Origin of the sequence: Longilinea arvoryzae (assembly GCF_001050235.1) — a bacterium.
Classification (GTDB): domain Bacteria; phylum Chloroflexota; class Anaerolineae; order Anaerolineales; family Anaerolineaceae; genus Longilinea; species Longilinea arvoryzae.
On record NZ_DF967972.1, the window covers coordinates 1,064,146 to 1,121,816 of the forward strand.

54 protein-coding genes and 2 pseudogenes (2 of these 56 only partly in view) are annotated in these 57,671 nt (G+C 49.3%); 36 read left to right on the plus strand and 20 right to left on the minus strand.

Annotated features, from left to right (window positions below; all coding sequences use genetic code 11):
- From LARV_RS04745 to LARV_RS04870, 30 genes are all read left to right on the plus strand, one after another.
- Positions 1 to 372 carry the 3' end of an AAA family ATPase gene (locus LARV_RS04745; protein ID WP_075072550.1) on the plus strand. 942 nt of this gene lie to the left of the window's left edge, so the window shows 372 of its 1,314 coding nt (coding positions 943-1,314); its start codon lies off the left edge, out of view; it ends in the stop codon at positions 370 to 372.
- An 8-nt stretch (positions 373 to 380) separates the two neighbouring features.
- Positions 381 to 1,679, plus strand: coding sequence for an ATPase, T2SS/T4P/T4SS family (locus LARV_RS04750; protein ID WP_075072551.1), 1,299 nt, complete (start codon positions 381 to 383; stop codon positions 1,677 to 1,679).
- Between the two features lie 2 nt (positions 1,680 to 1,681).
- Positions 1,682 to 2,563 (plus strand): type II secretion system F family protein, encoded by an 882-nt coding sequence (locus LARV_RS04755; protein ID WP_075072552.1) that lies wholly within the window; start codon positions 1,682 to 1,684, stop codon positions 2,561 to 2,563.
- Position 2,564: 1 nt separating this feature from the next.
- Positions 2,565 to 3,425, plus strand: a complete 861-nt coding sequence (locus LARV_RS04760; protein WP_075072553.1) for a hypothetical protein — start codon at positions 2,565 to 2,567, stop codon at positions 3,423 to 3,425.
- Positions 3,425 to 3,997, plus strand: a complete 573-nt coding sequence (locus LARV_RS04765; protein WP_075072554.1) for an isoprenylcysteine carboxylmethyltransferase family protein — start codon at positions 3,425 to 3,427, stop codon at positions 3,995 to 3,997. Before LARV_RS04760 ends, LARV_RS04765 begins: the two co-directional genes overlap by 1 nt.
- A 7-nt stretch (positions 3,998 to 4,004) precedes the next feature.
- Complete coding sequence (locus LARV_RS04770; RefSeq protein ID WP_075072555.1) at positions 4,005 to 4,343, plus strand: hypothetical protein; 339 nt, start codon at positions 4,005 to 4,007, stop codon at positions 4,341 to 4,343.
- The gene (locus LARV_RS04775; protein ID WP_075072556.1) at positions 4,324 to 5,301 is read left to right on the plus strand and encodes a hypothetical protein; all 978 of its coding nucleotides are present in this window, start codon (positions 4,324 to 4,326) and stop codon (positions 5,299 to 5,301) included. Before LARV_RS04770 ends, LARV_RS04775 begins: the two co-directional genes overlap by 20 nt.
- Positions 5,298 to 6,014: a CpaB family protein gene (locus LARV_RS04780; protein ID WP_075072557.1), complete on the plus strand. Its 717-nt coding sequence runs from the start codon at positions 5,298 to 5,300 to the stop codon at positions 6,012 to 6,014. Before LARV_RS04775 ends, LARV_RS04780 begins: the two co-directional genes overlap by 4 nt.
- The gene (locus LARV_RS04785) at positions 5,990 to 7,324 is read left to right on the plus strand and encodes an ATPase, T2SS/T4P/T4SS family (protein ID WP_075072558.1); all 1,335 of its coding nucleotides are present in this window, start codon (positions 5,990 to 5,992) and stop codon (positions 7,322 to 7,324) included. Before LARV_RS04780 ends, LARV_RS04785 begins: the two co-directional genes overlap by 25 nt.
- 8 nt (positions 7,325 to 7,332) lie before the next feature.
- Positions 7,333 to 7,986 carry a hypothetical protein gene (locus tag LARV_RS04790; protein WP_152031694.1) on the plus strand — a complete coding sequence of 218 codons (654 nt, stop codon included), beginning with the start codon at positions 7,333 to 7,335 and terminating at the stop codon, positions 7,984 to 7,986.
- Between the two features lie 12 nt (positions 7,987 to 7,998).
- Positions 7,999 to 8,586 (plus strand): zinc ribbon domain-containing protein, encoded by a 588-nt coding sequence (locus LARV_RS20550; RefSeq protein WP_201785874.1) that lies wholly within the window; start codon positions 7,999 to 8,001, stop codon positions 8,584 to 8,586.
- Positions 8,583 to 9,470: a hypothetical protein gene (locus tag LARV_RS04800; RefSeq protein ID WP_075072560.1), complete on the plus strand. Its 888-nt coding sequence runs from the start codon at positions 8,583 to 8,585 to the stop codon at positions 9,468 to 9,470. The genes LARV_RS20550 and LARV_RS04800 overlap by 4 nt, the downstream gene beginning before the upstream one ends.
- The gene (locus tag LARV_RS04805; protein ID WP_075072561.1) at positions 9,470 to 10,312 is read left to right on the plus strand and encodes a hypothetical protein; all 843 of its coding nucleotides are present in this window, start codon (positions 9,470 to 9,472) and stop codon (positions 10,310 to 10,312) included. The genes LARV_RS04800 and LARV_RS04805 overlap by 1 nt, the downstream gene beginning before the upstream one ends.
- 28 nt (positions 10,313 to 10,340) lie before the next feature.
- A complete protein-coding gene (locus LARV_RS20305; RefSeq protein WP_172797776.1) occupies positions 10,341 to 10,511 on the plus strand; it encodes a hypothetical protein in 171 nt (56 codons plus the stop codon).
- A 62-nt stretch (positions 10,512 to 10,573) separates the two neighbouring features.
- Positions 10,574 to 10,720 carry a hypothetical protein gene (locus LARV_RS20310; protein WP_172797777.1) on the plus strand — a complete coding sequence of 49 codons (147 nt, stop codon included), beginning with the start codon at positions 10,574 to 10,576 and terminating at the stop codon, positions 10,718 to 10,720.
- Positions 10,695 to 11,138 carry a TadE/TadG family type IV pilus assembly protein gene (locus LARV_RS04810; protein WP_083522320.1) on the plus strand — a complete coding sequence of 148 codons (444 nt, stop codon included), beginning with the start codon at positions 10,695 to 10,697 and terminating at the stop codon, positions 11,136 to 11,138. The genes LARV_RS20310 and LARV_RS04810 overlap by 26 nt, the downstream gene beginning before the upstream one ends.
- Positions 11,135 to 11,635, plus strand: coding sequence for a hypothetical protein (locus tag LARV_RS04815; RefSeq protein WP_075072563.1), 501 nt, complete (start codon positions 11,135 to 11,137; stop codon positions 11,633 to 11,635). The genes LARV_RS04810 and LARV_RS04815 overlap by 4 nt, the downstream gene beginning before the upstream one ends.
- The gene (locus LARV_RS04820; protein WP_152031695.1) at positions 11,632 to 13,299 is read left to right on the plus strand and encodes a hypothetical protein; all 1,668 of its coding nucleotides are present in this window, start codon (positions 11,632 to 11,634) and stop codon (positions 13,297 to 13,299) included. The genes LARV_RS04815 and LARV_RS04820 overlap by 4 nt, the downstream gene beginning before the upstream one ends.
- A gap of 245 nt (positions 13,300 to 13,544) precedes the next feature.
- Positions 13,545 to 14,237 carry a hypothetical protein gene (locus tag LARV_RS04825; protein ID WP_075072565.1) on the plus strand — a complete coding sequence of 231 codons (693 nt, stop codon included), beginning with the start codon at positions 13,545 to 13,547 and terminating at the stop codon, positions 14,235 to 14,237.
- Positions 14,238 to 14,246: 9 nt separating this feature from the next.
- Positions 14,247 to 14,801, plus strand: coding sequence for a hypothetical protein (locus LARV_RS04830; protein ID WP_075072566.1), 555 nt, complete (start codon positions 14,247 to 14,249; stop codon positions 14,799 to 14,801).
- 3 nt (positions 14,802 to 14,804) lie between these two features.
- Entirely contained in the window at positions 14,805 to 15,329 is a 525-nt protein-coding gene (locus tag LARV_RS04835) for an A24 family peptidase (RefSeq protein WP_075072567.1), read from the plus strand.
- A gap of 17 nt (positions 15,330 to 15,346) precedes the next feature.
- Positions 15,347 to 15,493, plus strand: coding sequence for a Flp family type IVb pilin (locus LARV_RS20075; protein ID WP_152031696.1), 147 nt, complete (start codon positions 15,347 to 15,349; stop codon positions 15,491 to 15,493).
- Positions 15,494 to 15,560: 67 nt separating this feature from the next.
- Positions 15,561 to 15,971, plus strand: a complete 411-nt coding sequence (locus LARV_RS04840; RefSeq protein ID WP_075072568.1) for a TadE/TadG family type IV pilus assembly protein — start codon at positions 15,561 to 15,563, stop codon at positions 15,969 to 15,971.
- 2 nt (positions 15,972 to 15,973) lie between these two features.
- On the plus strand, positions 15,974 to 16,405 hold the full coding sequence (locus LARV_RS20315) for a pilus assembly protein TadG-related protein (protein WP_075072569.1): 432 nt from the start codon (positions 15,974 to 15,976) through the stop codon (positions 16,403 to 16,405).
- A gap of 191 nt (positions 16,406 to 16,596) precedes the next feature.
- Complete coding sequence (locus tag LARV_RS04850; protein ID WP_075072570.1) at positions 16,597 to 17,373, plus strand: HAD-IIA family hydrolase; 777 nt, start codon at positions 16,597 to 16,599, stop codon at positions 17,371 to 17,373.
- 30 nt (positions 17,374 to 17,403) lie between these two features.
- Positions 17,404 to 18,873, plus strand: a complete 1,470-nt coding sequence (locus LARV_RS04855) for an FGGY family carbohydrate kinase (protein ID WP_075072571.1) — start codon at positions 17,404 to 17,406, stop codon at positions 18,871 to 18,873.
- A 38-nt stretch (positions 18,874 to 18,911) separates the two neighbouring features.
- Complete coding sequence (locus LARV_RS20085; protein WP_152031698.1) at positions 18,912 to 20,486, plus strand: hypothetical protein; 1,575 nt, start codon at positions 18,912 to 18,914, stop codon at positions 20,484 to 20,486.
- Entirely contained in the window at positions 20,483 to 21,106 is a 624-nt protein-coding gene (locus tag LARV_RS04860; RefSeq protein WP_075072572.1) for a flavin reductase family protein, read from the plus strand. Before LARV_RS20085 ends, LARV_RS04860 begins: the two co-directional genes overlap by 4 nt.
- Entirely contained in the window at positions 21,093 to 22,541 is a 1,449-nt protein-coding gene (locus tag LARV_RS04865) for a pyridoxal phosphate-dependent aminotransferase (protein WP_083522323.1), read from the plus strand. Before LARV_RS04860 ends, LARV_RS04865 begins: the two co-directional genes overlap by 14 nt.
- A 16-nt stretch (positions 22,542 to 22,557) precedes the next feature.
- Positions 22,558 to 22,992, plus strand: coding sequence for a VOC family protein (locus LARV_RS04870; protein ID WP_075072574.1), 435 nt, complete (start codon positions 22,558 to 22,560; stop codon positions 22,990 to 22,992).
- A 257-nt stretch (positions 22,993 to 23,249) separates the two neighbouring features.
- On the opposite strand, the gene LARV_RS04875 is transcribed toward LARV_RS04870, so the two are convergent.
- The 3 genes and pseudogenes from LARV_RS04875 to LARV_RS20650 form a co-directional block, all read right to left on the minus strand.
- Positions 23,250 to 24,131 (minus strand): IS3 family transposase, encoded by an 882-nt coding sequence (locus tag LARV_RS04875; RefSeq protein ID WP_407936365.1) that lies wholly within the window; start codon positions 24,129 to 24,131, stop codon positions 23,250 to 23,252.
- Positions 24,028 to 24,342: pseudogene (locus tag LARV_RS20645) on the minus strand (DDE-type integrase/transposase/recombinase); the annotation flags it as partial. The pseudogene LARV_RS20645 and the gene LARV_RS04875, both read right to left, overlap by 104 nt.
- Positions 24,254 to 24,562 (minus strand): transposase, encoded by a 309-nt coding sequence (locus tag LARV_RS20650; protein ID WP_083522325.1) that lies wholly within the window; start codon positions 24,560 to 24,562, stop codon positions 24,254 to 24,256. The pseudogene LARV_RS20645 and the gene LARV_RS20650, both read right to left, overlap by 89 nt.
- A 46-nt stretch (positions 24,563 to 24,608) precedes the next feature.
- On the opposite strand from LARV_RS20650, the gene LARV_RS04885 reads away from it, so the two are divergent.
- Both LARV_RS04885 and LARV_RS04890 read left to right on the plus strand, forming a co-directional pair.
- Positions 24,609 to 25,646: an MFS transporter gene (locus LARV_RS04885; protein WP_152031700.1), complete on the plus strand. Its 1,038-nt coding sequence runs from the start codon at positions 24,609 to 24,611 to the stop codon at positions 25,644 to 25,646.
- A complete protein-coding gene (locus LARV_RS04890) occupies positions 25,639 to 25,860 on the plus strand; it encodes a hypothetical protein (protein WP_075072578.1) in 222 nt (73 codons plus the stop codon). The genes LARV_RS04885 and LARV_RS04890 overlap by 8 nt, the downstream gene beginning before the upstream one ends.
- On the opposite strand, the gene LARV_RS04895 is transcribed toward LARV_RS04890, so the two are convergent.
- From LARV_RS04895 to LARV_RS04920, 5 genes are all read right to left on the minus strand, one after another.
- The gene (locus LARV_RS04895) at positions 25,857 to 26,717 is read right to left on the minus strand and encodes an IS3 family transposase (RefSeq protein WP_075072108.1); all 861 of its coding nucleotides are present in this window, start codon (positions 26,715 to 26,717) and stop codon (positions 25,857 to 25,859) included. The genes LARV_RS04890 and LARV_RS04895 overlap by 4 nt on opposite strands.
- Positions 26,714 to 27,022 carry a transposase gene (locus LARV_RS04900; protein WP_075072109.1) on the minus strand — a complete coding sequence of 103 codons (309 nt, stop codon included), beginning with the start codon at positions 27,020 to 27,022 and terminating at the stop codon, positions 26,714 to 26,716. The genes LARV_RS04895 and LARV_RS04900 overlap by 4 nt, the downstream gene beginning before the upstream one ends.
- 345 nt (positions 27,023 to 27,367) lie before the next feature.
- Positions 27,368 to 27,628 carry an IS3 family transposase gene (locus LARV_RS04910; RefSeq protein WP_172797780.1) on the minus strand — a complete coding sequence of 87 codons (261 nt, stop codon included), beginning with the start codon at positions 27,626 to 27,628 and terminating at the stop codon, positions 27,368 to 27,370.
- Positions 27,629 to 27,693: 65 nt separating this feature from the next.
- On the minus strand, positions 27,694 to 28,002 hold the full coding sequence (locus LARV_RS04915) for a transposase (RefSeq protein ID WP_075072109.1): 309 nt from the start codon (positions 28,000 to 28,002) through the stop codon (positions 27,694 to 27,696).
- Between the two features lie 160 nt (positions 28,003 to 28,162).
- Complete coding sequence (locus LARV_RS04920) at positions 28,163 to 28,669, minus strand: DUF4760 domain-containing protein (protein ID WP_075072581.1); 507 nt, start codon at positions 28,667 to 28,669, stop codon at positions 28,163 to 28,165.
- Positions 28,670 to 28,927: 258 nt separating this feature from the next.
- On the opposite strand from LARV_RS04920, the gene LARV_RS04925 reads away from it, so the two are divergent.
- From LARV_RS04925 to LARV_RS20915, 4 genes and pseudogenes are all read left to right on the plus strand, one after another.
- Complete coding sequence (locus LARV_RS04925) at positions 28,928 to 29,995, plus strand: hypothetical protein (protein WP_075072582.1); 1,068 nt, start codon at positions 28,928 to 28,930, stop codon at positions 29,993 to 29,995.
- A gap of 136 nt (positions 29,996 to 30,131) precedes the next feature.
- A pseudogene (locus tag LARV_RS20905) lies at positions 30,132 to 30,677 on the plus strand (DUF6094 domain-containing protein); the annotation flags it as partial.
- A 2,140-nt stretch (positions 30,678 to 32,817) separates the two neighbouring features.
- The gene (locus LARV_RS20910) at positions 32,818 to 33,123 is read left to right on the plus strand and encodes an endonuclease domain-containing protein (RefSeq protein WP_407936366.1); all 306 of its coding nucleotides are present in this window, start codon (positions 32,818 to 32,820) and stop codon (positions 33,121 to 33,123) included.
- A complete protein-coding gene (locus tag LARV_RS20915) occupies positions 33,051 to 34,526 on the plus strand; it encodes a helicase-related protein (RefSeq protein WP_075072586.1) in 1,476 nt (491 codons plus the stop codon). Before LARV_RS20910 ends, LARV_RS20915 begins: the two co-directional genes overlap by 73 nt.
- Positions 34,527 to 34,542: 16 nt before the next feature.
- On the opposite strand, the gene LARV_RS04950 is transcribed toward LARV_RS20915, so the two are convergent.
- From LARV_RS04950 to LARV_RS05005, 12 genes are all read right to left on the minus strand, one after another.
- Positions 34,543 to 35,202, minus strand: coding sequence for a hypothetical protein (locus tag LARV_RS04950; protein ID WP_152031702.1), 660 nt, complete (start codon positions 35,200 to 35,202; stop codon positions 34,543 to 34,545).
- Positions 35,174 to 41,659 carry a P-loop NTPase family protein gene (locus LARV_RS20100; RefSeq protein WP_152031703.1) on the minus strand — a complete coding sequence of 2,162 codons (6,486 nt, stop codon included), beginning with the start codon at positions 41,657 to 41,659 and terminating at the stop codon, positions 35,174 to 35,176. The genes LARV_RS04950 and LARV_RS20100 overlap by 29 nt, the downstream gene beginning before the upstream one ends.
- A 157-nt stretch (positions 41,660 to 41,816) precedes the next feature.
- Positions 41,817 to 43,958: a hypothetical protein gene (locus LARV_RS04965; RefSeq protein ID WP_075072590.1), complete on the minus strand. Its 2,142-nt coding sequence runs from the start codon at positions 43,956 to 43,958 to the stop codon at positions 41,817 to 41,819.
- A gap of 76 nt (positions 43,959 to 44,034) precedes the next feature.
- A complete protein-coding gene (locus LARV_RS04970; protein ID WP_075072591.1) occupies positions 44,035 to 44,664 on the minus strand; it encodes a hypothetical protein in 630 nt (209 codons plus the stop codon).
- 27 nt (positions 44,665 to 44,691) lie between these two features.
- Positions 44,692 to 46,209, minus strand: coding sequence for a DUF4268 domain-containing protein (locus tag LARV_RS04975; protein ID WP_075072592.1), 1,518 nt, complete (start codon positions 46,207 to 46,209; stop codon positions 44,692 to 44,694).
- A 24-nt stretch (positions 46,210 to 46,233) separates the two neighbouring features.
- Entirely contained in the window at positions 46,234 to 47,535 is a 1,302-nt protein-coding gene (locus LARV_RS04980) for a pPIWI-associating nuclease domain-containing protein (RefSeq protein ID WP_075072593.1), read from the minus strand.
- A gap of 183 nt (positions 47,536 to 47,718) precedes the next feature.
- On the minus strand, positions 47,719 to 48,519 hold the full coding sequence (locus tag LARV_RS04985; protein WP_075072594.1) for a hypothetical protein: 801 nt from the start codon (positions 48,517 to 48,519) through the stop codon (positions 47,719 to 47,721).
- Between the two features lie 142 nt (positions 48,520 to 48,661).
- Positions 48,662 to 49,222, minus strand: a complete 561-nt coding sequence (locus LARV_RS20105; RefSeq protein ID WP_152031704.1) for a hypothetical protein — start codon at positions 49,220 to 49,222, stop codon at positions 48,662 to 48,664.
- Entirely contained in the window at positions 49,219 to 53,355 is a 4,137-nt protein-coding gene (locus LARV_RS04990) for an Eco57I restriction-modification methylase domain-containing protein (protein WP_075072595.1), read from the minus strand. The genes LARV_RS20105 and LARV_RS04990 overlap by 4 nt, the downstream gene beginning before the upstream one ends.
- Positions 53,356 to 53,376: 21 nt before the next feature.
- Complete coding sequence (locus tag LARV_RS20110) at positions 53,377 to 54,123, minus strand: hypothetical protein (RefSeq protein WP_152031705.1); 747 nt, start codon at positions 54,121 to 54,123, stop codon at positions 53,377 to 53,379.
- A gap of 12 nt (positions 54,124 to 54,135) precedes the next feature.
- The gene (locus LARV_RS05000; RefSeq protein ID WP_075072597.1) at positions 54,136 to 56,994 is read right to left on the minus strand and encodes a helicase-related protein; all 2,859 of its coding nucleotides are present in this window, start codon (positions 56,992 to 56,994) and stop codon (positions 54,136 to 54,138) included.
- On the minus strand, positions 56,991 to 57,671 hold the 3' end of the coding sequence (locus LARV_RS05005; protein WP_075072598.1) for a DEAD/DEAH box helicase. The gene runs 4,506 nt beyond the window's last position; 681 of the gene's 5,187 nt are visible here — the last part of the coding sequence; the start codon falls outside the window, past its right edge; the stop codon is at positions 56,991 to 56,993. The genes LARV_RS05000 and LARV_RS05005 overlap by 4 nt, the downstream gene beginning before the upstream one ends.

Sequence of the window (57,671 nt, forward strand, 5' to 3'; positions counted from 1 at the left end):
CTGGCAGCCACGCGCCATACGCTCAACCTGCTCCTTTCGGGGATGCGTAGCGAAAAGCGCCTGGCTAAGGAATCGATCTACCTGGTTCTTAACCAATTCACCGATCGCTCCGGCTTTACGCCGCGTAGTTTTCAAGATGAATTGGCCAGCACGGTAGGTTGGGCTCCGCCGATTGCGGCCGTTCTACCCTACGAAATGGGTTTAGCGCAGGCGCAGGATAACGGCATCCCACCGGTAACGCGCATCGACACGTTCGGCGGTGGTATTCGCTCAATTGTCGAGACGCTGTTCCCGGCGATGGGTAGCAGTATGGCAGCGTCGAAAAACAACCGCGGCGTTCTACGCCTGCCCAAGATCCGCTTCACTTCATAGGAGATTATATGGCAGGCATTTTAGGTTTGTATGATGTGTCCGCAGCGGCGCTGCCGGATGAAGCCGTGCGCCAGGCAGTTGTCAATGAGGTGATCGATCAGGTCAATCAGGAATTCCCGCCGGCTTTGCTGCAATCGCCCTCGGAGGCAGACCGCCAGCGCATCCAGGAACGGGTAGCGACCGTTGTCGGCGCGGCTCTGCGCAAGCGCAGCCTGCGACCAGGGTTTCAATATGAAGCCCAACTAGCAGAAGACCTGACCCGTCGCATCGTTGGGTTGGGTTTCCTCGATTTACTGCTGCCGCCGGTGCGCACAGACCTCTCGGAGATCGCTATTTACTCGAGCGGCCTGGTGCAAATCATGCGCAAATGCTCGGTGCGGTGGGAAAACGTGGATATGGCTCCCGAAGCAGGTGAAATCTGGCGCGTTCTGGATCGTCTGCTTGGGCCGCAGAACAAGACTTTGAATGAAACCAACCCAAGCATAAACGCCAAGCTGCCTTCGACGCCGCACAATCCCGGCGGCGGGCGCATCAAAGCGCTGCACCCCATCGTGACCCCGCCCGGGCGGAATCCAAGTGTCAATATCCGCCTGTACGAGCAGAAGCCGGTCAAGCCGGACTGGCTGCTGGAGCGCGGCGTAATGACGGCCGAGATGATGCGCCTGCTGCAAACCGCGATGGAAGATGGTTATCGGATCTTGATCGCAGGTGGCACGCGCACCGGAAAGACCACATTGCTCAGCGCGGTCTGCAATTTCCTGCCCGGCGGTTGGCGCATCGTCAAAATCGAGGATCCGGAAGAAATCTGGATTGACCGACCCACTGTTCAGACGGTAGAAGCCCGGCCGCAGGCGGTAGGAACGGACGTGAAGCCTTACACTCTGGCCGATGGCGTGGACGACGCCATGCGCATGTCGCCGGATTATCTGATCATCGGTGAGGTGCGCGATGGGCACGCGGCGATGAGTCTATTTCGGGCGCTAATGACCGGCCACAGTGGCGCTTGTACCTTTCATGCAGACAGCCCACGCGAAGCCGCTCGCCGCCTGGCAACGGTGATGGGCGCGGATGCCGGAGTGCGCTCGCACGAGGCCAACCAAATGATCGCGGATGCGGTGGATTTATTGGTGCAAATCGGCATCCGGCACGAAACACGCCGGGTGGTAGCCATCGCGAACGTATCTAAAGAATTGGTGAACGGCGATGTGGGCTTTGATCCCATTTATCGTTATGACGAGACTTCACCGATGGGCCAGCCGCGTTGGGAAACATCCGGCGCGTTGAAACCCCGCTTGATTGGAGGTTGAGCGTGATCAGCATCATTCCTCTTGTTGGTGTTCTGTTCGCCACCTTAATGCTGTTCTGGCTATATCCTCGCCAGGTCAAAACGGGCAAGTTGGCAGACCTGTACTCCGTGGACGCCGCCCGTTCCATGGCCGGCTTGAAACAAAACTCATTGGAATACAAGCTGCTGGCGTCTGGATTGACCATGCGCCCGACTACCTTCCGCCTGTTGTGCGGCGCAGCCGGTCTGGCCGGCGCGGTGATCACTTGGCTTTTTCTGCCCGGCTTACCGGCCCTTGTGGTGGGTGGCATCGCCTGGTACGTGCCGAATGCCTGGCTGGATGATCGGGTTCGCAGCCGCGGACGGAATGTTGACCAGGTGCTGCCCATCGCGATTGGGCGAATTTCTGCCGGGTTGTTAGCCGGAGGTTCGGTCCCGGATGTATTGCAGCAGGTGGGCGAATCCCTTTCGCTCCAGGGAAAAAATCCATTAACGCCGGAGTTGGCTCTGACCGCTTCCGAAATGCGCATCAAAGATCGTACCGATGCGCTGCGTGGTCTTGCTGCGCGCTCGCCATCGGTATCCCTGGCCAACCTGGCGCAGCTGCTGGAAGGTTTCACAGAAGCCGGCGGGCGAGCCTACACCGGGGTGTTGATGGACATTTCTACCCGCGTGCAGCAGATCCTCGTTGCTCGCAACCGGGCGCAAGCAAAAGCCGGCGATTCACTGGTATCCGCGAAAGTGCTGCCGGGTGTCCTGGTTGCTATCTTGGTGTACCTGAGTTCGGACCCCATGGTGCGCGAATCGCTCAATGCTTTGCCGGTGCAGATCGTCATCGGGTTGACAATGGCCGCGATGGTAGGCGGGTATTTCATTATGCGCTCGATGATCATGGAGGCAGCTTGAGATGACGGCTTTGATCCCTTTGATTGGCATTGGCGTTTTTGCCTTGATCATCTACCTGAAGCTAGAGCTGGCTCCGGCGGCTCCAACCGGACGCCTGGCTGAAACGCTGACCCCGGCGGACGGTATCGTACTCACCGGGTGGCGTCGCTCCCTTTCGGTATTGGATAAACCGGTTTCTAAATGGTCCCCGGCCGGTTTTGTACGCAAAGCCCGCGCGGATCTATATTGGGCGCAGCTGGCCGGGAAATGGATGGACTGGAATGACGTGCAGTTTATTTCCTTACGGGTCGCAGCTGCGATAGGCGGCGCGATTGTGGGAACGGTGGTGTTCGGAGAACCTGTTTTGACGTTGGTGGTGGCCCTGATCGGATTCCAGTACCCGGCGATGGCGATGGGCGGGATCGCCCGCCGCACGCGCCGCCAGTTCACGGCGCAGCTGCCCGAGTACGTGCAGTTGGTTTCCGCGCAAATGTCGGCCAACGTATCCATGGAAGAGGCTTTGCGCCGTACCTCTCAAGCGCAGAGCCTGGCAGGCAAGTGGATGCGTAAGGTGCTGCAAATGGCGCAAGGGCGCGATCTGGTGGAGCAAATGCAGCGCGAAGCTCAGGAATCGCAGCTGCCGGAATTGATCGGCATGGCGGTGCAATTGGAGTTTATCCGCCGCGGTACCGCACAGCAAGAACTTATGGGACAGTTGGCAACCAGCATCGCTGCCGATTACATTGGTAATGCTGAACAACGGGCAGAAAAAATCGGCTCGGAACTGGTTATCCCGATGGTGATCTTTTACTTCCTGCCATTCATGGTCACGCTGCTGATTGTGATCGGCTGGCCGATTGTGCAAAACCTTGGGGGGATGTGATGATCAACCAACGGGAACGCGACATTGCCGGATTTGCCTTCTTTTCCTTCGCTGCCTTGGTTTCGATGGAGGCTGCCTGGGAGCATCCGTCCATTCTCACCTGGCTGTATGCTTTTCACAACCTCTTGCTGGCGTGGTTTTACGCGCGGAGAACGCCGGCAGCACAATATGACCGCACTGGTCTGTGGCTGGGACTCATCGCAGCGCTGCTGCCAACCATCCCCTACGCCAGTAATCCGCCCTGGTATCTGCTTGTCCCTGGTCTGGCAGGATATGGCCTTTGCCTGTGGGCGCTGGTAACCCTGGGCCCGCGCTTTGGCATCGCGCCGGCTGATCGCGGTTTGACCGCCCGGGGACCGTATCAATTCTTGCGTCATCCGATGTATTTGGGCGAGTTGGTATTTCGGCTGATTTTGGTCTTCGCCTCTATAAATATCCTGCTGGCAAGCATCCTGGCGCTGCTGCTGGCGGGGATCCAGATCTGGCGCATTCTGCACGAGGAAGCGCTGATCTCCGGGTATGGCTGCTATCGCAACCTGGTGCGCTGGCGTCTGCTGCCGGGGATCTGGTGAGGGCAGCATGAGACGACTATGGGCAAATACGCTGTTCATGCTGGCTATTGGTGTCGCCGGGATACTGAAAACGGTGGACATTCCACAAAACATCTCGACCCTCGCCATTGTTTCTGTCGTTGTGTCGGCGGTTATCACCAACGTGATGTGGATCAAATCAACCGGTCTGCTTGGGGTCGGTGGTCTTTCCCTGGCTTACTCTCAATCAGGTGGGCTCAGCCAGGCGGCAAGCTTCTTGATAATCTTGATCGCCATTTTGGTGATCGGTGCGGTTGTTTTGATGATCTTCTCCGATTTTCCTATTCCATCCAAAAGGAGCGATTCTGATGAAATTCCTAAACTGTAAAAAGCCAGGCGCAGATCAGGCCGCCTTGTGTGTTTTGCTTGCTTCCGCACATCCCGATCAAGGGTTGATCGATTCGCTAGCCGAGAAAGAAGGCCTTTCCCTGCGGGAAGCGTTCACCATGCATGGGGTTATGCAAGCGCTACCGGGAACGAACCTGGTCATCCTGGATGAAGTGTTCGCCTCTTCGCTGGTATCCCGGGAATTGCTGAAACGCGCGCTGGAAACTAGCGGCATTCCCGTTGCCTCACCGGATGCCTTCCGGGAAGCACCGGAAGAGTGGTTCGGACGCGCCCGGTTGGCCGGCTCCCGTCAAATCTCTTATCTACCCTCCCGGCAGGCCATCTTGACGAGTTGGTCAGGCGGGGTTGGAAAAACCACGCTGGCTATGGCCCTTACTAAACATTTCGCCGAGCGAACCGGGCTACCTGCGGCATTGCTGGAACTGAGCATGGGTGGAAGCGCCATCCAGGCGCGGATCTCCGAGAAACTACCCGAGTTCTTTGCCATCGCCACGGAGAAAGCGGAGCCAGTAGTCTGGCAGGGTGTCAGCCTGTATCCCATGGATGGGCGCACGCTGGAAGTTCTTTGGAGTGAAGATCCTCAAGGCGTGCGGCAAGTTTTGAAGGATATCCGCCAGAAACACACCCTCCTGGTTGTGGATGGCTTTCCCGGCCATCCGCTCTTCCCAGAACTGTCGCAGCCATCTCCTGGGCTGGTCCATCTGGTGGTTGCTTCTCCACGAGAAGACGCAGTGGCACAGGCGCAGCGGTTGATGAAAGAAGTTCCCTCCCCCTCGCACCTGGTGATGAATATGACGCGCAATCTTGCTGACCGGGCGGAAAGTGGCATTTCCATCGCCCTGCCATTTCGTGAAAGCTGGGCGCAGTCGCTAGACGCGCGGCTGGCGGACCCATTGCTTGGCCTGATTTACGCTGGTTGGAATAGGAAAAATTCATGAATCGCACCGTTCAATTCATCATCGGCGTACTGGCGATCGGCCTCGCAATTGCGGCGGGGATCTACGGGCGTAATACCTACCTCAAAGAGGTTTCTACCTACCAGATTCCGGTTCCGGTAGCGGAAATTCCGCCTTATTCGGTTCTCACCAGCGAGATGTTTACGCTGCGTGATATGCCGCGCACGATGGAAAGCCTGCCCTACCACCAGAAGGTTGAAGATCTAAACGGTTTGGTCTCCGTTTCTGCGCTGGCTGCCGGTCTGCCAGTGGCCCAAACCAGTGCGGTAGCGCCGGCGCAGTTTCGCCTGGCGGACGCCGCATATGAGGTACTCTCCATCCCGGTTGAACCGGTCTCGGCGGTGGGTGGGCAGATCCAGATCGGGCAGCGCGTCAACCTCTACCAGATGCTCCGCCAACACACAGAAAACAACCAACCAGAACAAGCACAGGTGGACGGTGAGCATTTCAGCGTGGAGCGGATTGCACAAGCCGTATTGGTGGTGGATGTGCGCACCGCTCAGGGTGTCACCGCCGGGCCGGCTAACGAAGATACGAATGGCAACAGCGGCATGTCTGGCAGCAGCCAGCAGGTGGAACAGGTGCAGATCCTGACCCTGGCTCTCGAGCCAGAGCTTGTGCAAAAGGTATTAGACGCGGTGGCTTCTATGAAAAAACAGGGAGGGTTGTTATGGACGACGCTGGCAATTCCATAACCCCGCGGCGCAAGCCTCCTCAAATTGCACCGCTCAGCCAGACTGACCTGGCGATGATCAGCCGTGTCCGGGAGGAACTGGTATTCCTGTCGATCAAGCCACCTTCCTGGCGAGATACCGACCCGGCAAAACGCCGCCGGTTTTTTGACGAGGTGCGTGCGGTTCTGATGGATCTGGGCAGCAACACCGCCAACATCAACCGCGATGCGCAGATTGTCACGGACGCGCTGTCAGGTGTTGGCCTGCTCGATCAACTGCTGCGGGACCCATTCGTGGAAGAAATCTTTGTCCGCAAAGGAGAGGTGGCCGTGGAATATGATGGCGCCTTTCACTACCTGGGCAAGCTGGCGGATGATCGCTACTTTGAAGACCTGGCGATCCATGTAGCCGATCAGGGAGGAGCAACTTTACGCGGGGACCGGCCGGCAGTTTTGATCGATTTACCTGGTGGGGAGCGTTTCACTGCCATTGTCCCGCGGCTTTCTACCGAAGGCACGGCGATCAATATCCGCACTTTTGGGCGGCGGGTCAAAACCCTGGAAGAGATGGAGTGCACGGGGACGTTCACCAAGCGCGGCATTTCCCTGGAAGGCTCATTGAGCGACATCGCAGATGCGGATATCCGCTCGCGTATCGCCGGGTTGAATAACGGCCCGGATCGTTTCCTGGCCTGGGTAGCAGCCACACTTTCCGGCAGCATTCTTGTGGCCGGCGAAATGGGTTCGGGAAAAACCACCCTGCTTAATGCTCTGTCCGGTTTCCTCCCACGACAAGCGCCGCTGGCTGCGCTGGAGACCTTTCGAGAACTGGAAATTCAGCACCCGTTTCTCCTACGAGCTGTCGCGCCGGCGGAATTGCCGGATGGGACCAGCGGCGTAACCCTGGATTGGGTGCTGGACATTATCTACACCCGCATGAACCCGGCGGCCATCCTGGTGGGTGAAGTCGTTGGTCCGGAGGCTTTGCAATTCCTCAAAGCCACCTGTTTGGGACGTAAAGCGTTGACGACGATCCACGGTGGCACCGTTGAAGAAGCATTGATGCGCCTGGAACAACTAGCGCTGGCTACCACGCCGGAATTGGGATTGCCGGCAATCCGCTTGATGGTCGCGATGGGGCTGGATGTTGTTGCTTTGATGGGACGCGTCCCGCACAATGGGCGCGTGGAGCGCACGCTGCAAGCCATTGCGCTCATCAACGGCGTTGATGCAAATGGGGATTATCGCCTGCGCTATCTCTACCGGGCGAATGAGGAACAGTCGGTTCCGGTCATCGAAAAAGCCTACGCCAATCTGGAGAAATTATCGTGAATCGGATCATGAAATATGTTTTCCTCGCGCTGCTCGCTACGCTGACGGTGGCCTGCGTTTTATTTCTTGGATTCAATGTCAACTGCGGGATTACCATACCAAATCCCACGGAAGAACCGCCTACCGAACCCATCGACGTGCGTGATCTGGAAAGGCAGATGATTGACAAACTGAAAGAAGCACCCTGGCAAGGCTTACGCTTCTTACGCGGCGAAAAAGAATGGCGCTTCTATGCTTTGGCGGGCGAGCGCCAGACGGTCAAACTATCGGCGCAATTTGACCTGGTGAAAGTGTTCTTCCTCCAGGCGGATGGAGACCTGGATTACACCTGGTCCGCCACTGGCGTCGATATACCCGGTCATGGGTATTATTCCGTGGCTTCTGATCCTATCGCTGAAGGCAATGTTATCGAAGTTGCACTCAGCGGCAAACACGTTACCCAAAGCGGCGTTTACTGGGAGGAATGCAACACCGAATACTGCCGTCTGGCGGGCATGATCGACACTATCCTTGTTCTGGATGACAAAGGAACCGGGTTGACCAATGGTTTCATCCGCTATGGATGGGAACCACCCACCTATCCGATGTACGGATTTTTGTGTTGGCAAATTCGTCCGTATACTGTCAATCGGATTGCTTCGAACGATACCAACGCGCATTGATTGGGAGTAATTATGAATCCTGGTGAGTACAAAAAAGAAATCCACGTCAAGGTTGATCGCCAGTCTGGGCAGCTGAGTTTTTATGATCCACAGCATCCATTAGCTCGGAAAAACGGTATGGTTTCCCTGGGCCGGCACCTCCTGTCAATCAAGTTGGACCGCTGGCTGAAGCCTGGCGAATATGCCCACTTCATTGATGGCAATCCCAGCAATACGAACGCCGATAACCTGATGTTGACGAGCATGCCGGAACTAGCCAGGCTGCTCCACAACCGCCAGATGGAACTGGTCTGCCCGTACTGCGGGGAAGTGTTTCGGGTGTCTCGGTCTCATAAAAATCGTCGCGTTCATTGCACGAACCAGTGCCGTAACCTGCACAAACGCAAGTTTGAAGTGGATCGTGAAGAATTGGAAGCCATGGTCTGGCAGATGCCAACTACCGAGGTTGCCAGCACTTTTGGCGTATCGGATAAAGCCGTTGAAAAACGTTGCAAGCTGCTCGGAATTTCAAAACCGCCGCGCGGATATTGGGCAAAACTGTCAGCCGAGGAACAACGACGCCGCCTGGAGGACAACGAGATCCAGGGAGATGGGGAATGAACGACTTTACCTGGATTATTAACTTGGGGGTGATCCTGCTGGCCGTCGGGATTTTTCTGTGCAGTTTCCAAGCATTGTCCACCATCGTTGAGGTGACAACGCGTTTATGGAAGCGGATGTTCATATCCTGGGCAACCCGGCGGTTAACCGATCTGGGCATCGTAAAGACCGAAGGCGATCGCCGCCAGAAAACGCTGGACGGAAAGCGGCTGGCCGTGCTGATCGCGATCCCCGTATTGGCGCTGGCGGTCCGCGATCTGTTGCTCTCCCCGCTGATGATCTTGTTTGGTCTGCTGGTCATCGCCTGGATGAATTTCCAGTCACGGCAAAACGAACGCGGGCGGGTGAATGAGGATGCGGAACTGGCCGCGCTGCAAATGCGCTCTATGCTGTCCGTGGATCGCTCCCTGCTCAATGCGCTTAACAGCATTGAACTGCCTGGCGGAGTGCTCAAACGTTCGATCCAACAGGTTGTGACGCGGCTGCAGATGCACCAGCCTCCGGATCAGGCCGCGCAGGCGCTGAAGGGACTTCCGGGGACGGTCACCGCGCGGCTGGCGGCGTTGATTGCCAACAGTGCCCGCATTACAGATGAAATCCAGTCTTCTTTGTTGATTGCCTTGGAGCAAGAAGCTCACCGCCAGAAACTCCTGCGTTCAAAAATGCGCCAGACGCTGGCGTTGGTTCGGGGGATAATCCGCTTGCTGCAGGGTGCGGTTGCTGCCGCGCTGGTGTTCGTGCTGCTTTCTCCAACCTGGCGCAGCTTCTTTTTGCAGGACATCCCGCATCGAACGCTGTTGACTGTGCTAATGATCTGCTCCGTCCTTGCTAGCCTGTATTTTGAGTTTGAGGTCTACCAGTTAGGCAGCGGGGAGGCGTTCTAGTGGATCGCTATCCGCTTCTGGTGGGTTTCTCTTTCGCAATGGGTGTGGCCTTGATTGCGAATACGACGTTATCCGTGCTGTATTTATTTGGAAGGAGGTTGACTTATGCGGTGCTGCGAAGACCTGGCCGCCTGGCGGCTCTCGGTTTGACCAGCGAAAAAGAAAAAGGCGAACAAAACACGATTGATGCGGTTTATGGGCTGTCAAGCATACCCTGGACCAGTCTCTATGCCGCGAGCGCATTGCTGGCCTTGATCTTATTCGTGACGCTCGGAACCTATCTCCGAGGAACGAAAGCGGCTTTACTGATGCTGCCCGGCCTGGTATGGCTGGCCAGGCGTTACCTGATGCACCAGCGCCGGCGCTTTCTGGTGGCTCAGGTGCGCCAGTTGCTAGTGGATATCCGCCTGCACATGAGCCTGGCGGGCTCGTTGCTGTTAGGCCTGGAAAATATCGCCAGAACGACGGGAGAGAGTTCCCCCGTGTACCGTGCGCTGCAGCGGCGTATGTCCGGAGGGTCTGCCAAGAGCGGTCTGGACGTGTTGCAGCTGCTGGCCGGTGACTTGAAATCGCTGCATTTGATGCGCGTGGCGCAGCGGGTGAAGTCGGCACAGCAGTCGAGCGGCGTGATCGGGATAGATCAAGCAATTGCCAGCTCAATCGAAGAATTGAACGAAGAAATCGCCGGGCAGGTGGAAGAACAAATGCAGCAGATGCCTACCCGGATCACGCTCCTGGCTATGCCGTTTCTGCTTGGCCCTATCGTTATTCTGTTGTTTTACCCGTTAGTCGATCGCATTCTGTCCACGCTCTCGGGGACAGCGATTGGCGGCGGTTTCTGACTACCCTGCTCGATTCAAGGAGAAAAATATGTTGTTTGACAAGAAGGCATCGGAAATTCCACAGTTCGTGGTTGTGCTGGCAATTGTCGTCGTTCTTGGCGCCGCAGCAGTGTGGGGCATCCTGACCAATATCGGCGGTCAGGGAACCAACGTGGCGAACTGGATCAACAGCATCGCTGTTCCAGCCGCCCATCCCTAAACGAAACCTGTAATGCCGGTTGAGGGGGAAGACTCGTTTTCCCCCTCAACCAAGGAGTGCTTATGTTGCATGATCGTCAGGCGCAAAGCGTCGTGGAATACATCGTCATCCTGGCAATCTTTATCGGGTTGGTGGGCGGCGCTTTATGGCAAATCTTTGTGACCCTGCAGGCCAAATTCAACGATGTCAACGTTCAAATCGGTGAATAAATCCTGGCGGGCAGGGCAGGTAGCGGTGGAAGCGCTGCTTGTCGTAATCATTTTCGGCTTGCTGATCTTTGGTGGGATCGAATTGAGCCGCGGCGTTGCAGTCCGCCAGGCGCTCGACAGCGGAACCGGCGCAGCCACGCGCGCATTATCGCTGGATCCGGCGCAGTGGGGATTTGCGAATAATCTGGTGCAGCAGTCAGTCAATCAGAACGTGATGGGCACGCAGCCGCCGGTCACCTTGCAGGTATACGACACCAGTAACATGCCGCGAAGCTCCGTCTGGCTTTCCGGCAGCCCATTTGGAACCAGCTTCGTCATCGAGGCGGCTGTCCCATTTCAGGCGGATATCCCCTTTCTACCCGATTCAGCGGTAATGATCCGCGTCCGGCATTGGGGAATTGTGGAGCGTTATCCATGATCCGAGACAGGCGTGCTCAATCCGCGGTATGGGGTTTCTTGGGGATGATGGTATTTATCGCCATAGCATCCGGCCTGGTGGATATCTACCGGCTGTATGCTGCGCGAAATTGGGCGTATACCGTAGCTCAAGAAGCTGCCATGGCCGGCGCGTCGCGGGGAAGAGATTGGTCGTCGATGCTAGTGGATGGAAATATCAGGCTTGATCCGGACATGTCCAGGTCGCAAGCTCTGGCGGTAATCGATTCGGCGATGAGCAGCCGGGGAGTTGTGCTGTTTGTTAACGATGTGCGCGTGCTGCCAGATCCAGGAGGGGGGGTAATCACAGGATATCCGCCGCAACCGGTGCGTCTGGCCAGCGGCGCGGGGAATTGGCACAGCAGTGAACCTGCCGTTGGGGTGTATCTCGAAGTGCCGGTGAACTGGTTGATGCTGAACATGCTGAACCTGAATGAAAAGACGGTGCGTGTTTTCGCAGCCGCAGGAGTGGCGCATTGAAGTATTTATCTGCGTGGATGGGAACTCGTCACGCGAAGTGGCGATTAATTGTTGCAACCAGCTTGTTCCTGGCGTTCCTTCTTTGCGGAGTGCGCATCGCATCCGCGGCAATTTCACCGGAATATTTGAGGAATGGACGAACGTATGATCAGGAGAGCAGTTTTATCCAATGGACCGGAACCGTTGCCTATGTAAATCTGTTTCACCGGGATAACACCTCGCTGCCACCTTCGGAAGGTGGTGCCAGTTGCGTGAGTGGATGCACTGAACAGGTAACTCGTATCCAGGATGGAAGCTCGGTTTCAGGTAATTTTACTTACCTGAGCACATTCAATATTCAGGCTGCCAATAGCGGCGATACTCAAGTGGGTAGGGTAATCGTGCAGGCTTGCGGGCAGATCATTTATTCTGAGGATTTGTATGCTCCAAATCAGAGTGTGCCTGGTTTTGTTAATCTGCCTGTTCCAGCCTGGAACGTTCCAACTGCCGGTGATTGTGTATGGTCTATTTCTGCTTCAGGTGGTTATGTGGATGTTCGCGCGGTCACAACGGTATACCGCACCACATCTGTGCCAACCGTTGATCTCAAAGTCAATAACTCCAACGGACCGCTCAACCTGGTTGGTCCCGCCAGCTATAACTTGACCTGGACCAGCACCGATGCGGCTTCCTGCAGCGCCTCAAATAGCTGGAGCGGCGCGCAGGCCACCAATGGCTCGCAAGTTTTTTCCGGTATCACTTCCGGCTCTTACACGTACACGATCACCTGTACCAATCCGGCGGGCAGCGCTGAGGATAGTATTACCGTCAATGTGCTTTCCGCGCCCACTGTGACTGTATCCGTTCCGGCAAGCCTGACCGAGCCAGCCAGCTTCATGGCTACCTGGACCAGCAGCAACGCGGTTTCTTGCACCGGCTCGAATCGTTTTAGTGGTTTATCGGGCTTGACCGGCTCAAGAGCAGAAGTTTCTCTCCCTGCCGGTATGTATGACTATTCTGTTACCTGCACCAATGCTGCCGGAGCAACCGCATCCGACACGAAACGGACGTTTGTTTATGCTGCTCCGGTGGTTGACGTGAAATTGGATGGCATGGATGGGCCAGAAGTAACCATTCCGGGACCGGCATCGTATACGGTGACCTGGACCAGTGCGAATGCCGTTCAGTGCAATGGTTCTTCCAGACTGGCCGGTTCCTCCGGGCTTTCTGGTTCGCGTGCCGAAGTGAATGTGCCTTCGGGAACCGCTTACGAGTACACCGTGGTTTGTACGAATGCGCTTGGAGCGGCGGCCCGCGATTCGATCCGGGTGTATGTGCTTACGCCACTCAGCGGGACGATATCGGCTGCTCATCCCAGGCTGCTTCTCTTTGCCTCAAACCTTGCCCAACCGGCTCAGACATTGATTGGAACAGCCTCAGGTGGAACGCCAGTATATACCACCATTATCCATGTCCGCGCTCCTTCTGGATTGGAAACGCTGTACCCGCAGAGCGGCAGCGCGTGGACAATCACGCCGCTGTCCGTCAATGACCCGAATTTCGGTACTGCCGAAGAGGGAACCTGGACTGCGTGGGGGGTGATCACGGACGCGGCCGGTGCGATGTATCGGACCGCCAGCGTGAGTTGGGATGTTGCCTGGTATCCAGTTCACGGCAGGCCATGATGCGCTCTTACCTTTTACCACTACTTTCCATTTTATTTCTCTGCGCTGCAAGTCCATTACCTGTAGATACTGGTTTGCCTTGCGTGGAATCGTACGGCGCTGCGCCAGATCAAACACCTGACTGGCTGCGTGTTAACATCGAGTTAAGTGACCTTGCGACGCAGAACCGCTACGATCTTCTGGCAGGTCACTTACTGCAAAGTGGTTTCGTGGATGGATCCGTCTGTCCCGCTGGTGGCATTTACATGAACGGTTCGCCGAATGGCTGCGGCGTTGAAGCAGCATATCCTGAGATGCTGCGCTGGCAGAACCAATATGACCAGGCCATTCTCGCATCCGCTGCCACCAGCAACGTACCGCCTTATCTGTTGAAAGGCATGATCGCGGCCGAATCGCAGTTCTGGCCAACAGGCGATTGGATGAAAGGGGAGATTGGTCTCGGACAGATGACCACTTCGGGCGCGGATCTGCTCTTATCCTATCGACCAAATACGTACCAGCAGGTTTGCGCGCAGGTGCTCGGAGAAGAAGCGTGCGGAAAGGCGTATGCGGCGTTGACGGACGACTACCGCGCGATGCTGCGCGGGTGGGTGTTGGGTTCGCTGGACGTGACCTGTCCGTCTTGTAAGGGGGGGATCGATGCGAGCAAAGGGACGCAAGCGGTGGAACTGCTGGCTGAGACGCTTGCGGCCAGCTGCAGCCAGTCCGCCCGGGTGATCCGCATCGCCACAGGAAAACCCCCTGCATCATTGATGAGTTATGAGGATTTTTGGCGTTTCACACTTGCGAATTATCACAGCGGATCAGGCTGCATGTACCAGGCGCTGCGGAGGTCGGAAAATCCCACCACCTGGCCGGCCATCGCATCCGGCTTGCCGCAGGGCTGCTACAGTGGGCAGACCTATGTCCGCCGGATTGAAGAAAATATAGCGCCGTAGGTGATTATTATGGAAATCTTTTTCTTAGGAGTAATTTTTATTTGGCTGGCGTTGATTTCCTGGTTCGATTTACGCAAACGAGAATTACCGCACACCGCTTGGGTGGTGATTCCATTGTTTTGCGCGGCTATATACCAGACTGTCGCAGGTAATTGGCAACTGTCTTTCTTGACCGGGATCGTTGCCCTGGCAAGCGAACGCCAGCGCCTGGCGAAATTGAGCGAACTGCGTGTGGATACGATCTTCTTCTGGATTCCCTGGCTCTTGGCCTGTTTCTACGCGGCGGCAACTCGCAATCCGGTTGGAGCGGTGGCAATTGTCGCGTTTTGGGCGGCTTGGGAATTGCGTTGTTGGGGTGGAGCGGATGCGGTTACCGCCATCACGTTGATACTGATCTGGCCGGATATGCGTCTGGTAATCGCTGTTCTACTCGTTCACATCTTTGTCGCTGTGATTGCCAGTCTGGTAAGCCTGATCCGGGAGCGAAAGCTGCGCGTTCATCAATTTCCTGGGCTGCCGCTGCTCTTGCTGTCTGCTGTTTTACGACTGGTTTCGTTAGGGTAGGAAATGCTGGAGCTCCCGCTTCTTCTTCCATTATTAATCTGGCTGCTGGTCTCGATGGTCTACGATTTGCGTTACCGGGAACTGCCGGCGAACCTTACGATGATCCCACTAGCCCTGGCAGGAATCTACGCGCTGCTAATGCATGGGGCATGGATTTCTGTAGGATTTGCAGCAGCTCTTATTCTGATTTCGGACCTGGAACCCCGCCAGCGGCGGCTGCTCTTTGCGGGGGTGATTGCTGCCTTTGTGGTAATTTTCGAACCAGCGGCTTTCGCCCAGATCATCATCCTGCTTACGATCTGGCTGTTATGGGATTTCGGCGCGATGGGCGGAGCCGACGCAAAGCTGCTTTTCGTGATCGGCCTGACGGTCCAACAGCCGGTAGTATTTGTCTTGATCGCACTTGCCGGCGGCATACAAGGGCTGGTAGCGCTGTTGCTGCATCGAAAGGAAATTCCGTTTGTCGTCGCTATCTTCGTAGGCGTAGCAATATTTGCGCTGGACCAGCTGGTGTTGAAAATTCTGTAGAAAGGAGGAAAACTGCTATGCGTTTTGTGAAAGACAACAAAGGCATCGAGTCAACTGAAGTTGCGTTGATCATTGCCGTCGTCGTGCTGGTCAGCTACGGCGCTTACCGCCTGCTGGGCAACAATATCGCGGCTGTAGTGCAAGACATCGCTGGCCGTATCTAGTTTCTCAAATGGTCTGCCGGTATCGATGAGTTGCCGGCAGATCGCCTATTCTTGAATGGAGATGAATATGCGGTTTTGGAAAGATCAATCGGGCATGGAAATGTTGGAGGCGGCGATCACCACGCCAATCGCGATCCTGGTAATGCTGGCAATCGTCAATTTGGGAATGGTGGTGTACGCGCAGCAGGCTGTTCAGGCCGCTGCCAGACATGGCGCGCGCATGGGCAGCGTCGCGCAGCAATGCCCGGCCTGCTACGCCTCCAGCGCGGCGCAGTCGGCAATTTCAGACGCCGGTATTGTGCAGAACGCTTCGGTGAGTGTGCTCGCTCCAGGTGGATCGGCGGGGAGTATCCTCAAAATCCAGGTGAGCGGCACCGTGCCCAATTTCCTCGCGCCGTTGACCGGGCTGTTCCCCGGTTTGCCGGGGGATACGTTCAAGGTGCAGGCAGATTCGACGTTCCGCCAGGAGGGGTGGTAGTGATGAGACGAGATCATCGGGCGTATACGATGACGTTCTGGGCGGTCTTTATCGGTTTTGTGATGATGCCTGCGCTGGCCATGGCCATCGAACTTGGGAGGTACTTCTATGCGATTTCCGAGGTGGCAAAGGCAGCCGATGCGGCGGCAGTTGCAGCCGCTGCGGAGATCAACCAACGAACATTTCGGGATAGCGGAGCGCTGGTACCGAATGATAAAACCTGGGCAAATGCGCAGAATTATATCTCGCAAAACACGGCAGGCTTATCGGCGAAAGGCGTGCAAGCATATGTGGCCGGGATTGAAGTGACCGGCGGAGAGAATATGGTCCGGGTGAGGGTATCTGCGGATTTGTCGATTATGTTCCCATCGGTAGTGCCAAGAGTGGTTGTCACTGAAACTGGAATTGCAAAATTAAAGGTTTTATCGCATTAGGGACAAGCACAAAGTTAAATCTTGCCTGAAGGATTTGTGATTATGCATCAGGTAGTTAAATCTGCAGGGTATATTTTCCTTAAAATCCAAATCCTTAGATGTATAATTATTTACAGCTAGCGAAAATCACAAGTTTTTTATTATGCAATGAAGTAAAGTGGGAGGTCACTTTACTATGGGGGTGTGGGCTGATGAGTGCAAGCCAAATAAGAATGATTATTATGGATGTAGATGGGGTCATTTGTTCTTCTGGGCAAGTGGTACCGGAAGCGTTAGAGATTTTAGAAGTTCTTTTATCTAAAAATATTATTGTAAAATTTTTAACAAACGATGCAATTAGTAGCCGGGCATCTAGGATAGAAGAACTAAATAGCCAGGGCTTACATATAAACATCAATGAAATTTATACTGCATCATCCCTTACGGCAGATTATATAAGACAGATAGGTTGCCCAAAAACGCTCTTGTTGATGAATGGGGAAGGTGTTGACGAATTTTATAACATCCCTTTAGTTGAAGAAGATCCGGAAGTGGTTGTAGTTGGCGATTTTTTCGCATCCTATTCTCGATCAAAACTGGAAAGAGCGTTTGAAGCCATATCGAAAGGTTCTCTCTTTATTGCAATGCAAAAGAATAGATACTGGATGGACGGAGAACGATCGATGATTGATATTGGCTTTTGGGTAAAGGGTCTAGAGTATTGCACTGGGGTGGAAGCAAAAATTGTTGGAAAACCTTCTCTCGAAAGTTATCAAAGAGTTTTAACTGATTCAAAATGTCAACCTCATGAAGCAATTATGGTAAGCGATGATCTTTTTTCTGATTTAGTCGGTGCAAAAAGAGCTGGATTATTTACAATTCATCTTCAGTCTACAGAAATGGAACAATTCCCCATACAAGATAACATTTTGCCTGCCGATCTTACAATAAATTCGCTATTAGAAATAGCGGAAATTGAACTCGACTAGTAATTTTTGAGATGTTTTTACGGAGTGAAAATGGCTCACCAGTCGTATTTCCTCTCGGTAGACATTGGAACAACAACTTCAAAAGGTACAATAATCGATCAAAGTGGAAACGTTGTTTCAGAAAACAACATTAACCATTCAGGTATATTCCCTAAACCTGGTTGGCACGAGCATGATCCAGAGAAGATGTGGTGGGAAGAATTTATACAAATTACTCGAGGTTTGTTAGCAAGACTTGGAAGCGCTAAACCCAGCGTAGAAGCAATATCAGTTAGTGGTGTTTGGCCTTCTTTTTGCCCGACTGACAGTCAGGGGAATCCTTTGTATAATGCAATTTTATATGATGATGAAAGATCCGTAGCTATAGTAAAGGATTTAAAGAAACAGTTAGGTGAAAACTTATATGGTTATGAATTAATTCCACGAATATTATGGTTAAAAAATCAATTGCCAGACATTTGGTCAAAAACGCGGATGTTCTTTTCAACACATAACTATATTATTTATAAGCTGACAAGCACTTATTGCCTCGATGGACATACTGCTTTTTCCTATGGCACTGGTTTTGATGAAGAGAATTTTGAGTGGGATAAATCAATTCTATCCAATTATGATATTCCTATAAATATAATGCCAAAAGTATTTGCCCCATCAAAAATTGCCGGTTACTTAAACGAAGAGCCTGCAAATATACTAGGATTAAAATCGGGGATTCCTTTAACTGTTAGTACTGGGGATTCTTTCACTTCGATCCTAGGTTCTGGTGCTAACAAAATCGGAGATCGCATGTTGTTGTATGGTAGTGTGGGAATTCTACTTGCATTAACTCATGATGTGGATTTTATTTTTACGAGTGAGTCCTACAAAGATGGTGATGAGGGAACCGATTGGTTACTTTCCCTCTCAAAATCCGGGAAGCAGTTAGAGTGGGTAGCAAGATTACTTACAGGGAAACTAGTAAATAATATCCCTGTCGATTTGGCATATCTTGATGAATTAACTAATTCCATACCAAAACCATCTTCAATAAAATTTTTTTATGATATCCCAATAAAGCAGAAAGATATTATTTTAGCAAAGACTCCTCATGCATGTTTCTTCGGGTTAACCCAAAGTAGCTTAATTGGGGAGTTGTATTTGGCGGTACTCGAAGCATTTGGATTCTGTGTGAAAAAAAATATTCAAGATGTATATATAGATAAGTCAAATGTGGAGTTAAATCGTTTATTTGCAGCAGGTGGTGGAGCTAGAAGTAAAACATGGAGACAAATTGTCTCCGATATTACAGGCTTTGAACAATTGTATCTTCCTGACTCAATAGGTGCTTATGGAGGCGCTCTTCTTGCAGCTATTTCTGTGGGTAAGTTTAATTTTCGACAATTAGAAAATCTTGTTTTAGAGAGAGCATTAAAAACTATTCCAAATTATTTGAACTTTCAATTATATGAAAAAAGTTACTCCGATTATTTACATATTTTAAATTTGTTCCAGACGCTATAAGGATTAAGGAACAATCTTTGAGTATTTAGGGGGCATAAATGGATTGTAGACAAATTGTTGAAGCGGCTTATGATAATAAACCTATTCCATCAGAAATTGCAACAACTCTCGATGGAATAATATATAGAACCTCTCATGAACTGGCAAGCGCTATCTCAAAGTATTCAATTGAAAAGAATAATTTTGGCAAATGTTATATATCTCCTCAATATTTAAAAGATACAGCATTAGAATTCCATACGAAAGCGGGAACTCTTACTGAAAGTGTATTGGAAAATATTCAAAATTTGAATGAAGATACCCCTATACTTAGATTTTCACACCAGCCTAACCTGTTTTCCTCATGGGGAATTGTTACCCAATTTATCTTTAACGCTTCTGTTGCAGAGAAACTTTCAGGAATTAATGGCTCTAAACCAGCCCAAATATATATTATTGTAGATTATGATGTTGCTGAAGATTCACGCTTTAGAGTCAGTCACTACCCTACACCTAACATGGAAGGCGGATCTTATATACTTTCAGGAGTAGTAAATAAAATTGATTACGACAAACCGATATGGATGATAAGTAAACCTGATAAGGATCTGATAAAAAAGTGGCTTCAACACTTGAGGATATTGCTTCATCAAGAGCTTCAGTTTTTGAGAAAACATAATATAAATGAAAACCGATTTGGGACTTTACAGCAGCATTTACAGGATGTTGAGGAGGTTATTTGGCAAGCTTACGATTGTGCTGCGACATTAGCTGAATTTAACGCAATTTTCCTTAGTAAAATAGTAAATAATTACTGGGGATTGCCTACGCTTTTTATACCTGGCCATAAATTGCATAGGGTTATGAGGGAAGCGTTCGAACTATGTATCGAATTACTACCGAAAATTAATGAACTGGCAAATGAAGGGATTAAATTTTATACAGAGCGAAATATATACATTAAAACAAAATCTTCTAATAATAGTAATATATTTCCAATTTGGTATCTCTGTCAAAAATGTAATAGGAGAGTAGGTTTATTTATTGAATCGAATAACCCTTTAATTGTCAAAGGAAAGTGTAGTTCATGTTCATCAATCTACCACATTTACCGTCCTGATAAAACAAGTATTGATGTTGAGAAATTTTATGAATCCATAAGCCCAAGAATTTTAATTGACAATCTACTTGATGTGATTGCAATAAATACTTATGGATCTACAGGTTATATTGGGCAAGCAGAACATATCCTCTTGACCAACTATGTCGCGAGGGCCTTGGGATGGAGAATTCCGCCTCAATCAATTTGGAGGCCATATTCTTCTAATTACTGTTCTGGGGATATTTCATCTCTGGTCATTATTGAAAGCAATTCAAAAAAAGAATTAATTGAGAGGGCGAACTGTGCTACAAAACTTTCATTTCTAAGTAAAGGTTCTCTACTCTATTATCTTGTTAATTATGGATGGTCAGATTTATATGATTCGTGGAAACACTATTTCGATCATGGTGGGAAGGTCAATGGAATTTACGATAACGCAGAGGGAACGCCTTTTTCTTTATCTGATGATTTAATTAAAAAACTACGAAATATGTTCGCCACCTGTACCACCGATCCAGGAGTGTATAAATGAAAAAAGAAGCTGATTTGAAAAAAAGTCACAGGTTATTGGCTCCAAGAATTGCATATCTCATATCCACACTTAATAATAAGGGGGAAGTGAATGCAGCACCTATCACTAATTTAACATCGGCTTCAACAGAACCAGAATCAGTAATCATGGCAATTGCGCCTGAATGGACCACTTACAAGAATATTAAAATAAACAAGCAGTTTGTTATCAATTTACCTAGCGTTGAACTTCTAGAAAAAATTTGGATTTGTGGCGATAAATATGCTGGTATAAAAATTCCGCGAGAATTTAATAAGGTAGAGTTTTCCGGTTTATCAGTAATACCTTCTCAGGTGGTAGCTGTTCCTGGTATTGCCGAGTGTTATGCTCATTTGGAATGTAAGATTGACTGGATAAAATCCTCGGGAGATCATAAAGTAATACATGGGCTAATTGTTGCTGCAAGTTATGATGAAAAAGCTTTTGATGATAATTTGATTCTCCAGGTTGGCGTATTTAAACCGACAATGCAAATTTCTGGGAATTTTTTCACGTATCCTTCTAAAGAGATCACTGTTAATAATAGTCTTGTCAACGATATTATCAGGAATAAAGGCAAGGGAACAAATGACAATAATTAGAGTTTCTAATGCCAAGGGATCATATCCACCTTGGGAAGAATATCAAACTCTATGTAGAGATTTTTGGGATCTCAAAATCAGATCGGAAATTTTAGAGCGCTTGAAAGGAAGACATATAATTGATTTATCTTCGGGCTTTAACCTTTATCATCCGCCCTCTATGCTACTAAAACAATTGCAGCGAGACGCCATTAACCCATTATTTTACTTCCCATATGAGTCACCTGGTGGACAACCATTTGTGGTAAGAGCAATATCAGCATACGAATGTTTACGGGCAGATAATATATCAATAAAGCCCGAAAATGTTGTACTTACAGCGGGAACCACTTGGGCTTTTGATTGTATTGCACAACTTATCTCAATCAAATACCCAGATTCTTGTGCGATTATTCCTGTGCCGAACTACTCGGGTTTTGGCCTTTCTATGTTGAGATTTGGAATAAAGGTAATTGATGTTGGTTCGTCAAAAGGCCCAAAAGAGCCTCCATCTATATCAGAAGTGGAGAAAGCTGTAGACAAAAATACTAAATTAATTTATCTGTGCTTGATCAATAACCCAACAGGCGTCCTTATAACCTATGATGATTTGAAGGAATATATTTTGCTTGCGAAAAAACATGAAATTTACCTGGTTATTGATGAAACAGCAAGTTCACTACACAATAATCATACAGTTATTCCTTGCATCTGGAAAATTGCATATGAGCTTAATGCAACAGAAAATATTATTGCAATCTCAGGACTTTCTAAGGATCGAAGCAATCCCGGACATAGAATTGGATGGATTATCTCTGGTAAAGATAAAGTTGACGAAGTGGTAAAAATGAATTTGGAAACTTATGCGGTTCCTGCGTCTTTATTTTCAGGATTGATTATTAAAGATCTTCTGTTTAGATTATTTGATGATAATAAGTCAAATCAATGTGATATTTATAATAAATTTGTTTCGATAATGCTTGGCCAACTAGGTCCTAGCTGGCCTTCAGGATCGATTATAGAAAAAGAATTTCATGAATATTTAATAAGAGGGGTTGAGGAATTTCTGGAGCCTTTTAAAAATTTTGATATTCTCCAATCTGAATTTAATGAATTCCAAAACTGGCAATCTAAATTCATCGAACATGTAACCGAAAATTTCTCGATCCTTAAATTGATTCTTGACTCAGAGATCGAGGAACATTCAAAAATGGATGCTGGTTATAATATTTTTATCAAATTAAAGCTTCCCCACGGAATTAACCAGCAAGACTTTGCTTTAACTGCATTTAGAACTCTAGGTATTGAGGTTTTACCAGGACCTATTTTTGGTCTGTTGCCTTGTGACTGGCAGGAGAGTTTAGGGATGTGGATAAGGATAACTTTAAGTCACCCTCACGATATCTTTCGAGAAGGCCTCTTGCGGTTCAAGACTTTGGTTCATAGATATCAATGAGAGAAATGGAGGATATATGACAAAGGTCATCACTTCAGATATCGTTCTTGAGTTGCATGTGCCCGATTTTAGGCCAGTTATCCAATTTTACTCATTACTTGGATTTAAAAAAGTTTGGATAAACAATGACAAGGAAGGATATCTGGTCATGAAAAGGGACAAAAGCATTTTGAACTTTTATTGTGGTAGCGAGAAGGTATATGAGCATTCCTTCTTTAAACGTTTTCCCAAAGCAACGGTTAGAGGTTACGGAGTTGAAATTGTTCTTCCTATCCGTCATATTGATAAATTCTACAAGACGGTTTGTTCATTAATCGATGAAAAAAAATTGAACGGAGAAATCGTGGAGGAGCTGGCTTTAAAACCTTGGGGCAAAATGGATTTTAGAATGACTGACCCATTTGGTTTCTACCTAAGATTCACTGAAATTACCAACTGGCTGATCCCATAACTTCTATGACTATAGATAAGGGATGGATTAGAGCCTCTAATTTTAAAGTGCTCACAGCCTCTTCTTTTCTTCGCGGATTTAGCACTAGTATTTTGGCAGCCATCTGGCAACCATTTTCTCTTTCAATTGGCGCAAGTTTACCCTTTATTGGATTTCTAATTGCATTAAGTGGATTAGGTGGAATAGGAGGCAACAGCGGTTTAATAACTACAATCTTTCAACCAATAGGTGGGCTTACCCCGATTTAATGGACACAATTAAAGGGTGAGACCTAGTTCGAAATCAACCGGGCTGCGATAGCCCAAAGTCGAGTGTAGTCGTTGGCGATTGTACCAAACCTCCATGTATTCAAAGATGATTGTGCGAGCCTGGGCATGGGTCAAGAAAACGCCGGTGACGCATTCGGTTTTGAGGGTGCTGAAGAAGCTCTCCATCACGGCGTTGTCGTAGCAGTTGCCTGCCCCGCTCATGCTGAGTTCCGCCAGGGCGGTGTTGAGGCAATTGAGGTAAGCGGCGCTGGTGTACTGGCTACCCTGGTCGGAATGATGCAGCAGGCCAGCCGGTGGACGGCGGCCCAGCAACGCCATCTCCAAGGCAGACACCACCAATTGCGTATCCATCTTGGCGCTCATTGCCCAGCCAATCACTCGGCGCGAAAACAGATCCAGTACCACTGCCAGATACAACCATCCCTCGGCGGTTTCGATGTAGGTGAAATCACTAACCCATTTCCGGTTGGGCGCGGAGGCAGAGAAATTCTGGTTGAGCCGGTTCGGCGCAGGGATCACTCCGGCCTGGCGTTGAGTGGTGCGCGGGTAATAGCGCCGCTTCCTGCGTGCCACAATCCCGTGCAAACGCATCAGCCGCGCCACCCGGTTATGCCCGCAGCGTATCCCTTGCCTTTTCAACACCGCGTGCAGTCGCGGACTGCCGTAGGTCTTGCGGCTCTTGGCATGCTCCGCCGCGATCAGCCCCAGCAGCACCTGGTTGGCCTGCTCTCGCGTACTCGGCTTGCGCTTCCGCCAGGGCGGTGTTGAGGCAATTGAGGTAAGCGGCGCTGGTGTACTGGCTACCCTGGTCGGAATGATGCAGCAGGCCAGCCGGTGGACGGCGGCCCAGCAACGCCATCTCCAAGGCAGACACCACCAATTGCGTATCCATCTTGGCGCTCATTGCCCAGCCAATCACTCGGCGCGAAAACAGATCCAGTACCACTGCCAGATACAACCATCCCTCGGCGGTTTCGATGTAGGTGAAATCACTAACCCATTTCCGGTTGGGCGCGGAGGCAGAGAAATTCTGGTTGAGCCGGTTCGGCGCAGGGATCACTCCGGCCTGGCGTTGAGTGGTGCGCGGGTAATAGCGCCGCTTCCAAGTCACTTGGCTCTAGCCGTGGCGGTTCTTTCTCGCTCGTCACCATCTGGTATTTGGCCCGCCACTTCAACAGCATTCCCGGCGTGATCCCCAGTTCCCGTTCCAGCTGCCCCGCACTTTTTCCGCTGTTCTTCAGTAGTTCCAGCGCTTCTCGTTTGAACTCCGGCGTGTATGTCCGATATCGTTTGTCTCTCATTTCCTCGCTTCCTTCCCGTTTAGTTTACCGGATTCTCCCTTTTTCCGTGTCCACTTTTTCGGGGGAAGCCCAAGGTGGATGGCTATCGGATAGGAGAGGAAGACGGTTTGTTATTATTTTGGGGAGCATTATTACTATTCTAGCTTTTGTAAGCCTCATTTTTGCTAGTGTTTTATATTCGTTAATTTTTCTCATAATTTCCTCGGTAATTTTAGGCATAACATCTTTATCACGTCCAGCCAGACGTTCGGCCACTGCGGATTCTGTTCCATCAACTAAATTAGGGTCAGCCTTTAGTATCATTATGGTTTCAACTATGTTATCAGGGTCTGTGGCACCTACTGCTGGCGGATGGCTAATTGATCATTATGGTTATGCATTTCTGTTTTTGTTGTTATCAATCATTGAAGGTGTTTCTATCTTGATAATTATAAGATATAAGGAGGAGCATCCTTCAAAGGCTTCTAAGATAGAATGGCAGGGAATAAAACATTTCATTAATAACCTGTTCGTCGATTTCAATAATAAAAGATTGCTGCTGATAATGACTGGTCTTGATGCTTTTTCATGGGGTGTTGGTTGGGGATTATTATATGGCTTCATTTCCAAAGAATTTGGCTTTCAACCCACTCAAATTGGTATTATGGCAAGTGTTATGTCTCTAAGTTGGGTAATAATTCAAGTTCCTTTAGGTAGACTTATTGATTTGTTTGGACCCCAATTGGTTATGTTGTTTGCTCAATTAGTGGGAATACCCTTAATAATTATATGGATGACACAGAGCTCAATTTATGCATTTGTCCTCTCTATGATTTTTACGGCTTTTACAGGTGCTGCTTGGCAGCCTGCTATTGATACTTATGTTTCAAACCATGTTTCAGCAGAAGAAAGAGCTGAAACATTCGGAAAACTTAGCGCTTTTCGAGATCTATGTGGCTTTCCTGCTCCACTGATAGGAGGAGCCCTTTATCAAATTTGGGGTTTTAAGGCTCCTTTAACAATTAATCTATTGGGAGTTGTTCTTATCGTACTTATAATTCTTCTGACAATGAACCATAGTGCTATAAGGATGACAAATGCCTAGAATAACAGAACATCAAGTAAACCAGGTTTTTTCAACTGCTGACGCGATCGATGATGAAAAGCATGTAATTGTGCATTATTGCATCACGCCCTGTGAAGGATCTAGCATTGATGAGGTGGCAGCAACATTAGCAATTAATACGTCAATGGGTACAACCACACCTCTATCAATTGAAAAAGAGGTGGGCTTACCCCGATTTAATGGACACAATTAAAGGGTGAGACCTAGTTCGAAATCAACCGGGCTGCGATAGCCCAAAGTCGAGTGTAGTCGTTGGCGATTGTACCAAACCTCCATGTATTCAAAGATGATTGTGCGAGCCTGGGCATGGGTCAAGAAAACGCCGGTGACGCATTCGGTTTTGAGGGTGCTGAAGAAGCTCTCCATCACGGCGTTGTCGTAGCAGTTGCCTGCCCCGCTCATGCTGAGTTCCGCCAGGGCGGTGTTGAGGCAATTGAGGTAAGCGGCGCTGGTGTACTGGCTACCCTGGTCGGAATGATGCAGCAGGCCAGCCGGTGGACGGCGGCCCAGCAACGCCATCTCCAAGGCAGACACCACCAATTGCGTATCCATCTTGGCGCTCATTGCCCAGCCAATCACTCGGCGCGAAAACAGATCCAGTACCACTGCCAGATACAACCATCCCTCGGCGGTTTCGATGTAGGTGAAATCACTAACCCATTTCCGGTTGGGCGCGGAGGCAGAGAAATTCTGGTTGAGCCGGTTCGGCGCAGGGATCACTCCGGCCTGGCGTTGAGTGGTGCGCGGGTAATAGCGCCGCTTCCTGCGTGCCACAATCCCGTGCAAACGCATCAGCCGCGCCACCCGGTTATGCCCGCAGCGTATCCCTTGCCTTTTCAACACCGCGTGCAGTCGCGGACTGCCGTAGGTCTTGCGGCTCTTGGCATGCTCCGCCGCGATCAGCCCCAGCAGCACCTGGTTGGCCTGCTCTCGCGTACTCGGCTTGCGCTTCCGCCAGGCATAGTACCCGCTCCGCTGCACCCTCAGCACCTTGCACATCCGCTTCACCGCGTATTCTCCCTCGTGCGCTGCCATGAACATGTACTTCATGCGTCTTTCTTTGAGAAAATACTCACCACTTTTTTTAGGATCTCGCGCTCTTCGGCCATCTCCTTTAGCTCGCGCTGCAAGCGTTGGATTTCCCGTTTCGCCGCTTCCAAGTCACTTGGCTCTAGCCGTGGCGGTTCTTTCTCGCTCGTCACCATCTGGTATTTGGCCCGCCACTTCAACAGCATTCCCGGCGTGATCCCCAGTTCCCGTTCCAGCTGCCCCGCACTTTTTCCGCTGTTCTTCAGTAGTTCCAGCGCTTCTCGTTTGAACTCCGGCGTGTATGTCCGATATCGTTTGTCTCTCATTTCCTCGCTTCCTTCCCGTTTAGTTTACCGGATTCTCCCTTTTTCCGTGTCCACTTTTTCGGGGGAAGCCCAGGAGAGAGGCTAGGGGTGAGGGTCTGGTCAGGGGTCGGCTCAGTTGGCGTGGGTGCTGTGGTGACAGTCTCCGCTCTGGCAGCAATCGCCGTCAGCACGCTCTTGCGCTTCCGCCAGGCATAGTACCCGCTCCGCTGCACCCTCAGCACCTTGCACATCCGCTTCACCGCGTATTCTCCCTCGTGCGCTGCCATGAACATGTACTTCATGCGTCTTTCTTTGAGAAAATACTCACCACTTTTTTTAGGATCTCGCGCTCTTCGGCCATCTCCTTTAGCTCGCGCTGCAAGCGTTGGATTTCCCGTTTCGCCGCTTCCTGCGTGCCACAATCCCGTGCAAACGCATCAGCCGCGCCACCCGGTTATGCCCGCAGCGTATCCCTTGCCTTTTCAACACCGCGTGCAGTCGCGGACTGCCGTAGGTCTTGCGGCTCTTGGCATGCTCCGCCGCGATCAGCCCCAGCAGCACCTGGTTGGCCTGCTCTCGCGTACTCGGCTTGCGCTTCCGCCAGGCATAGTACCCGCTCCGCTGCACCCTCAGCACCTTGCACATCCGCTTCACCGCGTATTCTCCCTCGTGCGCTGCCATGAACATGTACTTCATGCGTCTTTCTTTGAGAAAATACTCACCACTTTTTTTAGGATCTCGCGCTCTTCGGCCATCTCCTTTAGCTCGCGCTGCAAGCGTTGGATTTCCCGTTTCGCCGCTTCCAAGTCACTTGGCTCTAGCCGTGGCGGTTCTTTCTCGCTCGTCACCATCTGGTATTTGGCCCGCCACTTCAACAGCATTCCCGGCGTGATCCCCAGTTCCCGTTCCAGCTGCCCCGCACTTTTTCCGCTGTTCTTCAGTAGTTCCAGCGCTTCTCGTTTGAACTCCGGCGTGTATGTCCGATATCGTTTGTCTCTCATTTCCTCGCTTCCTTCCCGTTTAGTTTACCGGATTCTCCCTTTTTCCGTGTCCACTTTTTCGGGGGAAGCCCAGCCAATGCATATTGATGGGAAGTAAAAAATTGGGGGAGAATGAAATCTCCCCCAATTATGTAATAATAGTTTTGGATCACAAAAAACTTTAATAATCCGCAGTTTTGATTTCGTCTCTACTTAAGTATTTTTGGAATACTTTTTTAGCGATATATTCAAAATCACCCATAAAGCTTTCTTCTCCCCTTACCTCTCTAATACAAGAAATATATGGTTCTAATATTATCCAGCTTCTTCCAATGACATATTTGTAACCGTCTAATAATAAATCTTCGGGAATTAAACCCTTTCTGACAACGTATCCTATACGATTCATATGATTACCAGTTTTGGAGGCGGCATATCTGACATCTTCTGGTAACTTTTTTATATCTCCGGGATTACACAGTGATAATAATTTCTCTCGATTCTTGATTATTACCTTTCTTGCACCATTCAACTCATCAGATGAAATTTCTCTATAAATCTCCCACATAGCACCTAAATGTGTTTCCCGCCTTGCTTCTTGTATTTGCCTCCACGCATAGAATAGTGCAATGAGGACGGCTAGGGTTTGAATCGTTTGTAGTATTGCAGTCAAGAAGTCCCAGTTCATAGGTTTTCTCCTATTCATATTAAGTAAATTATATCGCCGGTAGATTTTTGTGCGGCATTTACGATAATTTCACTTCTGTTTTCCTGGAAAGTCTACAAATTCGTAACATCATTGAGAGCGGCAGATAGAAGCTAATCAATCATGATTGACCAGCCTTTATTTGCTGTTCTAATCACGACAGTGAGCGGAACTGCGAGAACGTGAGCTGTGTTTTCAGGAGTTCGTCAACGTGAGCCATTTCAACTTCAGGAGGAGCAGATGAACGTTTACGAGGATAAGTATTTGCGCGATAAGATCAGCCGGATCATCGCCCGGCAGAAGGAGGGCAAGGTTGTCATTGCTGCCTACAAAGATGGCAGCGGACTTCCGGCGCGAGAGGATCTTGGGCAGGCGCTGGCACGCGCGGCGTATCCACACGATTATGCCGTTGGCAGCGCCGGTTTCTTGAATTTTGACTCGGAGCTTGGAGCCTATCTCTACACTGCAAAACCAGGCGTCAAACAACCGGAGGTGATCACACGCTACCAGCCCTTGTCGCTGGCCGAAGCAGAACTGATCGTCCAAGAACGCCAGGTCTGCATCCGCGCAGGCGATACAGCTGTCACATTTTCAGGCGTGCAAACCTGGAAAGGAATGTATGAAATCCTGCGCGAGATCAACGAGGAACTGGCGCGAGTGAATGCGGGGATTGTGGTCTGGAAAATCATCCCAAAGGAAGGAAACTACACGGAGCCGGCGGACCGGTTGTTTTCGGGCGCGGTGCCTCGTCTGCGCAATGGGCAGGCATTGGGCCACGTCACCGGCTATGCCTTTGACGACGATCACGCGCTCGCGTACATCGGGCTAGTGAGTTATAAAACCAGCCTGGAGTCGCTGCGGATCACCCTGATGACCGGCAAACCGTTGCAAATGGTCCAGGATGGTGTTGGCGATCACACCCTGATCCCGAATGAAAAGTATGAACAGGCCTGGCAGGCAATGCCGGAATACACCAGCCACCACGCCGCTTTTTTATCACGCCTGGCGACACCGGGCAAGTGGGAGCCAGAGGATCTGATTGCGTATCTTCTCGTTTTTCGTGACGCATTGGACCCAAACGCGGATTTGATCCGCCTGTTCATCGAGCGTCTCAAGGAAGCGTTGGAGATACCGATACTCGATTCGTGGTCGGCTGTGCTGTGGAAGCAAGCCAGCAATCGCAAATATATCCAAAAGATGAATGTCGGCGGGGACTGTATCCTCGGCGCGAAGATCGATCTCCAGGCAGATTGGCAGGAACTGTTATCGAACCTGCTGGCTGAGAAGGCCATTGCGCTGACCGCCTGACCTAAACTGGAAAATCATCGATCTTTCACCCCGGAGGGGGATGCAAATCAACCCCTCGTGGGGTGAGGCGTATCTCCTTTCGGGGATTTTGTTTTCTCGGAAGGAGATCCAAATGCGTCCACCAGCAATTGAACGGATGGGGTATTACCCCACGGATGAGCCGGTTGTCGAGATCATCCGCACTTTTGTCGAGCCGCCCACGGAAAAAGGGCGGTTATTTGATCCCTGCGCGGGAGAAGGAAGAGCCGCGGCTGCTTTGGGAACGGCGCTCAACTGCGAGACTTGGGGAGTAGAACTCTCTCCGGATCGGGCGGAAAAAGCGCAGCGCGTGCTGGACAAGGTCTATCAGGCGCCCTGGCAGGCCTGCGTGCTCAGCGACGAAAGCGTTTCGTGGCTGTATCTGAACCCGCCTTACGAATTTGATCGTTTTGAAAACCAGAAGCGCCTGGAGTGGGACTTCCTCAAAACCACCTCGGCAAAGTTGATGCGCGGCGGTCTGCTCACCTACATCATCCCGCAGAAGATCCTCGGTATGGTGGAAGTGGCGCGGCTGCTGGCTAGCCAGTACGAGGCGATCACCATTGTGCGTTTCCCAGATGGGCTGTACGAAAAGTTCAAGCAGGTGGTGGTGCTGGCGTACAAGCGCAAGGTCTTCCGGGCGCCAGATGAGGATGCTGTCCATGCTCTGCAAGCACATGCAACAATGGACCTGGAACCAATCCGAGCCGCTGATGAGGCGGTCTACCGGCTGCTGCCTGCGCCGGTGCGCGGCGCGAATGGAAAGCCGGTGGTTTTCAAGCGCACCGATTGGGAGCCGGAAGAGGTGGTGGAAGCAACCGTCGCGGCCGGCGTTCAACAAACGAGCGAATGGCTGGATCTGATCCATCCGAATCGCAGCGCCGTGCAGTTGTCGCAGCCGGTAATGCCATTGAAGAAAGGGCATATCGCCATGCTGATGGCTTCCGGCATGATGGGCACGGTGCGGCTGACCGATGACGCCGGCAAGCCGATGCTGATCAAAGGGCGCGTGGTGAAGGTTGTGGAGAAGACCGAGCAACCCGACGCCAAAGAAGCGGATACAGTCGTGGAGACCTACAAAGATCGCTTCGTCACGACGGTGGCGGTCCTGCGGCAAGATGGTATCGAGGTGATCAAGGACGTGGGCGGGTTGTCGAACTTCATGAAGGCGTACGGCGAGCAGATCGCCGCGCACGTGCTGGAGACCTACCGCCCGCTTTATAACCTGAACCCAACGGAGAAGGAAATCGCTGTGCTAGATTCCCTTGGCACACAGCGCAAGCGGCTGCCAGGCCAGGACCGTGCCGGGCTTCTCCCGGCGCAACGGCACGCAGCTGCCGCAATGGCGCGTTCGATCCACCGTCATGGGGTTGGCAACATGCAAGGGGAGATGGGCGTTGGCAAATCGACGGTTGGCGCGGCAGTCATCGAACTGCTGGATGCCTATCCGGCACTCATCCTTTGCCCGCCGCACTTGGTGCCCAAGTGGATCCGCGAGATCGAGGAAGTGATCCCTGGCGCGCATGCGCGTGAGCTGCGCCGGATTGGGCGAAACAGCGACGAGATGGCAGATGCCAATGATGTACTCGATTTTCTGTACCAGTATCAACTGGCTTGTGAGACAGCCAAAAGAACAGGTGGAGCAAAACCAAAGTGGGTGGCCGTTGTGGCGCATACCTCGGCAAAGTACGGTGCTGGGTGGCGACCGGCGGTGATTTATAAGAAGACCAGAGACCCGTTGACCGGAAAACTTGTAGATGCCTGTGCCTGCCCGGTCTGTGGGCAGGTGGTGATGGACAGTCAAGACGGCCTGGTAGTTCCGGTGACGGACGCCAGTATCCTGGCTGAGAAACGGCGGTTCTGCCGCCAGCGCGTCCCCGGTTGGGAACTGGATACAGACGGCCGGCGCAAGCTGGACGCGAACGGTGAAACGGTGTGGGGGTTACGCCCCTGCAATACTCCACTCTTTACCTTCAACGGCGCGCGCCGCTACAGCATCGCTGAGTACGTGGCGAAACACGAGAAGGGCACTTTTAAAATTCTTGTCGCCGATGAATGCCTTGTGAAAGACACAATGGTTGAAACCAATATGGGGCCAAAGGCTATTCAGGACATTTGTGAGGGGGACATCGTTTTGTCATTCAACCACACTTCAGAAAAGATTGAATTCAAAAGGGTTGTCCGAACAATGAAGAATCCTGCGCCACAAAGGCTGATTAGCTTTGCTGGCATTGTCTGCACAGCGAATCATCCTATCTACACCGATGAGGAGAATTATGTCGAAGCACAAAAAGTCAGTGGAAAGACAGTGCGAGTACTGCGGAAAGACATTCATGACATACAACAGAGGAGAAAACACAGCACGCTTCTGCTCCAAATCTTGCGGATCATTGAGCTGGTCACCGGAAGTCAAAAAGCGAATGGCGGATGCTCACCGCAAACCTATGGTGAAGTGCACATGCCTGCAATGTGGACAAGAATTCTTCGTGCCACCGACCGGGCGCACCTCTGCAAACCGCAAGTTCTGTTCGAGAAAATGCAACGCGGTCTATCGTTTCAAAGATCCAGAAGTATGGGAACCAATCGTTGCGAAAATGCATCTGAAAGGGAATCCTACGAAAGGAACCAGGCAACCACAAATATCAGAACGGATGAGGATGAACAATCCCATGCATTTACCGGGCATAAAGGAGAAAATGAGAGAGAAATTGCTTGGCAAGACCTTTCTTGCACGAGGTGGAAACGGAACCGTTACCAAACAGCAGGAGAGATTGCGCCAGGCGCTCGGGTTGCCAGAAGCGCTGATGGAGTATGTCATCGCAACCAAAAAAGCACAAGGCTTGCTCCCATCACTTCCGCCCTCATACAAAGTGGATCTGGCAATTCCAGAGGTGAGGTTGGCAATCGAGGTGGATGGAAAAACCCACAAGCTGAAGAAGTGGAAATTTCTCGACCAGCGCAAAACAGCGGTCTTGAATCAATTAGGGTGGACTGTGTTGAGATTTTGGAACGAGGAAATCGATCAGGATTTGAACAAGTGTGTCCAGACGGTTATGTCTACAATCTCGAGGTTGAAGGGAATAACAACTACTTCGCAAACGGAGTGCTAGTCCACAACTGCCATGAATTCAAATCCAAGTCAAGTGATCGCGGAGTAGCATTCCACCAGTTGGTGACCGCTGCCAAACAAACGCTCACCCTCACCGGTACGTTCTTCGGCGGTAAGAGTACCAGTATTTTCTGGTTACTGCATCGCTTGAACCGTGGCGTCCGGCGCGACTTCGCCTTCCATGATGAAAAACGGTGGGCGCGGTTGTATGGAGTGCTGGAATCCACCCGCCGGCGCAGGCGCAACGATGACGCGGATGAAGACGGTGTCTACACAGGAAACCGGCGTTATCGCAACCAGGCGAAGGAACAACCAGGTGTGAGTCCGGCCATCGTTAGCCGGCTGCTAGACACGACGATCTTTCTCAGCCTGAAAGACCTGAACCTGGCACTGCCGGTATACAAGGAGGAGGTGGTGGCCCTGGATATGTTGGACGATCAAGGGCAGCAGTACCGCAACATGGACAGTGGCCTCAAGCAGTTAGCGCTGCAATCTAGTCGCTACCTGTCCACCTGGTTGCAATGGAGCCTGGCGCGGCCGAACTCCGCGTTCCGGGATGAGGTTGTGCTGGTGGATGAGGTGGAGGACGAGGACGGCAAGAGTGTGCGCAAAGTGCCGCTGATGGAGCTGCCGGCAATCAATCCGAACGGCCACAAGTGGCTGCCAAAAGAAAACTGGCTGGCCGACTTCTGCAAGACTGAGAAGCAGCAGGGTCGCAAGGTTCTGGTGTACGTCCGTCAAACTGGGACCAGGGACATACAAGACCGCGTGCAACTGCCGCTCCAGGCGAATGGGTTGCGAGTCTCGATCCTTGGCGGTAACGTGGATCCGCGCAAGCGGGAAGACTGGATCGCCAGGCGTGTGAACGGGATCGACGTTCTGATCTGTAATCCGCGACTGGTGGCCACCGGGCTGGACCTGATCCAATTCTCATCCGTTGTGTTCTTTGAAATTGAATGGAGTCTCTACACCTTATGGCAAAGCGTTCGGAGAGTATGGCGGTTAGGCCAGACTCAGCCGGTCAAGGCGATCTTCACAGTCTACAACTCGGCGATGGAGGCAAAGGGTCTGACCCTGATGGGCAGAAAGATGAAAGCCGCGCAGCTCGTCTACGGAGATGAGGTTGGCGGCGCTATCGTACCGGAAGAGGAGGGCGACTTTTTGACGCAGCTTGCGCGCGATGTACTGGATGGAGCAAAGCTCTCAGACCTGCAAACCTTGTTCGCCGATGACCTGCAGGTGAGTCACAACCCGCTGGGCAGCCTGACTATGCCAAGTGCGGCGATCCTGCCTGGCCCGAAGGTGTTGACGTGGGACGAGTGGGTATCGCAGAAAACGGTGATTGTTCGGAAATTGAGGAGAAAGGAGGTGATGCCGGAGGGTCAGATGGGATTGGGAATTTAAGAACACAGGCTCAGGGTTATTCCTGAGCCTGTGATTTATGATTTGCCTGTCGTTTTTCCCCTAGCTCTTTCCGCAACTTTTCCAGTGTAATATTTAGGTCATTAATTATTTTAAGAGCTAATCGATCAAATTTATAATTATCGTTGCCTGTTTCTTTTTCATTCCCTTTCTTGGTTATTTTAGTTCTTTCCGATGTTGGCTCGAACAATTCCATCCATTTTAAAATTGTCATCATTATATTTTGCTCAGTTTCATCTAAGGCATCGAGCGCAACAGGATCTATTTGAATAGGTTTATCAATTTGGCTGATTTTCATTAGCAATAAAATTGGTATTAAGCGAGACATATCGATAAACAAATTAGAAGCAAGCCTATCCTTTTCATCCCCATGATAATAGGCAAAAGGGTCATTGTCAGGTCGTAATCGATCTAGAACTAACAGGATGTTTTCATAAGACTTAAGAGGGTATGCTTTACCAGGTAATGATGCCCGGTGTTCCCATATTCTTAAAATTGTTTCTGTTGCTTCCTTCTGGCCTTGGTTACGCTCATCCTCTGTTTTGCCATGTTCTGCTTTATCGATAAGCTCAGCCAAATGGTGGGACATCCATCGGCCAAGGGTATCAACACCATCCTCAAAACCTAGTTCACGAACCAGGTAACGTCCAAGTTCCAATACTTCCTTCGGCGGCTTCGATTGTTCCATCTGCTCGGAAGAGGAGGACTCTATCGAATTGAGATTCTTTCGTTTTTTCTTCGTCATATCTTGAGTAGTCATCGCCTTTATTACTCCGAGTTATTTCTATTTCTATAATTAGATCAAAACCTGATTTAGCAAGAAATGCCTTTAGTGCCTCTCTATCGATCGAAAGGCGCCAACCATTTGATCGAATGTTTTGATCATACCTTCGACTATATGCTCGTTCGCCACTGAGGTCGTCTCCCCAGGGTTCATAAATGAATATTCTTTTCCCATTTCCATTTTGAACCCAGTTTACCTGTTTATCATATACCATCGAGATGTTTAATTCTTTTCTCGTTCTTTCTGACGGTTCACTTTCAATTCTTCGAATTTCGTACCGTAAGGGATCTGTTTCCTCTATCCCAAGTCCTTGTTCTTGACTAGTAAGCCATCCAATTAATGTATATGGATCCGTTTTTATTTCAAGCTCGTCTCCAGCCGGAGGAATCCTATAATCCCATGAGCTCTCTATCGTCTGCAGAGAACGAACAAGCGCTGCGGCGGTTTTAGGAGAAACTAAGGCTGAATTTACATGTACAGTTGATTGAAAGTTATATGATTTAGTTTCGTGATAACCATTTACTACAATAAAACCGACATCATCGTTCAAGCCTAACTCAGTAAGAAATTCTTTATCATCAACTGCATCTAACCATCTATCAAGACTTTTCTGAGGTTCCCTCCATAGTTGGGTTTCTAGTGGTTTTGGAGCTAGTATATCAGCAAGCCACAGCTCAGGCATAGCAAGACCTTCTTCATTAACCAAAAGTTCATAACAGTAGGAATCATCTTTACTTTCTTTTGTAAGAGCTCTAAACTTCATAAGCTCACCAATTGCGCACCACATTGCATGCCATTCCAAGTAAGTATGGTACCTTTCTATAATAGGACGAGATCCATGATCATGCGTCATATAATAAGATGATTCGTCACCACGATGACGTTTTCGAGGTTCATCATCCCAACGCCAAGGATTAGATTTTACATTCCAGTGATCGACTATCCACGACTCTGCTATATCAAGAAACTCTTCTCCATCCACATTTGCAAATATCCTTATAGCCGATGTATACCAATAAGGAAGAGTATCCATCGAATCAAAGCGGAATTTTCGGTCTTTCTTTTCCTGTCTCGAATATTTATCGAACCCAACTTTGTAAGAATCTCGCCCTTTTCTTCTGGGAATTGGGCTGGTATTTGCTCGATCTAGAGCATTCCTTTGAGAAAGATCTATTTCAATGTACCCACTCTTGATTAATTTAAGAACGGCAGATTTAGCGAATGAGCGTAAGAGGACATGGGGGAAATCATCATTCGTGGCGATCTCCAATAACCACAAACCATGTTTTGAGATCGCCGAGGGCGTTTCGCTGGCTATTCGCTCGAATGTAATTACGAGCCATAGCTGAGCTGCAAGCCAATAAAATGGAGCATTGGGGTCTCGGAAACTTGCTTCATCTGTTCGGTTAAATAGATGGACAAGTTCATCAATTATTTCGAGATTTCCAGACTGAGCCATGCGGCGGATCGCATGTGCCGCACGCCACCTGATTCTGGCATCAAAGTCTCCTAAAAGCGCATACAGAAACCGAGCAAATGCACTCGCATGATTAATTGGAATATCTCCGATATTCCAATTTTCCTGATCTGACATAGGTATTCGCTTAATTAGTCTGCTGGCATAGCGTGAGATGACTTGTGCGGCTTCTTGTGGTGAACAATACTGCCCGATAATTCCGACAAGTGCATAAATTGTTGGAGCTTTAAGAACATCAACATGTCTTTCTAAAGCATCAAGTAATCCGGTGCAAATTTGCGAGTCTGGAAGGTCGGTTTTGCTAAGCATTTCTGAGAGGAAAGATTTGTCGTAATCAGGCCAGCTACAGAAGTAAGGAAGACGTTCGATCACGATTTGAAGCAAACGATTGTTGCACCAGGAAGAAACAGCGGGAGACCCTGACCAGTTTTCCACGCATCTAGAAATCTCATGACCCAATTCGTATCCCGATAAATATCGAAAATCAAGTTTGCTTAATACATCAAGATATGCTTTTCGATCTTTCAATTGAACCACAGTATGGATTCGCTCCAAAATTTTATTGGTAGGGACGTATATTCCTTGAATTCGAGCTTCTTCGTATATTTTAGCAATAACGTAACTAAGCTCTTCTTCTGAAGTGAATCGATGATCTGAAAAATCCACATCTGCTAATGGATCTTTCTTTCCATTACCCTCCAGACTTTCGAGGCCATTATCTAAATCATGCAATTTTGGCTTCTCCTTTTGATGAAACTCAGTTGCTTTGATTAATTGTGCTTTCCAAAAATTATTTCCACCTTGTTCCGGTACTGAAATTAACTTATCTACAAATTTAGATCGAGTTCCTCTACCAAACCACAATAACTCATCCCTAGCAATATTTTCTGTAAAGACATTATTATTTTGTTTATCCTTTCCATTACCTTGCTTATCTATAACTTGACAAATTAATTCTTCATCAATTTCATCGAGTAAAGGCGATAAGGAGGAAACCTGAGTAGGCGAGACTGTATTTAATGAAAGTGCTGCTTCTAAAATGGCGGGAAGTAATGATTCTTTGTGTGCGATATTTTCATCATCCCATCTTGCTGTAATTGCTAACGAAAATGGAAAATCGAGAGTGGCAATGGCTTGTGCAGCATCTTTCCAAGGAAAATGATCATACCCATCCAATCGAACACCAGCATCACACACAATTACCGCAAAATCCTTTGCTACATGGCGTCTACCTTCCGCTGCCATTTTATCGATAGCCCGATGACTAAACGGTTTAAAAATAGAAATCTCATGAATAACATCAATGTTTACTTCACCGGCAACCCGGAAGGCGTCCTTAAAAATCACCTCTGCATCATCTTGACTGATGGGCAAAAGGAATCGAGCGAAATTCGAAAATGCCTCAATTTTATCTTCTGCAGAACTTCTTTGGTCTTTTACTCTCTGATATTGGGATACAACCTCGGTAAGGAGACGTGAATGAAGAGATCGGTCTACTGCGAGATTCTGAAATATCTTTATAAATTCCTTCCCAGATGACGAAGGATTTGAGCCCAACAAAGCGAGGATGTTTTCTAGAAGTTCACCTCCATTTGCCTTTGGTAATGCTAAAAGTCGAGAAATTGATATCCCTATCCGGGACTTCATTGGAAGAGCATGAAAATCTCTGGAAAATTGATAATCGCTCTGGTGAAATTTGGTAATTGCTTCCTTAAGAGCAACAGCTAAACCTTCAGAAGGGATTATTCCTATGATAGCCTGGGCTCGAACATCGTAAATGCCTAATTGCGGCCCAATAAATTTCTCTAGTTTTTGTTTGTTTTCAATATTCGGTTTCTTTTTTTGAATAACTTCTTTTTGGGACAGAACATTAGGTTGTTCTTGAGGATCAATTAAATATGTGGCGATGGTCGGTGTTCGGTTATTCAGACGCTCTAGTATTGTAAAAGCTCGCAAAGTAAGATCGATAATTGCCGCCCTAGAAGTAAAGAGTTGATCGTGTCTCCGCAGTTCATTATCGTTAAATTTTTCGAGTACTGGGATTATTTTTGAACCTTCACCACCATGTGCGAGAAACACTTCACAAGCTGTAAGAATTAGTTCTAAGTAATCAACAGTGACATTGCCATCATCCCATGTATTTTTTAGCTTATCAACCTTAATTAATCCTCGAAAAAGGAATATTTCCAGGTCATTTTTAACTCGTTCTAAATCAATATCCTTACCTGATAATGCAAGTGGAATGAGCAAGAAAAGGTCCCAAGGTGCGTGAATATTCGTTTCATTCAAGCACCGCTCAACCAAATCAGCTTCGCCAGATGTTATTAACTGAAAACTCAGAGATATTGCCACACGTAGAGCAATCGATCTTGGGCTCCAATTAAACAATTGTCTTATAGCTTGTTTTGGGCCTTCGATACGGAGCACAGCTTCAATTTCAGCGGCAATATCTTGGTATTCAATTGGCCAACCTTGGGGGTTAATATTTGGATATGTTTTTTCTTGCTCATCATAATGATCTGATCTGCGCTGCATCCATGCTCGTAATTGCCGAAGTCCTTCACGAACAGATATTCCATCATTATTTCTTGCATCATGTGCAAGTAATTGGAAGAGAAGTCGGCCGTGATTTTCATACTCATCTGCGTTCCCTAGAATTAACCGGCTTGATCTATCTCTTGCAAAGTTTGCTGCAAGATCTGGATTTTCTATAAGCATTTTTTGGATAACTGCATCAGTTTTTAACGCTTCCGCGCCATAGAGGAGTGTAAGAATCGCATCGGCATTATTATTTGTTTCTCTACACACTTTCATCGCAATTCTCAGACGTTGCGATTGAACCTCACGACGTAAAATTGGATCACTTATAACAGTCGGTTCTTGTTCTTGGTCAATCAGATCCAATATTGACTGCCTTTGGTTCGCAGCAAGTAAGGAAGACGCGATATGACTAGCTGCATATGAATCTTCCCTGTAAAGGTTAGAGAAATGATCTGCAATCCGCCCATATATCAACCTAATGTCTTGGCCTGCTTCTGATCGTAAAAAGCTCTCAAAATCCTCATCGGCAAATCTAATAACATCCTTATCAACAATTATCCCGGGAGCAAGATCAGCACAAATATCGCGAACCTGGTATTCATTCAATCCTAATATTGGAGAGAGGTGTTTGATCGGTATTGGCCGTGGAAGGGCAATTATTCCTGAACAGAATATTTTGAGATCTTGCCCTGATTTTCGATGGGCAGTAATTAACTGTTCTTTGAATAATCCTTCTAAATTTTTTCCTTTCGGACGAAGTACTGATAATGCCTTTTGTTGGTCAGATGTCGAATAATCGATTGCATATCTTTGCACCCGTGGATTCCCACCGGAAAGGTAGTGAAAATCATCAATCCAGGCATCTGAAGCATCTATCCAAAACAATCTAATATGCGCAGCTGTTTCATCACTATCAAATCCGTCGAGTTTATAGGTCATAAAATTATCAGGGAGACGTAGGGAATCCAATCGTCCCGACCTTGTAGTTACGATAAAGCAAACGTTCACCGGAAGATCGCCTAAAGTGACAAAATCGTAAATAAAACTCTTTTCAGGAGTTGGTTGTGATTGAGCAGCAATTATAGAATTATCGGCTGCGTCAATAACAATAACGAGACGAGCGCCTTCGTCATAGGAAGCTACTATCTCAGATGCCCTCTCCAATCGCTTCTTAAACACTCTTGGATAATCGATGGACGGCGATCTGCTTAGTAATAATGGAATACGGAGAGATACAGCAAGATCATTAATTAGCTGAAGGAAAGCATCTTGTGGACGATGGCGAAACGCATCTGCATCAAGATATCTTCCGCCACCATAACAATCGAATGTAATTAGAATAGACTGTGAGGGCAAACGCTCCGTAATCTCTTGTATAAGGGTCGATTTTCCACAACCACCCTCTCCATGAATACATATGTAATGTTTTCCGGATATGATTTCGGTGGCAATTATTTCCGATGCCTTACGATTAACCAGAGGAAAAATATTTTTTATCTCAGATGAGCATGGAAACAAGACATCCTGATCCGAAATATCCATCCAGGATAGAATGACTTGACGTGTAATCACCTCGCCTTTGGCCTCAGGCATCATTTTCCGCCGGATAGATCGCAGTAAATGCTCAACAGTTGTGCGAGAATCCTCATCTTTCCAATTTGAGATTGTAGAAAAAACGTTTTCCTCAAGAGAGAACCGAGAACCACTTCCACACAATGAAAAGTCAAGGGCTTTCATGAAAAGCAGAAAATCAGTCCCATTTAATCCTGAAGCTTTTTGTAACCTCGCATGACCAAGTTCAGAAGAGGATTTTCGACGTTTATTTTGATCGGGTCGTGAAGCAATTGATTCGCTTGTGGCAGGATTAATCTCTTCGTCCATAGGCTGATTGCTAATAAGCTGCACAATTAAATTATCCGAACCAGCTAGATGGGGATACTTTTCTTTTAGACCGATAAATGCATTTGCCAGTTTTCTTATGATAGAGTTATCCCCTCTTTTTTTGGTTGATCGAGTTAGACGGGAAATACTCCAGCTTTGGTTGGGATTTGCTGAGGAATATTTGAATTGAGCGATCACGATTCGGGTGGGGGTTTCCGTTTTACTATCACCATAGTAAAAAGTGCAATCGACCCCATCCCATGTGTCAGGTAATTTTCCACTTTCATCCGCAATTTTAAGACCTTCCACTGCAATTGCGTACAATCCGGACTCTGCGTCTAGTAGGGATAACGATTGGCGAAGTGCCCAAAGCTCGTGATAATCATCCCCTGCGTTTGCAGCTCGTGCGCCACGGTAATCAGCATTTGTCATAAATAGCCGCCCAAATTAGATTCTATGTAATTCACCAACTTTTTTTCTACAGGCCTCACGACTTTCATAACCAAACGTTCTTCGCTTCATATATCATACATTGGATGCAACATTTGGGCAGTGTTCTGAATAAATTTGTTTTTCTTGTGGTTGATTACTAGGCAACTTGCGTTTTTTCGATTGCGATATCCAGAATTTTTACCCAATCATCTTCATCAAGTATGATCAAAGGAAATCCTAGATGGGTTGACAGAAAGTCAAAATTCTCCTTCACATCTTCACCTATCACATTCGGAATAGATATGCCTATTGCATTCAGGTTTGCATCTCGCGCGCCCGATAAATAAGCTGAGTAGCAATATTGAGTATATAGCCCTTTTATTGCTGATACGCTTCTTCCCAGACCATTTTGCTTCTGAGTATCTCGGCTTTTTAAGTGGATACCTAGATTTAGCTGTTCGTCATTCTCCTCAATAATGTCTGCGTAACGTATGTCGGCGATTTCTCGACCATGGTGTATGCCATCAAAATTTTCATCAATCGCATAACCAAACAATCGCGGTAGACAAATCTCACGACCTGTGAGGATTCTCTGCACTGTAATTTCTTCATGCATACATTCGGTACAGATTTCTATTGTAGGATGTCCGCCATTACGTGCGCATTTCTCTTTTATTTTATTCAAGGCTTTCGTATACTTAGCTTTTTTTCGGTCGGTTAAATTCCTTTGATGAATATGTGCCCGCACCCGCCACGCTCGTAAATTGTTTAATGAAAGTCGGTTACCCGGTACTCGTCGTGCTGGAAGCAATCGAAGTAAATTGCCCATTATTAGAAAGCTACCATCAAAGTTTTGGCCTTCAAGAATGGACATAAAATCATGCAATGTTTTCAGATGTTCAGCGCCTGGGAAAATTCGTAAATCGGTAGAAGGAGTGATATCTAATTCTGCTCCGCATTCACAAACGAATGGCCCGTCTTGAATTAATATCTGGGGGTGATTTATGCAGTGGAAAGTGAGGTGTTGAGAATTTTCCACTGGAGCCAAAGGGAAATTACACTCATGACACCTTAATAAATAGTCTCCACAGTTTGCACAATGGACCTCTAATCCACAAACAAGATCCAGGTCTTTACAGTGGTTTACAAGGTTTGAAATAAGTATCGGATTAAGAACCGCTTCAAAATTTAGTGTTCTTCGCGCAGAAATAATTTCATTGATGAGGCCTTCAAGATATTTTCGCTGTTCCGGTTTGACTTTTTTCCTGGCTAATTTCATTTCGGAATTTCTATAGTAATTTAATAACCCAACGATATCATGATCCGCCTCTCGCGCAAGCTCTTGTTCGGTTTTTTGAATAAGGTTTATAGATAAGGCCAACAAAGAGTCTTTCCTAAGACGAGAAGGCGTCCATATTCGGCCATATTGACGTGAAATTCCCAATCCGCCTAATACTACATCGGGGTGACTTGAATAAAAACCTGCTGTTTGTTGGCGGAAATCATCCTCAGTCAACCTTAGGTATGATCGTTTCTGGCCTAGGCCCTGATCTGAAATCGTTAATGTTTGGACATCAAGCACATCGTCAGGGTTTTCTTCAAGTCTAGAAAAAGATGCTGTTCGTGGATTTGCACCTTCGGCCAATCGATGCATCATTTCTTCTGAGAGGAAAGGGAGTTGCCAGCGAATATCAAGTACAGCGCTGCCATAATATAGGATCGGTTTGACTGCTGAAAAATCACTACACAGGAGGAGTGCATGCTTGAAGCGTTCACTGTACCAAACAATTGCTTTTTCTAGGCTATAAACAACTTTGACCTCGCCATAATCCTCTCCTTCTGGATCGGACTCGATATATTCGACCTTTTTTTCGTATACAAGGGGGATCTCTTGAAATAGTTCCTGAGCCTGTTGATCCCTAGCCGGGGTTATTATGTAGATTGATCTTACCGAACGTTCATTACCAAACCTGATCGCTTCCCCTCTCATATGTCTTGACAGCTGCGCGGTTCTCTCAAATAGAATCTCACGAGTCGGCCATGCGCTAACAGAGATTAGATATAAGGTAGGGCTAGATGTAAATGGGTAATTTGCTTTTGTTTGTTCTAGAACGTCCCTGCCCTCCTGGGTCGTTTGCAGAGCCTCAAGTATCTGCCCTTTAGGAAAGTCATCCAGCCGCTTTTGTAAATTGGTATCTGCCTGGATCTTCAATAAAGTTCGAATCTGGTCCGCGTCGATAGTTCGAATAAGCAATGAGATCAACTCTCGTTTCGGTACAGGCGTTCCACCAATTGTCATAGTTTCACCTTTTCCGAGAAATCTTTCCTGTGGTTAGCTCTCATGTGCTCAAGTCACAAAATAGAATTGAGGTTCATCATGATATAGCAACCAGCTTTTCATGATCCACTCTACTTACCGTAATAAGCTCTTCTCCAAGTTTTCTTGCAATAAAGTAGATTGCAATACCCTCATCCAATCCAAAATAATGATCCCCAATGGGATCGGATCGATTGTCTGAATCAAAATCGTGCTTAGCATAGTTATAGACACGACCACTAAACCATTTCAGCTCATCAAATAATCCGGAAGGGATAGAAATTCTAATCAGGTCGACCATAGCACCTAACGGCGCTTTTTTAAAGTCGATCAGTATATGCATGAAGAATTCTGGTCCGAGGCCACGGGCGATCAAGTCTTCAAGATATCCACCTGCTGCCACAATCATCCCACGGGCTGCATCTGTGGGATCTGATTTGTGTAATGGCATTTCAACATAGGTTAAAGCTCGATACACCCCAGGTAGTTTTTCATCAGGTTTTCTACAATGAACCCCGATTCCTCCAATGCTTTGATCCAATTCTTTCAACACCCTTAGTGCATCTTGTGACTCGCCCTTAATCAATAGCTCGCATACCTGGGAGGTCACAATCACGGCTTCATCACCCAGAAGGGCTTTCAGATGCTCCATTATTTCTATTTGCGTTGCTCGTGGTAATTTACCCATTCTATCCACTTTGCGGCATGTGTTAATCTACAAGGCCATTCGTATGTGAGGTTGAAAAGCTTCCACAAACTTTACCATTGTTTCCACTCCCCAGGTTTTGGTTGCTTCCTGTTCATTAATTGGGTCCAAAAATGAGAATTGCCGCGTGAGGGAAATCCGGCATGCCTGAGCGCGATCTAGCCGATCCCATTCCAACGGATGGCCAATTTTGTCTTCGATCTCCTTTTTCTTCTCGCAAAGCCGGCCAAACGCGCTTTTATTTTTATCTTTCTCCCCTGTATCAATATAAAGCTCCACCCTCAGAACGGGTTCTTTCGGTAATACCCAGCCATAGGTAAAGCCGCTCACACCTGATGAAAACGAAAACCAATTTTGGACAGAAGCTTTTTCTGCACGTGTAATACCTGGTCGCTCTTTTTTGAGACGCTTCAACAGGTCATCGAAGAACAGGGGGTATTTAGCCGATTGACTCTTGCGAAATGAAATTTGCTCAGCATTTAAATCGAGGTCTTCAGCCAGCCAGCCGGCACTCATCCATGATCGTGCATGAGAGTGGGTGTAGTAGTCATTCTGCCACCAGGCGTGATATTTCCGTGCCGACTCGGGGAGTACAAATCCAAGCAATGTTTCAAGATCGCGAAATTCCATCCGAACGCTAGTCAAGCCATCATTCTGGAGACCTTCAAGATGCGAGTTAATCGCATCATATTTACTGGTCCCACTTTTCATACGAGCTGTCTCTGCTCTGGTGATATCTACCTGTTTGATCTTCTTGACTTTAGCCATTTTTAGCTTTGGCCTGGCCTCCAACCATTGTTTGGCGGCTTTGAGCGCACTTTTTTGGATAACATCCAGATCACCACGAAAGTGAGCAAGCTGATTTCGGTTTTCTTGTACTTCTTTCATAAATTTTTTGAAAACATCCTGGGGTTGGAAGATCTCTTCAAATAGTTGCCAGTTCTTGGAATGAATGATCATATTGGTAAGTTGTCCAAAGGTCTGTCCCTCAAGCTCAACTCTAGGTTCACCTGGGTTTTTATCATCTTCCCCATGGGCATTGATTAATGCCTGCTTCATCGCTTGATCGGTTGATAATACTCGCTCAGCAATCTGCCTAAGCGAGATCTCTATATCTTCTACAATCAGTAAATCCTCGGTTAAATCGCGGAAGAAATGAGCCATATCAAATTCAGATAGAATGCCAGTAGGCCGGTTGTCTTCATCAACGATGACAACGGCATATACATTCTTTAAACGGTCCAAGGCTTCGAAAATATCGCGGTCCTTCGTCAAGGTTATTGCGGGAATCAAGCAATGATCCACCGTTAAGTCAAGCAAGGCCACTTCACCCCGCAAGTGGAAATATCGTTGCGTTATTACTTCATCCGAGATCAGCCCAAGCAATTCGCCACTACTGTCAATAACCGGTAGCTGGCTAAACTCTTTTTCCAACATTAATGCCAATGCTTCCCTGATCGTCTGATCCTGGCGAATGCAGGTTGGCTTTTCACGATTATTGATCAGTTGTTCAATTGGGAAAAGCATAACCACTCCTTCAATGCATTTGAATCATGAATGGGAAGACGTAATTTCCTTGATAAAGCCTAGCATAGATAGGAAACGTTTGTGTAAAGCGATTAATACTTTTTCTGTATATTCCTGTGTTCGTCGATGCTCGTCAGCGTTGAGTAAAGCCATTTGATTTTCAAAATCCTTGATCAGGAAATCGACAAAGGTATCGTTGCTATGATTTCTTGCGATGAATTTAAGCCTTGCCTTCCGGGTTGGCTTACTATCTTTGTCGAAATGGTTTGGGTCCGTGGTCCATTTTTTTACAGCTTCATCGGGAGCCAATAAGTGCAAGATATGGGTCGATAATTCTCTGTGGCTGCTGGCAAAATGCCGGCAATGGTCTGGATTTGGTGAATAAATGGTTTGTTCGGCACCTAGAAGCATGTTTGGAAATGATGGATCCAGATTCTCCAACCATGTTAATAGCTCTGTATTTTCTGGTGTGATGATCTCTTCTTGTTGTTGAGAATTGTTTTCCTCAACCCAACGCGCCGCTAGAATGGATGAGTTGCGCATCTCAATTGTTGGGTAATATCTTACAGAATCGGGTAGGACTGAAAACCTCTCAACCGGAAGTACATCTTTCATCAGATTTTGGTAACTTGTAATCGTACCCCCCAAGCTTTCTAGCAAGGTACTTTGAGCAGGTGAAACTAAGGAACGCTGCATCTTTGAGAGTTCCTCAGCAATACCAAGGATCGGAGATTGAAGTCGATAAATATCTCCCATTTGCTCAACGGCATGTGCATTTAAATTCTGGAATACTTCACCAATTTTACTAACGCCCCCAAATTGCTCTAGCATTCCCTTCATTGAAGAGGATAATTCCATTTGCACGTTTTTCAAGGGCGCTATCGCGCTCGCCAGGTTCGCCGTGATTGCGCTGACATACTCTGATAGTTGTTTTGCCAGTTCCCGTTCCTGTTGTTCTACTGCTTGGTAAAACCGTACTTCAGGTTTTTCAATCTCCGCGAATTGCTCATATTCCTCTTCGCAACCCCATACTTCAACGGCAATCTCAATCAATTGGCGTTGGTCCTCTATAGAAAATGCATGGAAATCTTTTTGATCACTCCCTCGCAACATCCACGAGATAACCTTTTCAGTGAATACTCGCTCTTTATCCCCACCAGAAACTGACTCTACACTTTTTTTGATTTCCCGTAACATTCCCCATGATATGAAAGCAACCCGTAAGGTCAATCCACTGGGTAGTTGGTATACCTTTGGCCCTGTCTCAGCTTTGAGGATCTGGTCCCTTGTAAGAGGTTTCTTTTGCTTGTTATCTTCGTCTGTCATTAAGGTATTCCTCTTATTGCAAAACCCTATCTCATCTCATCTTCTTCCACTCGACGCTTTTCCCGCTGTGCTTCTCCCGCTCATGACTCTCTTTCTCAACTCCCCGCACTAACTTCCCGCAGTTCCCACTCTTAACCGATCCAACCGTCAGCTTATGTCAGACGAGCAGCGAAGCTTCACTATCTATGGCAACCTCGGTGGATGTGTCTTTAAATATTCCAAATAGGCCACAACCATCTCGATAGCTATATTTCGCGCTTCCTCCAGTTCACTGTTTGTGGCATCACGTAACGCACCGATATGAACTCCGTTATGCCTTCCCTGATTGAGTGGTTCATCATTCGCTAATCGGCCAAGCCTACTCCATTTTGAACTGGAAATTCCAAGCTCTCTTTTGGCAATCGCCTCTCCCGAGAATTTTTTCGCAAGGGCATCTCGGATTTCATATAAATGAACAAGCGCTGTTTCAGGGTTATTAAGAGATTTTTCAAAGCTGGAAAGAATGCTTTCTACAACTGGATCGTTATCCCTATACTTGGCAGAGAGGATCGAAAGTCTCCTCCGCTTGTTTAGCCTTTCCTGTTTTGAATCGGCGATAACTTGCCCATTTTGATCCTTGACAATAATGTCGATGGTTCCTGCCGTCATTTTTATTACAGCGGAGTCTATCTGTAAGCTAACATCTCTCCGACCATCGGGATAAATTGTTTCCTGACCACCGGCCTTGAGGGTAAAAGGTTTTTGTGAGACTAAAGCCGCTCCTCTAAAAATTCCTATCAATAGATTATGCAATTGTTCCTGAGTACCAGGAAGACTTTGGTATTCATTCAGATCCATAGAAACAGTCACTTCACCATTCTCAATGGTATGTTCATAATCGGGCAACAAAGTGGTTTCTTTCTCTTCAAAGAAGTCCGTTGGCGTGTATACCCACTTCAATTGAACCTTTGCATTTTCAGGCATTCTTACCTCATCTTCTTCCATTCGACGCTCTTTCCACCATGCTTTTCCCGCTCGTGACTTTCCTTCTCAAACCCCATCACCATCTTCCCACAGACCCCACACCTATGCAGCCGAAAGTCGTACAGCATGGGGCTGCGTTTTTCTTGGTACTTCTAAAATGCTTCTATGATTCAGTGGAATCCGCATCATTTTCAATTAATGGTTCTATCTGAGTTCTTAATATTTCAAATGCATTAAGCTGACTCTTAACCTTCAACTCTGACAATTTTCCGGCTGGTTTTTCGGGCAATTCCTGTAATGGGTAATAATTGTATATTCCACTTTGTCTTATTTGTGTCCAGAAATCAGCCGGGGGGTAGGTTGTTCGGTTTTCGTAATCACCGTGTTGGATCAAACAGGCGCTTCCACTTGCGTTTTGACCAACAAACGCTATTCCGAAAGGCATTTGATCGATTGCACTTCCGCTTGCATCGATACGATTTCCATTGGCCATGTAATACACAGTCCCTCCTGCTACAGGAGATCCGGCAATAACAACGCTATGAAACTTATTCGTTAGTTTAGGTGGCAAAATTGCAGATAAACTTGGCATGGCGCTGCCTGAAATTACACGGAATTCATTTGGTGGGCAAATTTCCTCCCATTTACTTCGACTTTCTTGAGTAATTTGGAACCAATTAAATTTCATCTTCCCTTTTTTATTTCTTTTCGCTCGGTTTCTCATCTCATCTTCCTCCACTCGACGCTCTTCCCGCTATGCGTTTCCTTCTGGTGATTCTCCCTGTCGTAACCCATCACCATCTTCCCGCAGACCCCGCACTTATACAACCCAAAATTCGACAGCATCGGCTGTGATTCCGGCGCCGGCTCTGGCATGGACTTTTCTTTCGCCTGCTCTACCACCGGTTTGACTTGTACCGCTTTGGATTCTGTTTTGGGCGAGGTAGAAACCTCAACAGGCACGCTGACCGGAGCCGGCGCTACCCCCTCCAATCGGTCCCAGGCCTCCAACACCAGCCGGCGGGTGCGATACTCACCATACAACCGCATCTCTTTGTCTTTGAGCACCCGGAATGTTTCGCCGGGGAAGTCCGGACCGTAGACATCCTGCGGGTCGAGGATATAACGCAGTTCATCGCGGGTCAGACCGTAGAGCCGGGCATAATAGGCATCCAGTTCAGCGCGCAGCAGTGCGCGGCGATCTTCGTCCCATGAGAATGGTTCGCTGTAGTAACCCATATCTTCTGCGAAAGGTTTCAAGTCATAAGCAGTGTAAACTAATTCGAGCACGCGAGGGGCTATAAAATCTAAATCAGCGGGAGTAAAAATTTCTGGAGGTAAAACAGGAAGTTGCCTAAGGTATGTGAATGTAAGATGCATACCACTAACTTTTTGTCTTGCAGTATAGTCAAGTATTATGCTGTTAAGACACCCAAGTAAACATGGCAATTTATTTGTGTAGTTAGTAAACATTAATGGCAGAGTATGACCTACACCCGACTTTGGGATAATGCTAAAAATAACGGTGCGCTCATTGGTTGCATTGGTCACATCACGAAAACCCATTAACCACATAGATGAATAATTTTTGAGCCTACCATCGACGATCGATTTTTCCACACTATAGAAAGACATCGGCTTCCAAGCAACATCACGTAGCTGTTCTGTTGTAGCTGGTTCTAGGTTGGTAAACCCACGATCTATCCGACCTTCATAAGTTCCGAAACGATGGTTGTATAGCCACACCATTTTCGCTTCATAAAGAGATAGACTACTTTCTGTAGGTTTGTTGAGAAATAAATTGCTGTCATTTGCCATGTGGAGCATGGTTAAAAATGAAATTTCCCAATTATTTTGACCAGAATTTTCATTTTCAAGCACAGGTATGCGCCGATATATTTTTAGGGTTAACTCAGCATCAGTACGTGTGCGAAAGATAGGAATTGTCCGGGTATTCGGATTGACAGTTGCTATATCTTGTGAAGTAAAGGTAAAGTGACGCTCAAATTGTTTTAGCTTTTCGAAGTTACGACAAAAGAAGACAAAATCTGGTGAGACAACTTTTTCACTTTGCCCTACGATAACAAGTGCGCAAAATTTAAAAGCATGGTGAACTGCCGGGAATATAAAATCTTCATTCTCAAACCCCCATAACTGTGCTAAAGCGTGGTTGAAAATTAAATCTCCAAAAAACTTTTTTGTAGTGTCGTCTGTAGCAATACCAGTTGGCAGGATAATTCCAGCACGACCATGTGTACCCAACAAAACCCGGAAATGCTCGGCAAAGAGTGCATAGGTATTGACATCACCCACGGCAGTCAATGGGTAGCGCCCTGATGCACGCATGAATTTACTGCTGCCTTCGGCAGCATGTTTGGCCTCTTCAAATGCCTGTGCTAGTACCGGGTTTGTCTTGGTCAGCTGATCGATCACCTTCTGGCGGGCAACCTTGTTGGCCGCAGTAGCAATCATTGGATCGCGAGTTGCAAAAAATTCTTCCTCTTGTAGCTTGATGCGTTCCCATGGCGGGTTGCCCAGGATGCAGTCAAAGCCACCCTGGGCCGCCACCTCGGCAAACTCCAGCGGCCAATGGAAGAAGCCCAGCGATTCCCTGATTCGTGCCACCTCCTCCTGAAGTCCCATCTGGGTCGCGCTGCCACCGCGCAACCGGCGCAGTTGCCTGAGAGTAGGCGCCGTGATTTCGAGCGCCTTTCCAGCCGGCTCTTTGATCTGCCAGAAAAAAGCTGCCGTCCAGAGGTCAGCAATCTGTTGCTGCCGGCGGTATTCAGCTGATGCGCTGACCTGCTGGTAAGCTTCTGCCTTGGCCTGCACCTCGGCGGCGCTTTCCTCGGGCATGGCTTCCAGGGCGCGGGCTTGTTCCGCCAGCCAAGCGCCCAGGTCTTCGCGCGTTTTGAGCATCGTCACGAAGAGTGATTCCTGACCCTCGCGCTCCTGCTTGTTGCGCTTTTTCAGCAACGCGGCGGTTGGCTTGTGATCGCCGGTAACCGCTTGGAAGGCATTGTCTGGCACTTCTAGTTCATTCACCTGCATCTTGGGTCCTAGACCTACCAGGCTGTTGCCGCAGCGGATGTGGGCGTCCAAGAAGGAGAGCGGCTTTCCAGGCTCGATCGACTCCAACCACAGGTTGACCTTGCACAATTCGACCGACATGGGGTTGATGTCCACCCCATACACGCAGTGTTGAATTACCTCACGCAGGGCAGTGCGCGTGATCTCCGGCGAAGGCTCCTCATCCCCGGAGCGCAGCTGCGCCAACCGGCGAGCAATCCGCCGCGCGGCGGCGATCAGGAAGTGGCCGCTGCCGCAGGCCGGGTCACACACTTTCAAAGCCAACAGCGCCGCAATCTGCGCTTCGATGGATGGTCCAGCGCGCTGGATGGCCTGCAGGATGACCGGGTCCAGGGCTGAATCGAGCAGGACCTTGATCAGATCCTCGGCGGTGTAATAGCTACCGGTGGTCTTGCGCTCGTTGCCGGCACTTGTAATCAGTTCAAACATGCCGGCATCCATATTGATCAGCGGATGCAGTTCCAGCAGCGACTCGTACACGCTGCCCAGCTCGCGCGTGCCCAGGTTGCGGTAGTCCACTGTCCGGCGGGTGTTCCCGTCCAGGATAAAGGCCAATCCCCGCACCGCCGAAAGCAGCGCGCTGTTTTCCAATTCGGCTGTCTCCAGATCGGGAAGCGCTTCGGCTGAAAACAAGAAACTGCCCAGTACCGGCAGACCCAGACCTTTAGACCCCACGCCGCTCGCCTCACGCCCGCCCAGCATGGCAGAAACCAGTCGCAGGGTCGTATATAAATCCGGGTGTCGTCCGCCGCGCGACTGCTCCGCCAGATGGCGCAGGTGGGTGGCCGAGTAGTATTTCAGATAACGTTCACGAGCAGCCGAGCTAGCTTGCGGGTCTAATAACAGGTCGCGGTCTTCAGAGGCAAATAGGAAAATAAGGCGGTAGACCAGGCGCAGCAGTTGGCGATAATACCCCTCGCGAGTCAGCGCGCCAGAGCGCAGCCTGGCTTTGAGCGCGGTATTGCCCGGGTGAGCCAGAAAGCCGCCACCCAGGGCAGTGATGGCCTGCTCCACCCCGTCGCGCAGCTTATCCAGCGCGCGCGTGCCCTGCTCCTGGGCGGCTTTCGACCAGGTTTCCAGCCAGCAAGTTTCCGGTTTGCCTTCTTGGGTCTCCACCCTGGATTGGTGGCAGACCAGCCAGAGGACCACAAAGTCGGCGTACACTTCGCCAGTCAGCATGGCTTCCAGGTCAAATTCCAGGTAAGCCTGGCGGGTCATGCTAGCATTGTCGCGCAGTACGCGCAGGGTCAGGCCGTTGGAAAGCATGCCCCACAACTGGTTGGGGTTTCGGTTAAGATATTCCTGCATCAGACTGTGAGGGCTAGATTTAGCTGCACCGGTCACCCCCGCTTGGCGCCGTTCCAGGTTCACGCCGCAGCCCACAATGTGGATGGGCACCTCGCCCCAGGCGTGCGAAACGCGATACTCCTTACCCTCCAATATGATTGCTTTGGCGGCCTGCAGCCGGCCATAGCCAAGTTCCTGGAAGAACGGCATCAGCCAGCGCTCGCGAGTCAGGGTTGTGCCCACATCGCCTACACCCAGCCGTCCGCGCGAAGTCTGGAAGGCTGCCCATGCACCCAGCAGGCGGTTCCACGAGCGGTTAATGGCTTCGTTTAACTTTTCACTGCCGGGCAGGTGATAGCTTTCCGCGTCCAGCCCGCCGAGAGTAGAGTCGCCGGCGACAATGCGCTGGAGTAGATCAATCGGGAGCAGCGCGCCCTCGGTGTGGATGGTGGTGAAGGGGTTGTGTTGATTAACAGGCATAAATGCGATTATCCTGATGAATTAATGGGAGGTCTTGTCATCATTACCAAGCGGATGGTCTGGAAACCTTGTTCTTTCTGGGCCGTAATAGGATTTGAACGCATCCTTCAAATCGTTTTTTGGGAATAACGGATGTTTTGCCCGCATATGTGCACTCAATTGGGTGATTGCCAATAAGAGACCACAGGCAGGGCATAAAACATCAGACCAATTTACTAGGGGTGCAAAGAATTGATGCGCTTGTTTATGGTTTGGAAGTTTATCTTCAGCAATCCAAAAACCGCATGCATCACATTGGATGAAACGAGGAACTATCTGCCCATTTTCATTAACGATAGGAACGATTACCAGCTTTTGGGTATTAGGATCTTTTTTCAATCCATGAAACTTGTAAAGATGAGCTTCCAGTCTACTTGAATAGATGATTTCCCCACATTCTGGGCAATTTGTTTGATTCTTCTTCGATGCCTTTTTTGGGGGTTTAACTGGTTTTTTGTTTGCTTGAACTTTCTTTTGGTACTCTTTTTCTGCATCCACTTCAACTGGCGGCATTCCATTATCAAACACGAGATCGGGCTCTAGGTAAGGTTTATGTTGATCCCACCATTGTTGAGGGCGTGTCCGTGGTAGCTGTTCAACGTATGCTTCGAGATTAACCATATCCGGATGAATTCGCTTTATATGATCATCCAAATTGGCATGTAAACACCGATGTCCACAATATGGACAGGTTGTTGTGTGATCTGATATCCCTCGTCGTTTTTGCATACTATTATTCTTCTATACCTTTGGCAGATAGAGATAAATACCAATGACATCCGCCGGCAAGTTCGGCTCAACCCGGGTTTGCAGGCCGGTCTGCCGGCTGGCGCTGCGCACGCGCTGATGGGCGGCAAGCAGATCTTTCCCTAACAACCTGGCGGTCTCGTCGATATGCGGCTGGAGAGCCTCAAAACCATCGATTACCCGTTGCAGGAATTCTCGCGCCCGGTCAGGGGAGACATTGGCATCTGGTGTGAGTTGGAGTAGTTTCTCCGCTTCATCTGAAGAAAGCCATTCGGCAGTTTGAGGGGATCCGGCAAAGGCGATCGGGGCCAGTTCTTCCGCCAGCAGCGGCCTTTCTTCCTCGTTCTTACCCCGTCTGGTGAGAATATGATAACGGAAGCGCACCAGCAGCAGCGTCGTGCGCCGGGAAACTCCGGATGTGCTGATTGCACCGGCGCGCCGGGCCGGGTTCTTGATTCCATGGGCTGCCAATGGATCCAACGCGCTTTCCAAGATGAAACTCGACAGGCTTTCCATCACTGGGTGGGTGCGCGTCAGCAGCAACTGCCCCTCGCGCAATGGCAGGTCAAAACGGGCTGAAATCTTGGATTTGAAGGATGGGCCAATTGCCTGGGCAAATAGGTCGCGCAGCGCCTGGGGCGTTTCGGTCAGATCCACGTCCATCGACCCATTGCTTGACACGACACCGCCTAACAGGCGCAGGCTCTGCAGGGCAAAAGCTTTCACATCCACGCCTGCTCCAACGGCAGACCGAGCGGCGGTTAGCTCCCGGGAGACTTCATCCACCTTGATCGTTTCCTGGGCAAACAGAGTGCGTGAACGTTTCTCACGCTCGGAGGCCGCATCCCACTTGCTGTATAGATCCTCTTTCTGCGGCTTCATGTATTCTTCGAAGCCGGGTAGGTAGTTATCGAGCGCGGTTGGTTTGGAGCGCAGCAGCAGGCCCTCGAAGATTGCTTCCACCACCTCTTCGGTGTTCACAGGTACCGGTACGGAAATACCCAAAGATGAACGGATTGTTTTATGCTTGCGCAGCAGTACATCCAGCACTACGCCATCGATCTGGTTATCAACGCCATAATAGGTCAACACGCGCACGGTCGGAGCGCGCTGGCCAAAGCGGTCCACGCGGCCCTCGCGTTGCTCGTGGCGGGTCGGGTTCCAGGACAGATCATAATGAACAACTGCATCAAAGTGATCTTGTAGGTTGATGCCTTCACTCAAGCAGTCGGTGCAGACGAGTACATGGCTTTCGGACTCGGCCAGCGCTTCAACGCGAGCCTGGCGCTCGACGGGGGGCAGCGTGCCCGTGACGACTTCCACCGCCACCTTTTTGGGCAGCTGCTTGCGCAGTTCTTCGGCTACGTATTCAGCGGTAGGGATGAAACGGCAGAACACAATCGGACGGTAGCCTTGCGCCAGTAGGTCACGCACCATGCCAACTGATTTCTTGAGCTTTTCGTCCTTATCGCCCTCCAAAGTCTCGGCCGCCCGCGCCATCTCCAACAGCCGGCGGCGGTTTGTTTGGGCCGCATCGTCCTCGCCGGTATCACTGCCTGGAGCGACATCCATACCTTCCGGGTTTTCATCGTCGGTCAGGTCCAGGATCGTCCGGCGGCCGATTTCGTCGGCTTCTTCGGGCGTCTCCGCGTCAGCGGTCGAAGCGCGGTTGCGGAGTGTCGCCGCGGCCGCCCGCGGACTGGAAGCCAGCGAGCGCAGCAGGGCCAGCGCCGACCACCAGCGCACACGCTGGCGAAAGTGATTGCCGCCAGCATCCTTCACGTCACGAACGCTTTCGCGGACATACTCCAGCACACGTTCGAACAAGCGCTTGTATTCGGGCGAAAGTTTATAAGTTGCTTCGCCTTCCATGCGTTCTGGGAAAGGTGTATCGGCATCCATATAGTGGCGGATATCAGCGCGCCGACGCTGGACAAAATGAGCAGCCAGGCGTACCCGGTGGCGGCGGTTCTGCTCCCCGGTCAGGTCATCGGGCAAGCCTTCAAAGTTTTCATCCAAAATGGTCAGTAGGGAGCGGAAGGCGTCTTCTTTACCGGAATGGGGCGTGGCAGTTACCAGAATCATGTGCCGGTCCGCATTCTTTGCCAGATCGCGCACCAATTGGTGACGCTGGTGGCGTCCCCGGCCTTCGGCAAAGGCGCAGGTATGGGCTTCATCAACGATCACCAACTCCGGACAGGTACGCAGAAATTCGTTGCGCCGCCGTTCGGTTTTGATGAAATCCATTGACACGATCACAAAGGGATAGATGTCAAAGAGAGACTGGCCGAGTAAAAGGTCACGCTCCAGGCGGGCAGCGGTACCGGGTAAGACCAGCACCGCCTCGATGTTGAACTTGCTACGCAGTTCCGCCTGCCACTGTTCCGCTAACTGCGGTGGGCAAAGCACAGCCAGGCGTTCGACTTCGCCCCGATCCAGCAGTTCGCGTGCCACCAGCCCGGCTTCAATGGTCTTCCCAATACCTACGTCATCGGCGATCAGCAGGCGCACCGGGTCCAGTTTAAGCGCCATTAGCAGCGGGACGAGTTGGTACGGTCGCGGGTCAAACCCCAGTCGGGCAAATGAGCGAAACGGCCCGGCCGAGGATCGAAATCCCAAACGAACCGCGTCGCGCAGCAGGCGTGCTGATAGATAGTCGCCCACCTGGTTGGGATCAGGCAGGTCGAAATGCGCCTGAGTTACCTGAGCGCCTTCCAACGGCAGGTAAATCCCGGCTATTTCCGTGTCCCTACCGCCCAGTGGTCTGAGGATCAACATTTCCTCGTCTGATTCGGGCAGCACCACCCACTCGCGCCCACGCGCTTTTACCAGGGAGCCAACGGCAAAACTCATGGATTCCCTCCAAAAATGTGCGGGAAGTGAGAGATGATCTGCTCCCAGTTATCGTTGACATCAAAGCGAACCACCAGGTACCCGAGCCGGTCTTCCATGCACTCAGCCTGGGCCGCGTCGCGCAGGCGGCGTTCCGGATAGAGATGATGTGGACCATCCACATAAATGGCCATACATTCTCGCTCGTATAGGAAGTCTGGGCGGGTGTGGCAGCTTTCCACCAGCTTCTGGGCATGCGAGGGCAGGTTTAGATTGCGCTGCTCGAGGAAATCCAGCCAATCCCTTTCCAGGTCGGACTGGCATAGGTTCTTCAGCCGGCGCAAATGCTCAGCCCTCGATAACGCCGATGGGGAGGACTGGACCGATGCTCCAGTCAAAATCATCAGGAGTTCCTTGATCGACTGGCGGTCAAGCAGGCGATGTTCCATCTGGTTGTAGTAACTCATCAGGCAGTTATAACAGGCTGCTTCACATTCTTCCTTGGTATTCTCGGCGTGGCGCAGATCCTCGCCAGTTAAAGGATCAAAGTGGCAAAGCTGTAGGGCCGTCTGGGCTATATCGGCAAAGGCCTGCGGGCGGTCTACCAACTGCCGCAGCACTCCGGCTCCACCCTCGGCAGACTCATAGAATAAGATCAGTTTTCGGCTATTAGCATCCGGCAGCGGTTCTGCGGATAA

Excerpts from the sequence above, each read along its gene's own strand:
- LARV_RS04750 (WP_075072551.1), top strand. The coding sequence starts at position 381 with ATGGCAGGCATTTTAGGTTTGTATGATGTGTCCGCAGCGGCGCTGCCG.
- LARV_RS04760 (WP_075072553.1), top strand. The coding sequence starts at position 2,565 with ATGACGGCTTTGATCCCTTTGATTGGCATTGGCGTTTTTGCCTTGATC.
- LARV_RS04765 (WP_075072554.1), top strand. The coding sequence starts at position 3,425 with ATGATCAACCAACGGGAACGCGACATTGCCGGATTTGCCTTCTTTTCC.
- LARV_RS04770 (WP_075072555.1), top strand. The coding sequence starts at position 4,005 with ATGAGACGACTATGGGCAAATACGCTGTTCATGCTGGCTATTGGTGTC.
- LARV_RS04775 (WP_075072556.1), top strand. The coding sequence starts at position 4,324 with ATGAAATTCCTAAACTGTAAAAAGCCAGGCGCAGATCAGGCCGCCTTG.
- LARV_RS04780 (WP_075072557.1), top strand. The coding sequence starts at position 5,298 with ATGAATCGCACCGTTCAATTCATCATCGGCGTACTGGCGATCGGCCTC.
- LARV_RS04785 (WP_075072558.1), top strand. The coding sequence starts at position 5,990 with ATGGACGACGCTGGCAATTCCATAACCCCGCGGCGCAAGCCTCCTCAA.
- LARV_RS04790 (WP_152031694.1), top strand. The coding sequence starts at position 7,333 with ATGAAATATGTTTTCCTCGCGCTGCTCGCTACGCTGACGGTGGCCTGC.
- LARV_RS20550 (WP_201785874.1), top strand. The coding sequence starts at position 7,999 with ATGAATCCTGGTGAGTACAAAAAAGAAATCCACGTCAAGGTTGATCGC.
- LARV_RS04800 (WP_075072560.1), top strand. The coding sequence starts at position 8,583 with ATGAACGACTTTACCTGGATTATTAACTTGGGGGTGATCCTGCTGGCC.
- LARV_RS20305 (WP_172797776.1), top strand. The coding sequence starts at position 10,341 with ATGTTGTTTGACAAGAAGGCATCGGAAATTCCACAGTTCGTGGTTGTG.
- LARV_RS20310 (WP_172797777.1), top strand. The coding sequence starts at position 10,574 with ATGTTGCATGATCGTCAGGCGCAAAGCGTCGTGGAATACATCGTCATC.
- LARV_RS04810 (WP_083522320.1), top strand. The coding sequence starts at position 10,695 with ATGTCAACGTTCAAATCGGTGAATAAATCCTGGCGGGCAGGGCAGGTA.
- LARV_RS04815 (WP_075072563.1), top strand. The coding sequence starts at position 11,135 with ATGATCCGAGACAGGCGTGCTCAATCCGCGGTATGGGGTTTCTTGGGG.
- LARV_RS04825 (WP_075072565.1), top strand. The coding sequence starts at position 13,545 with ATGAACGGTTCGCCGAATGGCTGCGGCGTTGAAGCAGCATATCCTGAG.
- LARV_RS04830 (WP_075072566.1), top strand. The coding sequence starts at position 14,247 with ATGGAAATCTTTTTCTTAGGAGTAATTTTTATTTGGCTGGCGTTGATT.
- LARV_RS04835 (WP_075072567.1), top strand. The coding sequence starts at position 14,805 with ATGCTGGAGCTCCCGCTTCTTCTTCCATTATTAATCTGGCTGCTGGTC.
- LARV_RS20075 (WP_152031696.1), top strand. The coding sequence starts at position 15,347 with ATGCGTTTTGTGAAAGACAACAAAGGCATCGAGTCAACTGAAGTTGCG.
- LARV_RS04840 (WP_075072568.1), top strand. The coding sequence starts at position 15,561 with ATGCGGTTTTGGAAAGATCAATCGGGCATGGAAATGTTGGAGGCGGCG.
- LARV_RS20315 (WP_075072569.1), top strand. The coding sequence starts at position 15,974 with ATGAGACGAGATCATCGGGCGTATACGATGACGTTCTGGGCGGTCTTT.
- LARV_RS04850 (WP_075072570.1), top strand. The coding sequence starts at position 16,597 with ATGAGTGCAAGCCAAATAAGAATGATTATTATGGATGTAGATGGGGTC.
- LARV_RS04855 (WP_075072571.1), top strand. The coding sequence starts at position 17,404 with ATGGCTCACCAGTCGTATTTCCTCTCGGTAGACATTGGAACAACAACT.
- LARV_RS20085 (WP_152031698.1), top strand. The coding sequence starts at position 18,912 with ATGGATTGTAGACAAATTGTTGAAGCGGCTTATGATAATAAACCTATT.
- LARV_RS04860 (WP_075072572.1), top strand. The coding sequence starts at position 20,483 with ATGAAAAAAGAAGCTGATTTGAAAAAAAGTCACAGGTTATTGGCTCCA.
- LARV_RS04865 (WP_083522323.1), top strand. The coding sequence starts at position 21,093 with ATGACAATAATTAGAGTTTCTAATGCCAAGGGATCATATCCACCTTGG.
- LARV_RS04870 (WP_075072574.1), top strand. The coding sequence starts at position 22,558 with ATGACAAAGGTCATCACTTCAGATATCGTTCTTGAGTTGCATGTGCCC.
- LARV_RS20650 (WP_083522325.1), bottom strand. The coding sequence starts at position 24,562 with ATGAGAGACAAACGATATCGGACATACACGCCGGAGTTCAAACGAGAA.
- LARV_RS04890 (WP_075072578.1), top strand. The coding sequence starts at position 25,639 with ATGCCTAGAATAACAGAACATCAAGTAAACCAGGTTTTTTCAACTGCT.
- LARV_RS04895 (WP_075072108.1), bottom strand. The coding sequence starts at position 26,717 with ATGAAGTACATGTTCATGGCAGCGCACGAGGGAGAATACGCGGTGAAG.
- LARV_RS04900 (WP_075072109.1), bottom strand. The coding sequence starts at position 27,022 with ATGAGAGACAAACGATATCGGACATACACGCCGGAGTTCAAACGAGAA.
- LARV_RS04915 (WP_075072109.1), bottom strand. The coding sequence starts at position 28,002 with ATGAGAGACAAACGATATCGGACATACACGCCGGAGTTCAAACGAGAA.
- LARV_RS04920 (WP_075072581.1), bottom strand. The coding sequence starts at position 28,669 with ATGAACTGGGACTTCTTGACTGCAATACTACAAACGATTCAAACCCTA.
- LARV_RS04925 (WP_075072582.1), top strand. The coding sequence starts at position 28,928 with ATGAACGTTTACGAGGATAAGTATTTGCGCGATAAGATCAGCCGGATC.
- LARV_RS20910 (WP_407936366.1), top strand. The coding sequence starts at position 32,818 with ATGGAGTATGTCATCGCAACCAAAAAAGCACAAGGCTTGCTCCCATCA.
- LARV_RS20100 (WP_152031703.1), bottom strand. The coding sequence starts at position 41,659 with ATGACAAATGCTGATTACCGTGGCGCACGAGCTGCAAACGCAGGGGAT.
- LARV_RS04965 (WP_075072590.1), bottom strand. The coding sequence starts at position 43,958 with ATGACAATTGGTGGAACGCCTGTACCGAAACGAGAGTTGATCTCATTG.
- LARV_RS04970 (WP_075072591.1), bottom strand. The coding sequence starts at position 44,664 with ATGGGTAAATTACCACGAGCAACGCAAATAGAAATAATGGAGCATCTG.
- LARV_RS04975 (WP_075072592.1), bottom strand. The coding sequence starts at position 46,209 with ATGCTTTTCCCAATTGAACAACTGATCAATAATCGTGAAAAGCCAACC.
- LARV_RS04980 (WP_075072593.1), bottom strand. The coding sequence starts at position 47,535 with ATGACAGACGAAGATAACAAGCAAAAGAAACCTCTTACAAGGGACCAG.
- LARV_RS04985 (WP_075072594.1), bottom strand. The coding sequence starts at position 48,519 with ATGGAAGAAGATGAGGTAAGAATGCCTGAAAATGCAAAGGTTCAATTG.
- LARV_RS20105 (WP_152031704.1), bottom strand. The coding sequence starts at position 49,222 with ATGAGAAACCGAGCGAAAAGAAATAAAAAAGGGAAGATGAAATTTAAT.
- LARV_RS04990 (WP_075072595.1), bottom strand. The coding sequence starts at position 53,355 with ATGCCTGTTAATCAACACAACCCCTTCACCACCATCCACACCGAGGGC.
- LARV_RS20110 (WP_152031705.1), bottom strand. The coding sequence starts at position 54,123 with ATGCAAAAACGACGAGGGATATCAGATCACACAACAACCTGTCCATAT.
- LARV_RS05000 (WP_075072597.1), bottom strand. The coding sequence starts at position 56,994 with ATGAGTTTTGCCGTTGGCTCCCTGGTAAAAGCGCGTGGGCGCGAGTGG.